Below are 57,671 nucleotides of genomic sequence, written 5' to 3' on the forward strand. Positions count from 1 at the left end.
ATATAGAGGCAGAGGGTTTAAAGGTTTAAGGTGGAGGGTTTGGGAGCGGAAAGACTTAAGGTGAAAGACCTAAATGAAACTCAAGACCATCTCGTCATTGCGAGGTGCTGAGCAATCTTAAAGCGAAAAAGAACAGCTTTGAATTACTGATTTCAGAAACTTTGAGGGGAACTCCCCTCCTTATTTTCAAGGAGGGGTTGGGGGTGGTTTTTTAGTTTCTTGCATAAACTAAGTTTCTCTAAACCCGATTGAAGTGGAAAGCCTTTTTGCTGCAGGCGTTTGATAGGCTGAGACTGACCATCACAAAAAGCTTGCAACGAAAAGCGGGACTACAGTAACCGAAGAACTACTGAAACTGCTTTTCATACTTCAAATACGCTCAATATGACAATAAAATGTTTCGTGAAGACACGGACCATGGCGATTGAAATAATACAACATTCAAGTCTAAATACTTGATACTAAATACTTGATACAAATAAAATGTTACATCGTCCGAGAAGATTAAGGAAAAACCCGTTGGTTAGAGAGATGGTAGCCGAAACCCGACTATCGAAAGATATGTTTGTGTACCCTTATTTTGTGGTGCCAGGAACGAATGTTACGCATGCCATTGACGCTATGCCTGGTGTAAACCATTATTCGGTTGATACTTTGGTTAAAGATGTTGAGGCTGGAATGAAGAAAGGTTTGAATAAAATCATGCTTTTTGGTGTGGGCGATGAAAAATCTGCTGATGCAAAGTCTGCCTACCACGACCATTCGTTAGTACCTACAGCAGTTCGCGAATTGAAGAAGCAATTTGACGAAGATTTATATGTAGTTACAGATGTTTGCGTTTGTTCTTATACTACTCACGGACATTGCGGCATTATGGAAAACGATTACGTTCAGAATGATAAAACCGTTGATGTAATTGCGAAAATGGCCTTAACCCATGCGCAAGCGGGAGCAGATATGTTTGCGCCATCGGATATGATGGATGGCAGAATTGAAGCGATGCGTAATTTGCTGGACGAAAATGGTTTCGTAAATGCAGCGATTATGAGTCACGCTACGAAATTTGCCTCTGCTTATTACGGACCATTTAGAGAAGCAGCAGATTGTGCGCCAAGTAAAGGCGATAGAAAGGCCTATCAAATGGATTTCAGAAATCCTTTGGAAGCTTTGCGTGAAGCACAATTAGATGAACAAGAAGGAGCTGATGTTTTGATGGTAAAACCAGGTTTAGCTTATCTGGATATTATTCAGCGGTTGAAACAAGATACCAATTTGCCTATTGCAGTTTATAATGTTTCGGGCGAATACTCGATGGTTAAAGCGGCTGCAGAACGTGGCTGGATTGACGAACAAAAAGTTGTAATGGAAACCATGCATGCTTTTGCAAGAGCAGGGGCAAGTATTATTACCACTTACCACATTAAAGATATTTTAAATAACGATTGGATGTAAGAAAGGTTTGAGGTAAAAGGTATAAGGTAAAAGGTTTTCAGACCATCGCCCTAAACCCTAGGCCTCTAAGCCCTAAACCTTAATAAAAATGTTAGATTCATTAAAGAAAATGTTTTCAGGCAACGAGGCCGATATTCCTTTAAATACTGGAAGTAAACCTGATATTTCGAGGGTAAAATCTGCGGAATTGTACGAGAAATCAAAAACGTATTTTCCGGGTGGCGTAAATTCGCCAGTTAGGGCGTTTAAATCGGTTTATGGTACGCCACTTTTTATCGAAAAAGGAGATGGTTGTTATATTTGGGATGCAGATGGAAACCAGTTTATTGATTTCTGTGGAAGTTGGGGACCGCTGATTTTAGGTCATAACAACCCTAAAATTAGGGAGAAAGTTACCGAGGTGATGCAAAATGGCATGAGTTTCGGTGCGCCAACAGCTTTAGAAAATGAACTGGCAGAATTGATTATTAAAAACAATCGTTTTGTAGAGAAAATTCGTTTCACAAGCTCTGGTACAGAGGCAGTTATGTCGGCGATTCGTTTAGCAAGAGGATTTACCGGTAAAGATAAAATTATCAAGTTTGAGGGTTGTTACCACGGTCATAGCGATTCTCTTTTGGTTAAAGCGGGTTCGGGTTTGGTTACTTTTGGTGAAACTTCTTCGGCTGGTGTTCCAAAATCTTTTGCTGAGGAAACCATTGTAATTCCATTGAATGATACGGCTGCAATTGAACAGGCTTTTGCGCAGTTTAAAGACCAGGTTGCTGCGGTAATTATAGAGGGTATCCCCGCCAATAACGGATTGATTTTACAAGATGAAGAATATATCAAATTCTTAAGTAAAATTACTCAGGATAATGGTGCATTGTTAATCTTTGATGAGGTTATAACGGGTTTTCGTGTAGGTTTTGAAGGTGCTGCAGCTTACTATGGCATCACGCCTGATATTGTAACTTACGGAAAGATTATTGGTGGTGGTTTGCCAGTTGGTATGTACGGTGCGAGAGCCGAAATTATGGCGCATATTTCGCCTGATGGTGGTGTTTATCAAGCAGGTACATTATCTGGAAATCCGGTAGCCATGGCAGCTGGTATTGCAACGTTAACGGAATTGAATAAGTCGAGTTTTTACAAAGACTTAAACAATAAGACACAAGATTTCGTAGCAAGTATTCAACGTTTCGCAACAGCCAGAAATTATAAATTTAAGGTGTTTACAGTTGGTTCTATATTTTGGTTTGCCTTTACGGATAAGGATAAGATTCAATCGGCTGATGATATTGATGCGAGCAGCATGGAAAAATTTAAAGTGATGCACCGTGAATTGTTAAACCGTGGTATTTATTTGGGTCCATCGGGTTATGAAGTTGGTTTTGTATCTTCCGCACATACGAAAATAGAACTGGAGAAAGCAAAAAGAGCAATTTTTGAAGCGCTGGATTTGGTGTTTAAGAAGTAGGTAGGAAACAAAGATAAAGGAACAAAGAATAAGGATTGCGTTCTTGGCAAAGGATTATAAAACTGTGAGGGGAGCTCCCCTCCTTATTTTCAAGGAGGGGTGGGGGTGGTTTTTAAGTTTATAGCGTACTCCCCTTAGATTCCCTAAACCCGATTGAAGTAGAAATATTTTTTGTTGCAGGTCTTCGACAGGCTCAGACTGATAATAACAAAAAGGTTGCAACGAAAAGCGGGACTGAAATAACCAAAATGAACAGAAAATTGCTTTTCAAAATAATATAATTTAGTGTTTAAGGAATAAATGTTTAAATCATCGAATCACGAAAATCCTGGTAAAGACAAATGAAAAAATCAATTATCATATTTTACGCGTTGTTGCTTTACGCTTTAATTCAGCTTATTTCATGGGGTACTTTGGTGGTGCGTTTGCAACCCAGCCGCATGACGATGATTATGGGCGAGGGTTCTGTGTTTTTATTTTTGCTTTGCATTGGCGGTTACTTTCTGCATCAAGCGTTAAAACGAGACGATAAATTTAGGGAGCAACAGCAGAATTTCTTGATGTCGATAACACATGAATTAAAATCGCCTTTGGCTGCAATAAAACTTTCTATCCAAACCATTGTTAAAAGAGATTTAGATAAAGCCCGTCAAACATCGTTGTTAACGAATTCTTTAAAGGATATTGAACGTTTGGATGACTTGGTGGAAAATATGTTGCTAGCAACCAAGATTGAAAATCGGTCATACACATTTCCTAAAGAGGAATTTAATTTTTCGGAATTGGTTTATAGAATTACCGATAGATTGCAGGTTCATTCTTGCGGTAACGAGCAGTTGATTAATGCTCAAATTCAGCCAAATTTGCAGTTAATGGGTGACAAGTTTGCCTTATCGTCAGTTGTGACGAATTTGATTGAAAATGCGGTAAAGTATTCGAGCCCTTGTGATGAGATAAATGTGGCATTGGATATGGTTGATGGGCATATTCGCCTAAGTGTAATTGATAAGGGGCCAGGTATTTCGGATGCCGAAAAAATGTTGATATTTGATAAGTTTTACCGCGTTGGTAATGAGAATGTCAGGAAAGCGAAAGGAACAGGTTTAGGCTTGTTTATTGTGAAAGAGGTTTTACAATACCATGATGCAGATATTACAGTAAAAGACAATTTGCCTCAAGGAAGTATTTTTGAAGTAACATTTAGTTAATCTCAATTATGTCACAAAAATTAAGAATTCTATTGGTAGAAGACGAGGACCACTTGTTAGATGCTATCAAATTAAACCTAGAACTGGAAGGTTATAAAGTTCACGCCGTTAAAGATGGCAAAACCGCTCTTAAAGTTTTTAAAGAAGAACGCTTTAATCTAATTGTTTTAGATGTAATGTTGCCTGAAATGGATGGTTTCCAGGTTTGTGAAACAATCCGTTTAGAGAATGCAGAAGTTCCGATTATGTTTTTAACAGCTAAAAACACATCAGAAGATCGTGTTTTAGGTTTGAAAAAAGGGGCTGATGATTATTTAGTTAAACCTTTCAACTTAGAGGAGTTAATTCTTCGTGTTGGAATTTTAGTTAAACGCAGTTTAAAATCCGACGATTTAAAAGAATTAAATTCATACAAAATCGGCGATAAAACTATTTATTTTAATTCTTTTGAATTGAAACATGATGATGGTACAATTACGCCATTAACGAAGAAAGAAACGATGTTGTTAAAGCTTTTAATTGAGCGTAAGAATGATGCAGTTTCTCGTGAACAAATTTTGGAAACGGTTTGGAATTACGATGTTTATCCATCAACCAGAACGATTGATAACTTCATTTTAACGTTCCGTAAGTATTTCGAACCAGACCAGAAAAATCCTATGTACTTTCACTCTATTCGTGGTGTTGGTTATAAATTTACTGATATCCATTAATGTATAACAGTATCGGCAGGTATGCCTTAATGGCTGTTTTTATCGTTGCTACGCTAGTTTGTATCTTCTTTAATCAGTATGAACTTGCAGCAGTTTCAGGCTTCTTATTTGGTTTTGTAGTTTGGAGTCACATCAGGCACGGTTCTGTTTTAATGGCTTCAAAGTATTTTAAAAATAACGAGTTTGCAAAAGCAAAGCTGATGCTTGCCGAAGTTCCTAATCCTGAGCGTTTATCAAAAAACAGGAGAGGGTACTACGAATTTATGCAAGGTAATATTGCATTAAAAGAAGAGGATTACGATAGAGCTGAATATCATTTTCAATTGGCAAGTCGCTTTCCTGTTGGTGGTAAAACCCAAAAAGGTTACGTTTTAATACATTTGGCAAATCTCGCTTTGCGAAAAAAGGATAAAGAGAAAGCCGAAGCTTATACAAAAATTGCAAAGGAACTTGCAGATACAGAACGTTCAAAAGATATTATTGTTAAAATAGAAAGAGAAATTAGCAAATTATAATATTCGTATTGTCATTTTGAATAACGAAGCACCAGTTTAGGAATAAAAAGGTACTTCGTTTTTTTTTTATTTATACCTTTGCGGAACTAAAAATTTTTTATCCACACGTCATCCTGAATTCATTTCAGGATGACGTGTGGATAAAAAGATGCTGAATTAAATTCAGCATGACGACTAAACGGGTACTAACAACAAATCATGAAGAATAATTTATTTTTAGACGCAGCATTTTCAAAACAAACAGAACGTCCACCAGTTTGGATGATGCGTCAGGCAGGTCGTTTTATGCCACAATATTGGGAAATTAAAAACAAATACTCTTTTTTAGAGATGTGTAAAACTCCTGACATTGCTGCTGATGTAACGATGTTGCCTGTTGATTTGTTAGATATTGATGCTGCAATTCTATTCTGCGATATTTTGGTAACTGGTGAGGCTATGGGTGGTGATTTGAGCTTTACTCAAGGTGTTGGGCCAAAGTTTGCAAACCCTGTTCGTAATGCTCAGGATATTGAAAACTTAAATGTTGATTGCTTAGATGAATTGCAGTATGTTGCTGATGCGATTAAAGTGATTCAACAACGTTTGGATAATCGTATTCCTTTAATTGGTTTTGCTGGGGCACCTTTCACGGTAATGAGCTATTTAATTGAAGGAGGTTCATCAAAAGATTTTAAATTAACCAAGCTTTTTATTCATAATCAACCAGAATTGGCGCATAAACTTTTGGCTAAAATTGCAAAAGTTACCGCCGATTATTTAAACTTACAAATTGCTGCTGGTGTAAATGCAGTTCAAATTTTTGATAGTTGGGCATTAGCTTTATCTTGGAATGATTATCAGGAATTCTCTCACCGTTATATTCAGGAAATCATTGCAAACTTAAATAGAAAAGACATTCCGGTAATTTCTTTCTGCAAAGGAAGTTCGGTTTTTGCACCTATAATGGCAGAAGCAAAACCTGATGTAATTTCAGTTGATTGGAATGCAGATTTACTGAACATTAAAAATGCTTTGCCAAAGGGAATTGCAGTACAGGGAAATTTAGACCCACATATTTTATATGCTGATAAAGCGGTAATCAAAGCGCAGATTCATAAATTATTTGAGCGTATGCATGGAACTGAAGGTTTTATCTTCAATTTAGGTCATGGTATAATGCCAGATATTCCTTTTGATAATGTGAAATATGCAATTGATGTGGTTAAGGAGTTTAGGTATTAAGCTCATTTGCCAACGGCTTAAAATTAATTATATTTGAATATGGAAACATTAATTATTGATATTCCTGAAAGCAAAAGTACTTTAGTTAAGAGCTTGCTTAAAGAGCTTGGTGTTACTATCCATAAAAAGAGCACTAAGAAAGTTAGTGCTCCAAATAAACTTACTCGCAAAACGATTGAAGATGCCCATAAAGGGATTGGTATTGGGGAGCCAATAAAAGATATAAAATCATTTCTTGGTTCTATATAATGTTTACTTTAAGACCTACCAACCAATTCAAAAAGGATGCAAAGAAAGTAATCAAAAGAGCATCTAAAAATTTAGAATTAATTGAAAATTTCTTAGTAAAACTACAATTTAGCGGTGCAGCAGGCATCGAAAAAAAATATTTCCCTCACAAACTCACTGGAAACTACAAGGATAATTGGGAGGCTCATATTAAACCTGATTTACTGATTATTTGGTTTGATATAACAAATGAGAATGAGATAATTCTTTTAAGATTAGGTACTCATTCTGATTTATTTTAGTTATAACATTATTTCGTTGACATCTAATGATAGAAACTCTTCAACCCTATTACTATTACTTTCTTGCTGTACACATTGTATTTGTAATTAGCTGGATGGCAGGATTATTCTATATTTTAAGCCTTTTTATTTATCACACTGAGGCTAACGAAAAGCCCGAGCCTGAAAAAACGATTCTAGTCAATCAGTTTGTAAAGATGGAAGCTACCTTATGGAAAATTATCTGCGCCCCTGCCATGATAATTTCTGTTTTGGCAGGTATTTCTATGCTTACTTTACACCCAAGTTTGCTGCAAGCTGATTGGATGCATGTAAAACTTGGCTTCGTTATTGGATTGATTATTTATCATTTTATTTGCCAAAACATTGTTAAGCAACTTAAAAATAATCAATTTAAAATGTCGAGTTTTCAATTGCGCTTATGGCGTGAGCTGGCTACCATTTTTATGATTGCCATTGTTTTTGTAGTGATTTTAAAAAATGCGTTAAACTGGATTTATGGTTTAATTGGCATTATGGGCGTTGCGATGGCGATAATGATTGCGGTGAAGCTGTATAAAAATTATCGCAATAAGCAGAAAGACTAAAGCAGAAAGCTCAAAGAATAGCATTTAAGCTAAATTACTTTTTTTGCGGGGTTGATGAGACCTTTTTGTTCTCCTTGAGTAAACTTGTATATATTTCTTGATACTTGGTACTTGCTGCTTATAGTTTATGAAAAAACTATCCTAAATTTGAGCGATAAAAACCAAGCTCATGTTTATAACCCCAGGTTTAAAAAAAACCTTATTCTTTATATCTTTTCTTTTTACTACATATTTTGCTTCGGCACAGTTTAATCAGGCAGCTTTAGAAAACAGGGTTCGCCCAGATAGTAGCTTAACCAACGAGGTTCACTTTAACTTTTACAATTTTAATTATGTTCGTAATTATGAGTATACCAATGACTTTCACGATGGTTATACGTTATACGGAACGCAGTTGCAACCACAAGTCGTTTATTATGCCCATCCGAATTTGGCGATTACCGCTGGAGCGTTTATCCGTAAAGATTTTGGAAGAAACGGAATTACGGATGCCAAGCCCTTATTTAACTTAAAGTATCATAAAAGAAATTTAACCCTGATTTTTGGAAGTTTAGAAGGTGGAATTCAACACAGATATATAGAGCCGCTTTATGATTTTGAAAGAACCATAACGAATCCAATTGAATATGGAACGCAATTATTGGTAAATCGCAAGAGATTTAATTTGGATGCCTGGATTGCCTGGCAAAAAATGATTGAAAAAGGCGAAGCGGCAAAGGAAGAAATTGTTGGTGGTTTATCTACCGAAACCACAATTGCTGAAAATAATGGCTGGAAATTTAGTTTTCCCGCACAGTTTTTAGCTTTTCACCAAGGCGGACAAATTGATGTTTTAAAGGAAATTCCGATTAGTACAGTTTTTAACGGTGCAGCCGGATTGAAATTGCATAAAGAAATTAATAGCAATATTAAAGAGGTTTACACGGATAATTATATTGCAGTTTACAAAGATTTATCGCCTGATAAAAGAAGAGCTTATCAAGGTGGTTTTGGAATGTGGCTAAACGCTGGTGTTGAAAGTAAATGGGGCAGTTTGGTTGCTTCCTATTGGAAGGGCAATAACTTCATTTCGATTAAAGGAATGCCTTTGTATGAATCGGTTTCGAGTAATTTATATACTAACGGATTAAAGCAAAGCGGCAGGAATATTGTTTCGTTACGATATGCTTATCAAAAGGAACTGATTCCTAATTTGTATTTGGATGTCCGTTTTGAGCCACATATTGATTTGGATAATACAGATAAGCAGTTGCAGTTTAATCATTCATTTTTCTTGACTTACAAACAGGATTTCAAATTGTTTAAGGTTAAGAAAGCTGATAGGTAAAGGGTGAAAATTAATTGCATTAGTGAGCCGTCAGCTGAAGCAGACGGACATGAAATGGATGATGCAGATAACCTAATTAGTTAATTCAAAAAGCCAAATTGTTGCAATTACCCAGAAATATAAATTAATATCGTTCCCGTTTTTTAAATATCGCCATTCTTTGCCATTGGCTTCAGCCAACGGATTAAGCAAATTGCGTTTGGCTTCAGCCAAATTAAGTCCTTTGTAACCCCTCAGTTTGAAAAACTGGACCAATTTTACAAACCCGATAAAAGTGGAAATACTTTTTGTTTGCTGGTCTTCGACAGGTTTACACTGACCAGTCGCAAAAAGATTGGAACGGTTAGCGGGACTAACTTTTAAAAAATGCATCTGCCATTGCTTTCCAAATCAAAAAATAATATCTTTCTTGAAGAAAATATTTAATTTATCTATCTGATAATCAATGTAAAACAAATTATTTTAACTTTTTTTAACACCTTATGCAACCAAAGTTTGTAATCTGCCATCTACTATATACAAACACACAATGAAATTGACGCGAAGCTATACGATAAACGATTTGATGGAGGGCTGCAAAGCTGGCGACCGGAAGATGCAGGAGCTGCTTTACAAGCAAACGGCATCGAAAATGTTGGCCGTTTGTATGCGTTACGCTAAAGATAGAATGGAGGCCGAAGATGTATTGCAGATGGGATACATCAAGGTTTTTCAGAAGATTAAGGAATACAGAGGCGATGGCTCTTTTGAGGGTTGGATTAGAAGAGTAATGGTAAATACGGCCATTGAAAGTTACCGCAAAAATTTGCGCAGCTTAAATGTGGTGGAGATAGATGAGGCTTATGAACAACCATCTACCGGATTTGATTTTGGTACTTTGGGTATGCAGGATTTAATGAAAGCGATACAAAAACTGGCCGACGGTTATAGAATGGTTTTCAATATGTATGTAATTGAGGGTTATTCGCATAAGGAAATTGGAGAAACTTTAGGTATCTCGGAAGGCGCTAGTAAATCTCAACTTTCGAGAGCACGAGCGATTTTAAAAGAAGAAATTATAAAAATGGAGGGATTTGGTTATGCAACCTATACAGGATAAGGATTTTGACAAGTTATTTAAAAACGCTTTTGAAGATGCTGAAATTGCACCATCTAGAGATTTGTGGAGCAGCATTGAAAGCGAAATTGAACCTAAGAAAAAAAGGATAATTCCGATTTATTGGTTATCGGCCGCGGCGGTTTTATTAATTGCAACAGTTGGCATTTTGGTTTACCAACAGCAAGATGTTAAACCAAAACAATACGCCAACAATGTTAAATTTAAAGCTGAAACTCCGGTTTTGGTTGAAGATACAAAGATTGATACATCGGTTTCAATAGTAAAACCAGTTGAGAAATTAAAACAAGCTTTACCAATAAGTGCTAAGCCAGTTACAACTTTAGCTAAAACTAAGGCAAAAGAGGAAACTAAGATTGTAGAAAAACAAAGAGTGGTTAATGCATTTGAAGTTCAAAAACAAGAACAGATGATTGCTAAAGTTGAGGAGCCTCAAAAGGATATTAAAACGAAAATTGAAGAAGCCATTTTACAGCCCAAACAAGAAACTGTAATTGCGGCAAACCCTATTATTATTAAAACTGATGATGTTGAGAATGATAATAATCAGGCTGAAAATAAAGGCATTAGGAATGTCGGGGATGTGGTAAACTTGATTGTAAACAAGGTGGATAAGAGGAAAGATAAGTTTATCCAATTCCGTACAGATGATGATGATTCTTCACTTTCATCTATAAATATTGGTCCTTTTAAAATTGGTAAAAAGAAAAAATAAGGCAGGATTTACAGGATTCTGGATTTAAATACTAAGCATTAAAAATTCAATCATTCAAAACTCACTCATTCAATAATAAACACACAAAATATGAAACGTTTAATTTTTACAGCACTTATGGTAAGCGGACTTGCCGGTGTTATAGCTCCAGGTGCTTTTGCACAACAAGATTCGGTTAAGAAAGATAAAAGAGATATTAACTTGGGTATGGTAAAATTTACCAGAGGCGGAAAGGATAGCTCAGCAGTAGCTGCCAAACCGGGTCGTTTTGTAGGCGGAATTACTTTTACAAGGGTTGATTTAGGTTTCTCTAGATTGATTGATAACGGAGATTTTAACCTTTCGCCCAACAACGAATTTTTAGATTACAAGGGCGGTAAAACAAGCACTTTCTCTTTTGATATCTTGCAATTTGGCTATCGCTTTAATTCAAATTTTAAGGTATATGTAGCAGGTGGTTTCGACTGGACTTTAATAAGATTGAGAAAAGATATTACAATAGCAAAAAACTCAAACGAATTTGTTTATACAGAACAACCTGTTAATTTTTCTAAAAATCGTTTCTCAAGCAGTTATGTACACATTCCTTTAAACTTTGAGTTTCGTACAAAGGAAAACGGCAAAGGCAAAAGATTTTACTTTGTAGTTGGACCAGAAGTAAGCTTCCTATTAAATGGAAAAATTAAACAGGTAAGTGATGAAAGAGGAAAAGAAAAACAATACGATAGCTACCATTTTCAAGCCGTTCGTTACGGAGGTACAGTTAGGTTTGGTTATGGCGGTTTAGGTTTATTCACCAAATATTATTTCAACGATATGTTTACTACAGCACAACAAGCTGGCTTGAAAAACATGAGCTTCGGTGTAACCTTTGGCTTAAATTAAAATATAACACACACAAAATGTTAAATCCTGTTTCGGTTAGGCGAAACAGGATTTTTTTGTTCAAAAGATTTTACTTTAAGCTTTAGTCTTTCTGCTTTAAGCTTTATATTTACCCCGTGAGCGATACCATAATCAGTGTAAAAAATCTAACGAAACAATATCAGGCCGAGCAAGCTGGTGGAATAAAAAACATTAGTTTTGATATTAACAGAGGTGATGTTGTAGCCATTATCGGTGAAAGCGGTAGTGGAAAATCAACCTTGTTAAAATCTATTTATGGTTTATTAAAAACCGATGAAGGCGAAATCTTCTTTGAAGATAAGCGTGTTTTAGGTCCTGATGAACAGTTAATTCCCGGGCACAAACAAATGAAAATGGTTACCCAGGATTTTTCATTGAATATCTATGCCAAGGTTTACGATAACATTGCCTCGCAGCTTTCTAATACTGATTTAAAAACCAAAGCTGAAAAGACTTTGGCAATAATGGAACACCTGCGTATCCTTCCTTTACAAAATAAAAAGATTATTGAGTTAAGCGGTGGCGAGCAACAGAGAGTAGCAATCGCTAAAGCGATGGTTGCCGATACAAAGGTTTTACTGTTGGATGAACCATTTAGTCAGGTTGATGCCTTGTTGAAAAACCAATTGAGAGCCGATATAAAGCGTGTTGCTGCAGAAACTGGCGTCACGGTTATACTGGTTTCTCACGACCCTGCAGATGGCTTATTTCTGGCCGACCAGTTATTGATTTTAAGGAATGGTGAACTCTTGCAAACAGGTAAGCCGTCAGAAATTTATCAACACCCTAAACATATTTATACTGCACAAATTTTGGGCAATGCGATAGTTTTAACTCGTGGCGATGCTGAAAAATTAGGTTTGAAAACCTTTGCGGCCAATGTGGTTTTTTATCCCGAATGGGCAGAAATAAATAACAATTGGAGCAGCAGGCGTTTCGAAGTAAAAGATGTTTATTATAAAGGTTTTTATGATGAATTATTGCTGGAAAGAAATGGCGTAACCGTTCGGGCTTTGCAGTTGAATAGGGGCGAGCATAAAAAAAACGACCACGTTCAATTGAACATTAGTCGTTTTTTAGAGTTTTAGTATAATTTTTTAATCGGCAGATGATGCAATTAATACAATTCTTGCACCAATGCTAGCTGTTGGTCTAACAGGTAATGTATTTCTATTATTATTAAATTGAAGGTAAACCCTTATCCTACCAGGAAATGAACTATAGCTGTAAGAATCAGTTCCATAAGTAAAGGGCAAAGCGTCATAGCCATCATCATTAAACCTTGCAAATGATAAAATTATGCCATCATCTTCATATTGCTCGATTCTGTTATCCATGATGTCTATGTAATAATAAAGTCCATTTGCATCACTTCCAGAAAGCCATTGGTTTGGTTGAATCGTTTTATAAAGCGTGATATTTGGAGTATTCTGAACAATAGTGTCCTTTTTGCAAGATGCCAAACCTAGTGTGACGATGCAAATCATTAAAATAGTGAGCTTTTTCATGTTGATTTGTGTTTAATTTGTGTGTGCTTTGCATAATACAAAACAACTGCCAAAAATTCTGAATCACACAATGTGGATTAATAATTGTTTATCTAATACGACACAACATCGAAATTTGATTTAATAGTTTTTAACAATGAGAATAATATTTAGAGTTTTACCTTGGTTAATTTTACTGGTTGCAGGCTACTTTTTTATATCGAAAAAGTTTAGCATCAACACCTCAGTTGAAAGCAAACATCAGCTTTTGGTAGAGAAAATTGAGGCTATTGGTAAATTGGAACTTGTTCGCTATCAAATTAGTGATGTATTGGAGCATAAAAATAAAACTGATTTTCTACCCGAAGCCAGTGTTTTATTAATTGTAAAAGCAGAAGCTGTTGGTTGTATCGACCTTACAAAAATTACCAGAGATGATATCGAAATTGTTGCAGATACGGCTGTAGTAAATTTACCACAACCCGAAATTTGTTATGTAAAAATCGACCACAAAAACTCTCGTGTGTACGATACAAAAATGGCTTTTTTCCGCGAGGCAGGATTAGTTGATGAAGCGTACAAAGCCGCTGAAAAACACGTTGCTGCTGAAGTTAAGAAATCAGATATTTTAGCACAGACAAAGAAAAATGCCTCAAATGTATTGAAGCCACTTATTCAGGGTTTAGGTTACGAAAACGTAAGATTGACTTTTGAATAATGTATTTTACCACCTAAGACACTTAAGAAAACTTTAAACCTCACGTTTTGAAATTCTCTTAAGTGGTGTAAAATTATTTCAAAAAATCCTGACGATGTGGATTAAACACATCGATTAGCAAACCATCTTCTAAGCAAACCACGCCATGAAAAACCATGGTTGGCGCAAAGAAAACATCGCCCTCGGTAAGGATTTTCTTATCATCGCCCATGGTTACTTCAAAACTACCTTTTGCAACGTAGCTGAGTTGTAAATGTGGATGGTTGTGAACGCTACCAATGGCGCCTTTATCAAACGCAACTTTAACCAACATTAATTTATCATCGTAAGCCATTATTTTGCGTTTTACACCCGCACCCAAATCTTCCCAATCGATATCGTTATCTGTAATTAGTGTTTTGTTAGTTAAATCTTTGAAATTCATTGTTTAATATGGGGTATGTCATGTTGAGCTTGTCGAAACGCATCTGCCGTCCTTCGACAAGCTCAGGATGACAAGTGCATAAAAATGCTTAATATTCTTTGCGAAAAACTTCGTGTCCTTTGCGGTTAACAAAGCTTAAACCAAATACTCAAATAAAGTCTGGTCCTGATTCAGCTCGATAATCTCGAATTTAAAATCTTTCATGCGTTGCAATAAACTTGCATAATCCTCCTTATTCGTCAGCTCGATGCCAACCAAAGCAGGTCCATTTTCTTTATTCGTTTTTTTAATGAACTCGAAACGCGTAATATCATCATGAGGGCCTAAAACCTCATTCACAAATAACTTTAAAGCACCCGGTCGCTGCGGAAAACGAACGATAAAGTAATGTTTCAAACCCTCAAAAAGCAAAGATTTTTCTTTGATTTCCTGCATGCGCTCGATGTCATTATTGCCACCACTTACCACACACACAATATTTTTGCCTACAATTTGGTCTTTAACTTGTTCTAAAGCTGCAACAGACAAAGCTCCCGCAGGTTCTACTACAATCGCATCCTCATTATAAAGTTTTAAAATCGTGGTACAAATTTGCCCTTCCGGAATTAAATAAGTCGAGCTTAGCAACTCCTTACAATATTGATAGGTAATCCATCCCATTCTTTTAACGGCAGCACCATCTACAAAACGTTCAATATTTTCAACCGTAATTGGCCCACCGTTTTTTAAAGCTTCGCTTAACGATGGCGCACCCATTGGCTCTACACCAAAAATTTTCACATCGGGTTTTACCGTTTGCAAATAAGCACTCACACCCGAAGCCAAACCGCCACCACCAACAGGTACCACAATGGCATCTAAATCTGGTAAATCTTCAAAAATTTCCATTGCAACGGTTGCCTGTCCTTCAATCACTTTCTCATCATCAAAAGGCGGAATAAATGTCGATGATTTTTCTTCAGAATAAATTAAAGCTTCTTTCAGGCAATCATCAAAAGTATCACCAACCAAAACAATTTCTATGTTCTCGCCACCGAACATATTTACTTGCTTAATCTTTTGTTTAGGTGTGATCTCAGGCATAAAAATTACACCTTTAATGTTCAGTTTTTTACAAGAATAAGCTACACCTTGCGCATGGTTACCTGCACTGGCGCAAACAATTCCATTTTTTAAAGCATCAGTGTGCAGTGCGCTTATTTTGTTGTAAGCACCACGCAATTTGTACGAACGAACAATTTGTAAATCCTCTCTTTTGAGGTAAATATTGGCATTGTACTTTAGCGATAATCCTGCGTTAAACTCCAATGGCGTACGTTTTACTACGCCTGCAAGGTTTTTAAAAGCGCTTTCAAAATCGAAAGTGTTTTTTATTGTGTCGTTCATTTTTTTAGTATCAAGTAGTGAGAATCAAGTATCAAGAATTGAATCACTTTTAATCTTTTGAAAAGCAGGTTCCTGTACTTTTCGGTTAATTTAGTCCTGCTATTCGTTGCAATATTTTTTAAACATCTGTCATGCTTCAAATGTCGTCATTGCGAGCAGGAACAATGCGGCAATCTTTCTGGTACGGATAACAAAAAATATTTCCACTGCTATCAGGTTTAATGCACCTACTTCGTTGCAAGGCATGAAGTAATCCTTTCTAAAAAAGGTTGCTTCCCCGAAATAGTGCAACAAGCTGTGCCTCGCAATTATAAAGGTCTTAATCTTTGGTTTTTAGTCTTTAATCTTTAACCTCACTAAGCCAAATGCAAAGCAACCAATTGATTTAAATCATTATCGTTAATGCCTTGTTTGCTATCGGCTAAAATTAAAAATTGCTTGTAAACGATGTCCAATTCTTCCTTTTCCAATTTATGGCTCAAACGGTCTAAATGGTGTTTCAAAGCTGCTCTGCCGCTTCTTGCTGTCAATACAATTGTTGCATCCGGGAAACCAACATCTTCAGGTTTAATAATTTCGTAGTTTTCACGGTTTTTTAAGAAACCATCCTGATGAATACCCGAGCTGTGCGAAAATGCATTTCCACCAACAATTGCCTTGTTCGGTTGAACAGGCATATTCATTTGGTTTCTCACCATGTGGCTCATTTCATAAAAACGAGTGGTATCAATTTGCGTGTTTAAGCCCAACGATTTATGTGTTTTCATAATCATCACCACCTCTTCCATTGATGTATTACCTGCACGCTCGCCAATACCATTTATGGTACATTCTACCTGACGGGCACCGTTCTGTAAGCCAGCAATAGAGTTTGCCGTAGCCAAACCTAAATCGTTGTGGCAGTGTACCGAGATAATGGCATTATCAATATTTTTAACATTTTCTTTCAAAAATAAAATCTTCGAACCGTATTGGCCTGGTAAGCAATAACCGTTTGTATCTGGAATATTTACAACCGTTGCACCAGCCGCAATTACCGCTTCAACCATTTTGGCTAAAAACTCGATATCGGCTCTGCCTGCATCTTCTGCGTAAAACTCAACATCTTCTACATACTTTTTGGCATATTTTACCGCATCAACGGCACGTGCTAAAATATCTTCGCGTGTGCTGTTAAATTTATGTTTAATGTGAAAATCTGATGCACCAATACCAGTATGAATACGTGGTCTTTTGGCATAACGTAAAGCATCGGCAGCTACATCAATATCATTTTTGTTAGCACGCGTTAAGGCGCAAATAATAGGATGATTTACTGCTTTCGATAACTCAATAACGCTGTTAAAATCACCTGGACTTGAAACTGGAAAGCCAGCTTCAATCACGTCAACACCTAAAAGCTCAAGTGATTTAGCGATTTCTACTTTTTGGTTTGTATCTAATTGGCAGCCTGGAACCTGCTCACCATCGCGTAAGGTGGTGTCGAAAATATAAACTTTGTTCGGGTCGTGAATCATAATCTTGTGTTTAGGAGTTGACTAATTTTTGTGATAAGAATTTTAAAACCAACTTGCCCATTTCGGCTGTGCCTAAAACTTTAAATCGGTTGGTGGTTTGGTCGGCAATATCATGCGTTCTAAAGCCTTCTTTTAAAACGGCATCAACAGTATCAACCAATAATTTTGCTTCGTCTTTTAAGCCGAATCCAATTTCGAGCATTAAAGCTGCAGAAAGGATAGAGGCGAGCGGGTTTGCTAAATCTTTACCTGTAATATCATGCGCCGAACCGTGGATAGGCTCGAAGAAACCTGTACTTTCGCCAACTGAAGCCGAAGCAAGCATACCCATAGAACCTGCAATTTGTGAAGCCTCATCGGTAAGGATATCGCCAAACAAATTAGCCGTTAAAACCACATCAAATTTCTTTGGATTTTTGATTAACTGCATCGCAGCATTATCGATAAACATGTGCTCCGTTTCTACATCAGGATATTGTTTAGCAATTTCCTGAACGGTTTCACGCCATAAGCGAGAACTTTCTAAAACGTTGGCTTTATCTACCGAACACAACCTTTTACTACGTTGCTGTGCCGCTTGGTAAGCTTTATGCGCAATACGTTCAACTTCGTAGCGGTGGTAAATCATCAAATCAGAAGCGGTATTTCTATCTTCAGAACGCGATTTTTCGCCAAAGTAAACATCACCAGTTAACTCACGGAAAAACAAAATATCAGTTCCCCTTAAAATTTCGGGTTTAATGCTTGATGCCTGAAGAAGTTCATCAAATAGTAATATCGGACGTAGATTGGCAAACAAACCCAGTTCCTTGCGTATTTTTAATAAACCTTGCTCTGGTCTAACTTTCAAACTTGGGTCATTATCGTATTTGGCATGACCAATTGCACCAAACAGGATAGCATCGCTTTTTCTGGCTTTTTCTAATGTTTCATCAGGTAGTGGTTCGCCGGTAACTTCAATTGCCGCATGACCCATCAGAGCTTCATCAAACTCAAATTCATGTCCAAAAATCTCAGCAATTTTTTCTAATGCCGCTTTTCCCCATGTGGTTACTTCGGGTCCGATACCATCTCCAGGTATTACTAAAATGTTCTTCTTCATTGTCGACTTCTATTGTTCCTTAGCTAATCATTTGCCACGGAAACTCGGAATTGGGGAAAAATTGATTCCGTGTATTCGGTGTTTCCTTGGCAATTTTGCTTTAGCCTGGTATTTCTATATTTAAACTTTCAACGACTTTTACCTCGCCTTTTTCTAATAATATTCTTTTTTCAATGCAGGTTGGCAGCTGCGATTCAAAATGGCCAACATAAATTAAGGTCATTCCGTTGCTGCACAGCTCGTCAATTAGTTGATTAAAATGCTGTGTTTGCTGTTGGTCTAAACCCTGGCATGGTTCATCCAGAATTAACAATTCAGGATTTTTAATTATCGTTCTCGCTAACAAAACCAAACGTTGCTTGCCCAATGGGAGTGAGGTTAATAAGTCATTTTTCGATGCCGTTAAACCAAAATATTCAACCAATTCGTCAACTTGCTGGCTTTTGGTGTAAGGTAATTGTTGAAATAACCCAACCGTATCATAAAAACCTGAGGCAATACTTTGCCAAACCGTTGCAGTTGCATCAAAATACCAATGAAACTCTGGCGAGATTAAACCAATATGTTGTTTTATATCCCAAATGCTTTCTCCGCTTCCACGTCTGTTGCCAAATAAATAAAGCTCGTTGGCGTAAGATTGCGGATGGTCGCCATTGATCAAACTCAACAAAGTTGATTTACCCGAACCGTTATGACCTTGCAACAGCCATTTTTCGCCTGCTTTAACTTCCCAATTAATGTTTTTAAGCACTTGTTTTTCGCCATAGCTGATGTTTACATCAACCATTTTAACGATATTTTCGGATGAATAAACTGGCGATTCCTTTAAAAAATCTGGAATTTCTCTAAGTTGTTTTTCGTCAGAAACTGAGCTGATTTTTTTGGAATCAGAAACTGAAATTTGTCCGTTTCTTATCTCCGCAAAACGATTAATAGATTCTGGAAATTCATCTTCATTAGAAATTAAAATCAATTGAACGCCACTTGCTGAAGCATCATCCAACAAAATATTTAAATTTTTTCTTGATGCAGCATCTAGTCCTGTGTAGGGTTGGTCGATAATTAGCAGCTGCGGTTTTAACCACAATGCTTTAACCAATTGTAATTTTTTGTGTTCTCCGCTTGATAACTCTATCAGTTGAGAGCTCGCGAATGATGAAAAATTTAAGGCTTCTAAAATCTGTTCAACTTTATCTAAATGCAGTTTTTTTTCTTTGCCATAGCTTACCAATTCTGCATGTACAGTTAAGGTATCTTTCGCCTGCTGACTGGTGTAGCGCTGCTGATAATAAAAATTAGCAACACCCTCCAGGTTTTTAAATTGATACCAGCTTTCTACGAATAAAACTTCGGCAGGTAAGTTGTTTTCTTTGAAATTGATTTTTACATTGCCAATTGCACTTTGTAAACCCGCTATTATTTTGGCTAAGGAGGTTTTTCCACTTCCGCTTTCGCCAAATAAAACATATTGCTCACCAGTATTTATAGTCCAGTTCAAATCCTTTAGCACCGATTTTTGTTGGTGCTTTAGGTTTAAATTTTGAATACTGACGAAACTTTCTTTCATGGTTTCCTACGGTTTGATTAAACAGATTTTTTTATTGTTGAGATTGCTTCGTACCTCGCAATGACGAGTGTGTTAGCTTTTCTCAAATTCCTCAATCAATCCTTTTTGTGCTAAAATGAAATCGATATCATCGTAACCATTAATCAAACAAGATTTTTTGTAAGGATTAATTTCAAAAGATTCAGTCCCACCTAAATCCTCCCCAGTAGGGAGGATTTGCCCTTCAAGCGTAACCGTTTGGTTTTCTAAATCGACGGTTAAATTTGTTTTCGGGCTTGCTTCTATAGCAGTAAAAATTTGCTTTAAAAATTCTTCGCTCACCTGTATAGGAAGTAAACCATTATTTAATGCATTTCCTTTAAAAATATCGGCAAAGAAACTGCTGATAACTGCGTCAAAGCCTGCATCCTGAATGGCCCATGCGGCATGCTCACGACTGCTTCCGCAACCAAAATTTTTACCAGCAACTAAAATTTGTCCGCTGTAGGTTGGGTTGTTCATTACAAATTCTGGCTTTGGTGTATTGTCGCCATTGTAACGCCAATCGCGGAACAAATTCTCTCCAAAACCTTCACGGGTAGTCGCTTTCAAAAACCTCGCAGGGATAATCTGGTCGGTATCGATGTTTTCTATATTTAACGGCACAACTGCCGATGTTAATTTTGTGAACTTTTTCATTGTATTAGTATCATGTAGTGAGTATCAAGTATCAAGACTGTTGTCTTTATTCTTTGCTCCTTGTTCTTTTATCTTTTAAATGCTTTCACTCTTAGCCTTCTGTAATCTGCAACCCATTCTCCGTTGATGAAATAATTAGGTTTCAGTAGTTCAACAGCTAAATTTGTAATCGATTCAGCTTGTTCATTATTTAGGTTTTTAAAGGCATGTTGTGCAAATTGGTTTATCCAAACATACATACCTTCTTCGCCGATTAATTTTGTTGGTCGGTCGAATAACCAGGCTTGCTCCACTTCAAAACCTTTCGATTCCAGGAGTGATGTATATTCACTAATGGATGGGAAGAACCAATAATCTAGAATTACCTTATCAGCAAGACCTAATTTTTCTGCAGCAGTTTGTATCGCATCAGTAATGCCTTTCACATTGCCTTTGCCACCAAATTCTGCAACTAACCTTCCACCAGTTTTTAAGCTTTTAAACAATCCCTCAGTTAAAGCTTCCTGGTTTTCAATCCAATGGAAAGTAGCATTGCTGAAAATTGCATCGAAGTTTTGGTTGTAAGGAAGTTGAGTTCCATCAACAACTTCAAAGTTTAAGTTTGGATAAGCTGCTTTTGCATTCGCCACCATATCTGCTGATGCATCGGTTCCTAAAACTTCGGCACCACTTTCGGCAATTTGCGCAGCCAGCTGTCCAGTTCCGCACCCCACATCTAAAATGTATTCATTGGCTTTTGGCGCTAACCATTGCAAAACATCTGCTCCATAATTAGATACGAAGTGATGTTGCTTGTCGTATAATGTTGCATCCCAAACTATTTCTGGCATTTTTACTTGTTTTTTGACCAAGATTTACATGATTTGAGGATTTTAAGATTAATTTGCAATGCGATAATCAATCATCCAATCATTTTATCTCAATCCTTTATTTATAAATTTGTCGTCATTGCGAGGAACGAAGCAATCTAATTAGCAGAGATTGCTTCGTTCCTCGCAATGACGAGTGGGTTAAGAATTCGTTATCTTTATTCTTTGCTCCTTCATCTTTGCTCCTCTATATTGCTCCTTTATACCTGCTCTTCTGTCAACATCTCCCTCACATCCGTAATCACACCGGTTACAGCAGCAGCGGCAGCCGTTAACGGACTCGCCAATAATGTTCTTGCATTTTGTCCTTGTCTTCCTTCAAAATTTCTGTTCGATGTAGAAACGCAATATTTTCCAGCTGGAATTTTATCCTCATTCATACCCAAACAAGCGCTGCAACCTGGTTCACGAAGTTGAAAACCTGCAGCTTCAAAAATTTTATCCAAACCTTCGTTTTTAGCTTGTAACTCTACTTGTTTAGAGCCTGGCACAATCCAAACGGTAACATTATCCGCTTTGCGTTTATCTTTCACAAAATCCGCAACTTCGCGTAAATCTTCAATACGAGAATTGGTACAACTTCCGATGAAAACATAATCAACTGGCTTGCCTATTAAAGAAGCATCATCATCAAAACCCATGTAATCCAATGCTTTTTGATAAGAAAGCTTTTCCTTTTCAGGTTGTGCATTGGTAGCAGGAATATTTTCCTGGATACCCATTCCCATTCCTGGGTTGGTGCCATAAGTAATCATTGGGGCAATATCTTCTGCTTTGAAAGTTAAAACACTATCAAATTTTGCATCAGCATCGCTGTATAAAGTTTTCCAGTAGGCCAAAGCTTTATCCCATTCTTCACCCTTTGGCGCAAATTCTCTACCCTTAATATAATCAAAAGTGATTTGGTCTGGAGCGATTAGGCCGCCTCTCGCACCCATTTCGATACTCATGTTGCAAATCGTCATTCGAGCTTCCATGCTCAAACTCTCTATTGCCGAACCCGCATATTCAATGAAATATCCGGTTCCACCTGCAGCAGAAATCTGAGCGATGATGTAAAGGATAATGTCTTTTGCACCAACACCTTTTCCAAGCTCACCATTCACCTCAATTTTCATGGTTTTAGGTTTCGATTGCAATAAACATTGCGTTGCGAAAACCTGCTCTACCTGCGATGTTCCGATACCGAAAGCAATTGCACCAAAAGCGCCATGTGTAGAAGTGTGGCTATCACCACAAACCATTGTTTTTCCTGGTAGGGTAATACCCAACTCAGGGCCGATTACGTGTACAATGCCTTGAAACGGGTGACCTAAACCATAAAGTTCGATGCCAAATTCAGCACAATTTTTAGTAAGCATATCCACCTGGTAGCGAGAAAGCTCTTCTTTAATGGGCTGTAATTGGTTTAAAGTTGGCACATTATGGTCGGCTGTTGCCACCGTTTGCTTCGGACGAAAAACTGGCAAACCTCTTTTGCGCAAACCATCAAAAGCTTGCGGTGAGGTTACCTCGTGTATTAAGTGTGTATCAATGTATAAAATATCAGGAAATCCTTCTTCACTTTTTACAACGTGTGCATCCCAAATTTTTTCTACTAATGTTTTTGACATTTTATTATGTATTTAATGTTGTCAGTCTGAACTTGTCGAAGATTTTTTACGAATAAAAAGAATTCCTTCGACAAGCTCAGGATGACATTCTTTTTATTCTATGCAGTTTTAATTGCCTTCATTGCTGTCATCGCTTTGCGTAAAGTAGCACCAATTTGTTCTACCTCGTGCGAGCGGATAGCCTCGTTAATATCAATTAACTTTCTGTTATCAACAGCGCCATCTTTGCCATCATTAAAGTTTTTACCCACTAAATCAGTATCTACTTTTTTCATAAAATCAGCTAGTAATGGCTTACAAGCCTGGTCGAATAAATAACAACCGTACTCAGCGGTATCAGAAATTACACGGTTCATTTCGAATAATTTTTTACGGGCGATGGTGTTCGCAATTAGCGGCGTTTCGTGTAAGGATTCGTAGTATGCGGATTCTGGTTTAATACCCGCCTGAACCATTGTTTCGAAAGCCAGTTCAACACCCGCACGTACGAAAGCAACCATTAACGTATAATTATCAAAGTACTCTTGCTCGCCAATTTTAACATCACCAGCAGGCGTTTTTTCAAAAGCAGTTTCACCAGTTTCAGCTCTCCATTTTAATAGGTTTTTATCGCCATTAGCCCAATCTTCCATCATGGTACGGCTAAATTCGCCACTCATAATATCGTCCTGGTGTTTTTGAAATAACGGACGCATAATGTCTTTCAATTCTTCCGAAATTTCGAAGGCTTTAATTTTAGCTACATTGCTCAAACGGTCCATCATTGCCGTAATACCACCTTGCTTTAAAGCTTCGGTAATAACCTCAACACCGTATTGAACCAATTTAGAAGCATAGCCTGCATCGATTCCTTTTTCTACCATTTTATCAAAAGATAGGATAGAACCTGTTTGCAATAAACCACAAAGAATGGTTTGCTCGCCCATTAAATCAGATTTAACCTCAGCCACGAAAGATGATTTTAAAACGCCAGCTCTGTGACCACCAGTACCCACGCAATACGCTTTAGCCTGTGCTAAACCTTTACCTTGAGGGTCGTTTTCTGGGTGCACAGCAATTAAAGTTGGTACGCCGAAACCACGCACATATTCTGCTCTAACTTCGCTACCCGGACATTTTGGGGCCACCATAATTACCGTTAAATCTTTACGGATTTGCATACCTTCTTCCACAATGTTGAAACCATGAGAGTACAATAAAGTAGCGCCATCTTTCATTAAAGGCATAATTGCATTCACAACAGCAGTATGTTGTTTATCTGGTGTAAGGTTAATTACCACATCAGCAGTAGGAATTAATTCTTCGTAAGTACCAACTGTAAAGTTGTTTTCGGTTGCATTTTTCCAGCTGTCTCTTTTGCCTTCAATCGCCTCTTTGCGCAACGTGTAGCTTACATCTAAACCACTATCTCTTAAATTTAAACCTTGATTTAAGCCTTGTGCGCCGCAACCTACAATTACCAGTTTTTTGCCTTTTAATGCGCTAATGCCATCTAAAAATTCGTTGCTGTCCATGAAATCGCAAACACCAAGCTGGTTTAATTTTTCTCTAAGAGGTAATGTGTTAAAATAATTTGACATCGTTTTTATTGGTTAATTTCTATTTATTTATCGGTTCTTTTATTAGGATTCTCTGGATTTTAGGATTTTTAAGATACTCGTCTCCATTTTATTCGTCTTATTAATTTTGCAATTGTTCGTGTATTCCACCGCCATGGTTCGTGTCTCCACGAAACATTTTTACTGTTCTTTTTTTTGGAAAAGCAAGTTTCTGTGCTTTTCGGTTATTTCAGTCCCGCTTTTCGTTGCAATCTTTTTTAACTCCTGTCATTCTGAGGAACGAAGAATCTGTTTCATCTGTTGCAGATGCTTCGTGCCTCAGCATGACAGATTATTCAAGGTTGCTGCTACAAAAGTATTATCACTTCAATCGGGTAGAAAACTTCTGTTCAGTGTTCAAAACCCTCATTCATTTTCCATCCCACATCTTCCATCACTTAAACAAGCTTTCTCAAAGCCAAGGCATAACCCAAATGCAGGTTATCATGGCCGATGGTTGTTGTTAAAACTTCTTCAATACTATTTATTTCTGCACCATAAGTAGCAGTTGAGTAGGGCGTAATCGAAATAAACTTTCCATTCGCATAATCTTCCTCTATCTTCTTAATGCTATCTAAGGCAATGTTTTTCAATTCAGCAACCTCTTCGGTAGAAACTAAATAAGTCGGTTTAGTGTCTTTCTTATAACTCTCCACAAATTTAACTGAGCTGGCATTTTCTAAAATTCCAGTTCTGACGTAGCAAAGTGTTTGCGTGCTCACCACAATATGACCAAAATTCCAGATAATGTTGTTGTTAAAGCCCTCAGGAATTTTATTCAATTGCTCGTTGCTTAAACCATCGATTAATTGAATAAAGGCCTTTCTCGAGTTAATTATAAATTCAAATACTTGTTTCATTATTATATGTTCTAGGTGGTATGTTGTAGGTTATACGTTTTTACAGCAACGTAAAACGTACTACTTAAAACTTACAACTTATGCCTACATCGTAAATATCTTCTCACCCTTATCTAAAAATTCATTTTCAACCAGTTCTTCTCCAGGTTCGAAGGCTTCAAATTCTTTTAATTTTTCGTGGAAACCGGCACTGTCTTTAATAATCGCAACTCTAGCCGAACGCACAAATTCAATCAATTCATAAGGCTCTAAAGCTTTTACTAAAGCATCGGTTTCTTCTCTGTGACCCGTTACAGCGAAAACGGTATAATCTTTACGAATTACAACTGCACTTGCACCATATTGTCTTAACAATCTTTCTACAGTTACTTTCTCTGCAATCTCATCAGTTGATACCTTGTAAAGTGCCAATTCCTGCCAGATAATTTCCTCGTTCGTATTAAAATATACTTTCAAAACTTCCACTTGCTTTTCAATCTGACGTGCAAGTTTGCGCACCACATCGTAGCTTTCAGTAATCACAATATTAAAGCGGTGAATCCCGTCAATTTCTGATGGAGAAGTATTTAAGCTCTCGATGTTGATTTTTCTCTTCGAGAAGATAATCGCAATCCTATTTAATAAACCGATACGATTTTCAGCATAAACCGTAATGGTGTATTCTTGCTTACCTTCAAAATCAGCTTTTGTTATTTTATGTTCTAATGTATTTTCAGTACTCATGTTTTTTGGATTAAGGATAAAGGAACAAGGATAAAAGACATAATGCTTGTACTTTTAATCTTTATTCCTTGCTCATTGTTCTTTTATCTTAATTACTTTAATCTAATTTCGCTAACGCTCATTCCTTGCGGAACCATTGGGAAAACGTTATTTTCTCTTCCAACCATCACTTCCAATAAGTAAGAACCTTCATGGTTAATCATAGTTTCTAAAGCAGTTTTTAAGTTTGCCCGTTCATCAACTTTGTTCGCTTCAATGTAATATGCCTTTGCTAAAGCCACAAAATCAGGACTGGTAATGTTAACTGAAGAATAACGCTTATCGTTAAATAATTCCTGCCATTGGCGAACCATACCTAAAAAGCGGTTATTCAAAATCAGGATTTTAACCGCGGCACCAAATTGCATAATGGTTCCTAATTCTTGTGGCGTCATTTGGAAACCACCATCACCAATAATGGCGATAACCGTTTTATCAGGAGCGCCATATTTAGCGCCGATTGCCGCTGGCAAACCAAAGCCCATGGTGCCTAAACCACCAGAAGTAATATTGCTGCGGGTATTATTAAATTTCGCATATCGGCAAGCCACCATTTGGTGCTGACCAACATCAGTAACGATAACTGCATCACCACCACAAATTTCGTTGATGTTACGCAACACTTCACCCATTGTTATTTCTTCGCCACTTGGATAGAGTTCTGGAGTAATTACCTGGTCTATTTCCTGCTGGTTGTATTCGTTGAATTTAGAAACCCAATCATCGTGTTTTTTAGCTTCAATCAAGTTGGTTAATAGCGGTAAGGTTTCTTTGCAATCGCCCCAAACCCCAACTTCAGCTTTAACGTTTTTATCAATTTCTGCTGGGTCGATATCGAAATGAATTACCTTAGCCTGTTTTGCGTATTTATCTAAACGACCAGTAACGCGGTCATCGAAACGCATTCCGATGGCAATTAAAACATCGCATTCGTTCGTTAAAACATTCGGGCCATAATTACCATGCATGCCCAACATACCAACATTTAAAGGGTGCGCTGTTGGAATTGCACCTTCGCCCATAATAGTCCAAGCTGCTGGAATGCCACTCTTCTCAATAAAAGCTTTAAACTCTTCTTCAGCCGTTCCCAAAACAACACCTTGTCCGAATAATACAAATGGTTTTTTTGCAGCGTTAATTAATTTAGCAGCCTGCTCAATATATTCAACCCTAACTTCTGGTTTCGGGCGATAGGAACGTATGTGGTTACACTTTACATATTCAGGAAATTCCTCAATTTGTATTTGTGCATTTTTGGTAATGTCAATTAAAACAGGGCCTGGTCTGCCGCTTTTAGCTATATAAAAAGCTTTAGCCAAAACTTCGGGGATTTCTTTCGCATCCGTAACCTGATAATTCCATTTAGTAACAGGAGTGGTAATGTTAATCACGTCCGTTTCCTGGAAAGCATCAGTTCCTAATAGATGGGCAAAAACCTGACCAGTAATACAAACTAAGGGTGTACTATCGATTTGTGCATCAGCTAAACCAGTTACCAAATTCGTTGCACCTGGTCCGCTGGTTGCGAAACAAACACCAACTTTACCACTGGTACGGGCAAAACCTTGTGCAGCATGAATACCACCTTGCTCATGGCGAACCAAAATGTGTTGCAACTTATCGGTGTAATCGTACAATGCATCGTAAATTGGCATTATTGCACCACCAGGATAACCGAAAATCGTAGTTACGCCTTCTTCAATTAGTCCGTTTAAAAGAACCTGAGAACCTGTTCCCTTAAACAGTTTTTTTGAGGTTTCTGCTTTTGCCTCCGTTTGTATTTCTTGTGCAGTTTCCATAATTATATTTTTACGGTTGTATTATTCTTTAATCTTAAAGCCTATTCGCTCCCTATCTTTCCATTTCAATTGAGCAATCTTTTCATCGAGCATATTATCCATTGCATCATAGAGTTCGTTTAGTTGAACATCATGTTCCCCAAGTCGCTCTTTTATTTCGAGCAGTTGTTCATTTAAGTTATTTTGTTTGAATAAGATTTTTCTTACATCAACAAAAGCCCTCATAATGGCAATGTTCATATTTATTGCTTTGTCACACTTTTCAATACCCCACGTAACATGGCTACACCTTGTTCTGTAAAGGCGTAAGGCAATATTCTAGTGCCACCCCAACTTGATATCACAAATTGTGATATCAAGTTGGGGTCTTTTGTCGTCAATTTGTGATGACATATTTTGGTTGCTAACTTCAGTTTGTAAATTTTCAAACTCTTGCTTCGTAAGCTGAAACATGAAATCCTCAGGGAAGCGCTTTATATTCCGTTTTACTGCCTGATTTAATACTCTTGTTTGAACTTCATACAATGAAGCTAGGTCGAAATCCAACATCACTCTCTCACCCCTAACTTCATAAATTCTACTTTCAATGCTTTTAATAATTTGCATATCGTTTTATGTTTAAATTTACTTAATAGTCAAGGGACGACTTTTATTCAGGCTTGTATCCACAAACCTTTGCTAATGCTAATATTCATCAGTTACACAGCCACTTGCTGCATCTGATACCGTTTTAGCATATTTATATAAAACACCTTTTTTAACTTTCAAATCAGGTTGAATGTATTTTTTTCTTCGCTCTGCGATAATTTCTTCGCTCACTTTTAAGTTGATGGTGTTATTTACCGCATCAATTTCAATCAGGTCGTCATCTTCAACCAAACCAATTAAGCCGCCTTTGTAGGCCTCTGGTGTGATGTGCCCAACCACGAAACCGTGTGTACCACCAGAAAAACGGCCATCAGTAATTAAAGCGATTGATTTGCCTAAGCCCGCACCAATAATTAATGAGGTAGGTTTTAACATTTCGGGCATTCCTGGCGCACCGACTGGACCTTCATTTTTAATTACAACAACATCACCAGGTTTAATTCTACCAGAAGAAATTCCTGCAACTAAGTCCTTTTCGCCATCAAAAACCCTTGCCGGACCTTCAAATTTCTCACCTTCTTTACCTGAGATTTTTGCAACTGAACCTTTTTCAGCTAAGTTTCCGTAAAGAATTTGCAGGTGTCCAGTGGCTTTAATCGGTTCGCTAAGTTTTTGAATAATTTTCTGGTCGTAATCCATAATCGATTTCATATCAGCTAAATTTTCAGCCATTGTTTTGCCCGTTACCGTTAAGCAATCGCCATGCAATAAACCTTCGTTTAGCAAGAATTTTAATACAGCAGGGATACCGCCGTATTGATGTAAATCCTGCATCAAATATTTACCACTTGGTTTAAAATCTGCTAGAACAGGGGTGACATCACTCATGCGTTGGAAATCATCCTGTGTGATTTCTACGCCGATAGCTTTACCCATGGCGATAAAATGCAACACCGCGTTGGTACTTCCACCTAAAATGATAATCGCACGAATGGCATTTTCGAAGGCCTTTCTCGTCATGATATCAGATGGTTTAATATCCTTTTCCAGTAGTACTTTTATATATTTTCCAGCATCTAAACATTCTTGTTTTTTCTCCGCACTAACTGCTGGATTTGAAGAAGAATAAGGTAAACTCATACCCAAAGCCTCAATTGCCGAAGCCATGGTATTTGCGGTGTACATACCGCCACAAGCACCAGCGCCTGGGCAAGTATGTTTGATGATACCCTGATAATCATCTTCAGATAAATTACCACATATTTTTTGACCTAGTGCTTCAAAGGCCGAAACAATATTTAATTCTTCGCCCTTGTAATGGCCTGGCGCAATTGTACCACCATAAACCATAATCGATGGACGGTTTAAACGAGCCATTGCCATAATTGCACCTGGCATATTTTTATCGCAACCTGGAATAGAAATAATACCATCGTAATACTGACCGCCGCAAATGGTTTCGATACTATCGGCAATAACATCGCGGCTAACCAAAGAAAAACGCATGCCATCAGTACCGTTACTCATGCCATCGCTTACACCAATCGTATTAAAAACCAAGCCCACTAAATCATTTTTCCAAACGCCTGCTTTAACGTCTTTTGCAAGGTCGTTAAGGTGCATGTTGCAGGTGTTGCCATCGTAACCCATACTCGCAATACCGACTTGCGCTTTTGCCATATCCGCATCAGTTAACCCGATTCCATAAAGCATCGCTTGCGCCGCAGGTTGCGTTGGGTCTTGTGTAAATGTTTTACTGTATTTATTGATTTCGCTCATTGTTATTAGTTGGTTGTAATGTTGTATTGTTTTAAGGTTGTAATGTTTTGCAATCTGGCTTGTTACTTGATTCTAGCCACTTGATGCTAAATAATCACCTCATAATTGACTTTTTCAAGTACCAGATTTTTATAGGCCCGTTGGATGGTATAACCGAGTGATTCTCTCCATAAGCTGCGGAAAACGATATCATCAATTGAAGCAATTCCAGCAATTTCTGTCGCTGTGCCACATAGAAAAGCACTGTCTGCCTGTCTTAAATCTTCAATGGTTAATTTTTTCTCTATGCATTCAATATCTAGAACTGTACAAAGTTCTTTAACCGTTGCTCTGGTAATTCCAGGTAAGATATTTCCTAAGGATGGCGTGTAAAGTTTTCCATCTTTTTCGATAAATATATTAGCACCTGAAGCCTCAGCAACGAAGCCATGCATATCTAAAAGTAAAGCCTCATCGTAGCCTTTAATATTGGCTGCAGTTGTGGCTAAAATCGAGTTTACGTAGTTACCGCTCAATTTTGCTTCCATCGGCGTTGATTTTGGATTTGGTCTTTCGTAATCCGAAATCGTTAATTTTAATAGTTTATTGCCTGAATATGCATCCCAATCCCAAGCGCAAATTAAAATGGAAACACCGCTTGGTTGATTCAATTTCATATTCGGATGGCAAAAAACTAAGGGGCGGATATATGCATCCTTTAATTTATTTAAAGTAAGAAGCTTATAAGTTTCCTTAATTAGTTCTTGTTTATCCCATGGAAATGGAATATTTGCCAATTGGCAAGAACGTTCTAAACGGTCGAAATGAGCCGCTGCTTTAAAAATTCGATTGCCATTATGCGTTTTGTAGGCTCTAATACCCTCGAATGCCGCATAGCCATAATGTAGCGATTGGCCATAAAGGTCGGTGCTGCTATCTACCGCTTTTTCAAACTTTCCATCAAGGTAAATAATCGTGTTCGAATTATAATATTTCATCACGTTTCGTTATTTAAAAAAAAGCGTCCTGTTTTTGTCAGGACGCTTTGAGTATATCTAGTTAATATTTTTTAAAAGCAGTCCGTTTTCTTCCCAAGTAAAATATTTAGGAGTAGCAGATTAATAATGATGACAGGTAACAACACAACATGGCCAGCTGAAATTGCAGTACCGTTGTTTAAAAATGTATTGTCTTGATTAATCATTATTTGCTTATTCTTTATAAATACCAATTTAGTTTTTGGTTCAGAAATATGCAAGGGAAATCAAAAAAAAATGAAATAAGAATATTATTCTATTTTATTTAATATAAACAGAATATTGTTCTTTTTATAGATGTGTTTAGTGATAATATGCTGATGGCGGTAGACTAAATATCAAAACGGTATACGGTATGTTTGTTATGCTAGCATTGTAAATTTATATTTTTTCTTCTTAAAATTAAGATTTTGCTTAAAATTTTAAAATCTTGATAGACGATTTGATTATCATAAAATTAACTTAAACATAAAGAAAAGCCAATGCAATTTCGATTGGCTTTTTAATTATTCAAATTGAGTATATAACTATTCTTCTTCTTTGGATAGTACTCTTGAGGCCACCTTACCAACAGTAAGGCCTTGTACAATAATTGAAAACACGACTACAAAATAAGTAGCTGCGATTAAAGTTGGCTTATAAGGGCCTTCATCCATCGATAAAGCTAAGGCAATGGAAACACCACCGCGTAAACCGCCCCAAACCAATACCTTGATTGTACCGTTACTGAATTTATTTTTAAATGGAATAAGTAAAACCGGAATATATATCGATAGAAATCTGGAGAATAAAACGATAGCAATACTTACTGTTCCAATTATCCAATAAGAGGTAATGTTTTGAATAATTAACAGTTCAAAACCAATAAAAAGAAATAAAACTGCATTCAGGATTTCATCTATTAGTTCCCAGAATTTGTTTAGATAATCTTTTGTAGTTGCAGACATAGCCGTTCTTTTGCCATAATTGCCAATCACAATACCTGCAGCCACCATCGTTAGAGGACCAGATATATGCATTGAATGTGCAATTAAATAACCGCCCATCACAACAGAAAGGGTAATTAAAACCGAGACTTTATAATCGTCAATTTTTCGCATTGCGTTTGATGCACCTAAACCTAGTAGCGCACCCAAGATAAAACCTCCAAATGCTTCTTTAATTAACAGCCATGAGATATTTAGGAATGAAATTTCTACCTCACTGCTCTGTGTAAGTTGAAGTATTACGGCGAAAACCACAACAGCCACACCATCATTAAAAAGCGATTCTCCGGCAACTTTGGTTTCTAAAGACTTTTTTACTTTCGCTTCTTTTAAAACGCCCATTACCGCAATGGGGTCAGTAGGGGATATTAACGCTCCAAAAAGCAGGCAATAGATAAACGGAACGTGAATGCCTAAAATAGGAGCAAGGTAAAATAAGATTCCACCAACTGCGAAAGTAGATATGACCACACTTACTGTCGAGAAAATAATTACCGGCCCTCTTTGCTCTTTTAAATCAACTAAATTAATGTGAATCGCCCCGGCAAATAACAGAAAGTTAAGCATAGCGCCCATAAGCACTTCTGTAAAATCCACATCCTGCAACAAGGTAGAGAAATGATTGAAGGCTTTTGGGAAAAGATTTCCGGTAACAACCAAGATAATTGAAGCAAGCATCGCGATAATCATGATGCCTATTGTTGAAGGTAATTTAAGGTAACGTAAATTTAAATAGGCGAAAAAAGATGCGATAACGATGAGAACTGAAAACGAATAGTATAATTCCATTAAAAAAATTGAGTGTGTAAAAATATTGTGCTAAATAGTTATCCTGGTAATATAATTATTTCAAATTTTTAACGCGAACCCATTGGCAAGTCTATTGGGAATTTTTACTAAAAAGGAGTTTAAAATGAATGTTGAGCTTTGAGAATAAAAAAAGCCTTTCCGAAATTAATCGAAAAGGCTTTATAAATTGCAATTCCTAAAATGAGGAAAGCTTGACGAATGTCGATTAAGAGATACCTTCTGCTAAAACAACAATTTTATTATTTAAGGCTTCAACAACTCCACCTTTGATAAAAAAACGTTGCTCATCATTTTGGTTACCTTTTATAATTACTTCTCCATCCTCTAAAGTTGAGATAATAGCAGCGTGGTCTTTCAAAATCTGAAAAGAACCTGAAGTCCCTGGAACGGTAACCGCTGTTACTTCGCCTTCGTAAACTTTTTTATCTGGAGTTAATATTTCTAAATTCATTTTTAAAGTTTTACGTTTTACGTTGTAAGTTTTAAGTCAGCCGACTTGCACTTAAAACGTATAACTTATTACGTACAACGTACTAATTCGCTTCTGCCAATAATTTTTTACCTTTTTCAATAGCATCTTCAATGCTACCAACTAAGTTAAATGCAGCTTCAGGATACTCGTCAACTTCACCATCCATAATCATGTTAAAACCTTTGATGGTATCTTTAATGTCAACTAATACACCTTTTAAGCCTGTAAATTGCTCAGCAACGTGGAATGGTTGAGATAAGAAACGTTGAACACGACGAGCTCTTGATACAACTAATTTATCTTCCTCAGATAATTCGTCCATACCTAAAATCGCGATGATATCTTGTAGTTCTTTGTAACGTTGTAAAGTTTCTTTAACACGTTGTGCAGTGTTATAGTGCTCATCACCTAAAACAGCAGGAGAAAGGATACGTGAAGTAGAATCCAATGGATCTACCGCTGGGTAAATACCTAACTCAGCAATTTTACGGGAAAGTACCGTAGTTGCATCTAAGTGGGCGAAAGTTGTAGCCGGAGCCGGGTCAGTTAAATCATCTGCAGGTACGTAAACCGCTTGTACAGATGTAATTGAACCACGTTTAGTTGAAGTAATACGCTCTTGCATTAAACCCATCTCAGTTGCCAATGTTGGTTGGTAACCTACCGCAGATGGCATACGACCTAGCAAAGCCGATACCTCAGAACCTGCCTGAGTAAAACGGAAGATGTTATCAACGAAGAAAAGGATGTCTTTTCCAGCACCTTCGCCATCACCATCACGGAAATATTCTGCAACTGTTAAACCTGATAATGCTACACGAGCACGTGCACCAGGAGGCTCGTTCATTTGACCGAAAACCAATGTTGCTTTAGATTCTTTTAATTTTTCAGTATCAACTGCTTTCAAATCCCATCCACCTTTTTCCATTGAGTGTAAGAAATCATCACCATAATTGATTACGCCTGACTCGATAAACTCACGTAATAAATCGTTACCCTCACGAGTACGCTCACCAACACCTGCGAATACTGATAAACCAGCATAAGCTTTAGCGATGTTGTTTACCAACTCCATGATTAATACCGTTTTACCTACACCAGCACCACCGAACAAACCAATTTTACCACCTTTTGCATAAGGCTCTAATAAATCTATTACTTTAATACCTGTAAAAAGTACTTCAGTTTCAGTTGATAAATCTTCGAACTTAGGAGGAGTTGCATGAATCGGACGACCGTCTACTTTATCTACAGCCGTGATACCATCGATAGCATCGCCAACTACGTTAAATAAACGACCTTTAATTTGGTCACCAACTGGCATTTTAATCGCTGAACCAGTATCAACTACTTTCATTCCACGAACTAAACCATCTGTAGAGTCCATTGAAATAGCACGTACGCGGTCTTCACCTAAGTGCTGTTGAACTTCTAAAACAATTTTTTGTCCATTTTCTTTTGTTATCTCTAACGCATCGAAAATTTTAGGTAGATGGGCATCATCAGCAAAGCTAACGTCAACCACTGGGCCGATAATTTGTGCTATTTTTCCTAAGTTAGGCATATCTGTTGTGAGTAAATTTATTATAGTCAGTGAATTAAAGCTGTTTGTAAGGGCTCCAATTCGGTTGGCAAAGTTAAGTTATTATTAGCGAATTTTAAATATATATTATAAATTTTTTTAACATCATTTTAATGGATAATTTAGATGAATAAAATCATCAAATGAAAACCATTTTAACAACAGGAAGCAACGGACTTTTAGGTCAGAAAATAACTGAAAAAGTGCTGACAGAAGGCAGGGTAAAACTTATTGCCACATCAAAAGGCGCAAACCGATATCCAACTTCTATAGGCTACGATTATGCAGAAATGGATATTCAGGATGCAGCGCAGGTTAGGGCAGTAATTGAGCGATATAAGCCAGATGCTATTATTCATACAGCAGCAATGACTAACGTTGATACCAGCGAAGCAAACAAGGAACTCTGCCACCAGTTAAATGTAGATGCAACTCAAAATCTGGTATCGCTTTGCGAAGAATTGAATATTCATTTTATACATTTAAGCACCGATTTTATTTTTGATGGTGCAAATGGACCATACAAAGAAGAAGATGCGCCAAATCCACTCAGTTATTATGGGGAAACCAAACTGCTAGCCGAACTAGCCGTTAAAGAATCAAAAGCCAATTGGGCAATTTTGCGTACCATTTTAGTTTATGGCATTACGAATGATATGAGCAGGAGCAACATTGTACTTTGGGCTAAAGGCGCTTTAGAGAAAGCTGAGCCAATTAATGTAGTTAACGACCAATGGCGTATGCCAACTTTAGCCGAAGATTTGGCCGAAGCTTGCTTGTTAGCAATAGAAAAAAATGCACAAGGCGTTTATCATGTATCAGGCAAAGATTACCTGAGTATTGCAGATTTAGTGCGAAAAGTTGCCGATTTTTGGTCGCTCGATAAATCAATTATTTCTGAAATCAGTTCTGAAAGCTTAAACCAAACAGCAAGACGGCCAGTTAAAACGGGCTTTGTATTGGATAAAACCATCAGAGATTTGGATTATAAACCGCATAGCTTTGAAGAAGGTTTGAAGATTGTAGATGAGCAGTTGAAGAAGTAGCAAGTATTTAGTAGCAAGTATCAAGACTGGATTATGAAAAGTAAAAAGTAAAAAACGCTGATATCGGAAGTATACAAATTTGTAAGCTCTTTCCTTTTTAATTTGATGTTACACGTAACATCTTAAACAATTCAAAAAACTTAACGATTACAACAATTCAAACAATTTAACAATAAAACAACTAATACACTTAACCAATTTAACAATTCAAACAATTAAACAATATAGATATGTCACTACAAATTGGCGATAATGCCCCAGATTTTAAATTATACAGTTCGGATTTAACTGAAGTTTCTTTAAGCGCTTTTAAAGGTAAAAAAGTAATTATACACTTTTTCCCAATGGCTTTTACCGGAACTTGCACCGAACAATTATGTACCATGAGAGATAACTTTAGTTATTATGAAGGTGTAAACGCACAAGTTTTAGGCATCTCTGTTGATTCTCCTTTCTCCTTAGCTAAATTTAAGGAGGTTCAGAATTATCAGTTCCCGTTGTTATCAGATTTTAATAAAGAAGTATCTGAAGCTTATGGTTCTTTATATCCTGAATTTGTATTCGGATTAAAGGGCGTATCGAAAAGAGCCGCTTTTGTTATCGATGAAGAAGGAAAAATTGCTTACGCAGAAGTTTTAGAAGATGCAAAGGAATTACCTGATTTCAAAGCGATTGACGATGCTGTAAAAGCCTAACTATTTTTAGAAGTAACATTTTGCAAGGTTTTTTTAAAAATTTATTTTGAATTTAAATTTCAAATCTTACCTTTGCAGTCCGTTAACAAACGGAAATGCATTTGTAGCTCAATTGGATAGAGCATCTCACTACGGATGAGAAGGTTTGGGGTTCGAATCCCTACAAGTGCACAAAAAGAGGATTTCATTAATTTGATTTCCTCTTTTTTATTTAATTCAAATTTTAGAATTTCTTTTAACCAACTTATTCAGTAGATATCAACTAATTTTTAAGGAATAACATTGCAAAAAAGTTAGTTTCTTGAAAGAATATTTGGTTTGAATAAGTTATATCCAATAAATCTTTTTAAAAAGATTTAGAATGGTTTCAAAAAGCTCTGATTTTTAAATTTATTGCTCATTTTAAACTTCATCTAAATTAATAATTATATATTTGCAGCCTTGAAAGGCAACACTTTGTGTTATTTTTTCAATTTTAGTTGAGTCCCAAGTACAAGGCTCTTAATTTTAAAGACACCTAAACCACTTTAATGCTTAATTTAGTTCTCTTTGGCCCTCCAGGGGCGGGTAAAGGCACCCAATCTGAAAAGTTGATTGCAAAATATCAGCTGGTACATGTTTCAACAGGCGATCTTTTTAGAGCACACGTTAAAGGAGAAACAGAATTAGGAAAAAAAGTTAGTCAATTATTAGCTGATGGTGAGTTAGTGCCAGACGCGATTACAATTGCAATGCTTGAAGAAGAAGTAGATAAAAACCCCGATGCAAAAGGTTTTGTATTTGATGGTTTTCCTCGTACGGTTCCGCAAGCAATTGAGCTTGATTTATTTTTAGAGCGCAAAGGCAGTAAAATTGCTGGAGTTATCGCTTTAGATGTTGACCAGGTTGAATTAACAAAACGCATTGCTGAGCGTCATAAAATTAGTGGTCGCCCGGATGATGATGCAGAGAAGTTGAAAAAACGTATTTCTGAATATTTCGATAAAACCATCCATGTTCTGCCTTATTACGAAGAGCAAGGAAAATTAGAAAAAGTAAACGGAATTGGCGAAATAGATACAGTTTACAATAACCTTTGCTCGGTTATCGATAAATTTTAATAAAATATTTCAAATACTAACATCCGCAAAAAAAGCATTAGTTGTTTTTTGCGGATGTTTGTTTTTTAACGATTTTTGTAAATCAAAAATCTAAGTGATTAATCTTAACGGTTTAAAGTCAAATCTAAAATCGTCAATCTAAAATTGTAAATTAATATGTCGCAGGGTTCGAATTTCGTAGATTATGTTAAAATTTGCTGCCGTTCTGGTAAAGGCGGAGCAGGTTCAGCACATTTACATCGTGATATTTTAACATCTATGGGTGGCCCTGATGGTGGAGATGGTGGTCGCGGCGGGCATATAACTGTTGTTGGTAATAGCAACATCTGGACATTACTACACCTAAAATACCGTAAACATATTATTGCTGAAGATGGCTTGGCAGGCGGAAGCTCGCATAAATTTGGTCGCCAGGGTAAGGATGAAATTTTAGAAGTTCCACTTGGAACAATAGCTAAAGATGCAGAAACTGGTGAAGTGCTTTTCGAAATCACTAAACATGGTGAAACCAAAATTTTAACAGCTGGCGGTCGTGGCGGTTTGGGTAATGCACACTTTAAAAACTCCGTTCAACAAACGCCACGTTTTGCACAGCCAGGAGAACCAGGAAAAGAAGTTTGGAACATACTTGAACTTAAAGTTTTAGCAGATGTTGGTTTGGTTGGTTTCCCAAATGCAGGCAAATCTACCTTGCTTTCTGTGGTTTCTGCAGCTAAACCAGAAATTGCCGATTATCCCTTCACTACAATTGTTCCGAATTTAGGTATTGTAAGTTACAGAGGTGGAAAATCATTTGTAATGGCTGATATTCCTGGAATTATTGAAGGTGCATCAAAAGGAAAGGGTTTAGGTTACCGTTTCTTACGACACATAGAGCGTAATTCTGTGTTATTATTTATGGTTCCTGCCGATACAAGCAGAACAATTACGGAAGAATATGAAATTTTGAAAAGCGAACTTCAATCTTACAATCCTGAATTGATGCAAAAGCCTCACGTTTTGGCCATTACAAAATCTGATATGTTGGATGAAGAACTAATGGCAGAAATGAAACAGGATTTGCCAAATGTTCCGTCTATATTTATTTCATCTGTAGCACAAAAAAATCTGCTGGAATTAAAAGATATGCTTGTAAAAGCAATAGAAGCCTAAGTTTTGAGTCTTGAGTTGGGAGTCTTTAGTTTCGAGCGAAAAGCGTAGTGCATGGTGTTCTCTCGTTCGAGCAATTAACAATTTATACATTCACACTTTCCAACCTTTAAACCTTTTAACCAATCCAAAAAACCTAACCCCTAAAACGGTCTACCAAACAGCCAACCCATTCTTTAAGAATATACTGCCAATAACTTAATGCGCTTGCATCTGGCATATAATAATCAGAGATATCGTAACTTTCTTTGCCTATATAATCCGTTGGATAATAGTCTAATTCCCGTTTAAAAGCCCGGTTAAAAATCATTTTAGCACGGGGAATATGCCAAGCGCTAGTAATCACCAAAACTGAGGCATCAGCTCGATAGTGATTTGCTAATTCTACACTATATTTTGCATTCTCGATGGTGTTTTTACTTCTGTTCTCAACTAAGATTAAGGAATCTGGAATACCAATGTCTTTCAAGTATTTTAATGTAATATCTGCCTCTATCGGTTCTTTACCAATAATTTTTCCCGAGCCACCGCTAATCAGTATTTTTTTGATTGCACCTATTTTTAATAAATGTATCGCTTGAATTAACCTGTCGCCACGTTCGCTAACCGCTAATTCCCCATCCTTATTTGATTTTGAAAAACCACCTAATAGAATTCCAATATCATATTTTCTTTGAGGAGGATATTTAGCCTCATACAAATTATAGATTTTGCATATCAGAAAACTGTTCGAGAAAACAAAAAATAAAGAAACTGCAAGTACCAGAAAACGCTTCCGGCGAGTGGGTTTTTTAGAGAAAAGGGCAAACAAAAGCGCAACAGATATCCAGATAATGGGTTGCAAAATAAATATTAAAATCTTCGAAAGAATAAAAACCATAAGAGCAAAATAATCCTGTAAAACTAAGATTATTTTGCTGATTTCTGGTTATCCTTGTCCTTCCTGAACCTGGCCATTTTCGTGAGCATGCTCCAGAATATCCTTGATGTCTGATTTCGCTTTTTTCTCTACCTTATGCTTAAAATGTGGTACCTCATGCTCCACAATATCTTCCACAATCGCTTCATCGCCGAATACTTTTTCTTTTAAAATATTGTATTTATCTTGAAAGCCATAACGAAGATTTCTTGCTCCGCCGGCAATTTTACTTCTTGTGCCAGTACCACTATCTGGAGCAAACAAAATACTAATAACTGCTCCAGCAGCTAAACCTGCAACTAAAGCAATTGCAATCTGCGCATTATTATGAGATTTATGCGTTAAATATTTTCCTATTAATTTTCTGTATTTCATAACATTAGCTTTTATTTCTGAACAACCGCCAGATTATAATGTTTGATATTTTTTAAATTCAATTATTGATTAAAAATGTTCGGGAAGATTTTTTTGAAGCGCAAATTGGAGTACAGGTATTAAAATCAGTCCCGCTTTTCGTTGCAATCTTTTTTAAACTCCTGTCATTCTGAGCTACAAAGAATCTGTTTCATCGGTTGCAGATGCTTTCCCGAAGAGTCGGGACAAGCTGTACCTCAGCATGAAAAATATTCAAGTTTGAGGTAACAAAAAGTACTTTCACTTCAATGTGGGCTAATTGGCAAAAGCAGTTTTTCATTTTGGCGGTTTGCATGGCACTTAACCCTTGTTTCTAAACCTGATTTTAATGGAAAGCCCGCAAGCGAGGTACGAGTGCGGACTTGTAATGGTAAGCAGGACTGAATTTGCCATATCAATAGAACCCTTCATTTTCAAGAAAAACAATTTGATTTCAACTAAGTTTATAATTCTTTAATCGAAATTAATATGGTAAAAGCAACGATAAATAAAGAACATTACGCATGTTCGGTAAATAATGGCTCGCATGATATTGTGGTTGATGAGCCTGTAGAGCTTGGCGGAACGCATAAAGGCTTTGCACCAAAAGGTTTACTAATGGCTTCACTGGCATCTTGCGTTGCCATAACTTTAAGAATGTATGTGGATAGAAAAGGCTGGGAAGTAGATAAAATTGAAGTAGAAGTAAATATGGGCATCGAAAATGCACAAAATATTTTCTTAGAGGAAATTACCTGCACAGGCAATTTAACCGCTGAGCAAAAACAACGCCTGGAAGATATTGCGGCTAAATGTCCGGTTAGTAAAATTTTAACTGCCGGTAACGAAGTTCGGTCGAAAGTGTTGTAAGCGAAAGGTGCAAAACTCGTTTACGTTTTCCTAAAATGCTTTAATATCTTTGTAGGGCTTCAGCTTTCTCTGGAGTAAAAAATTATTTATGGCTACTGAAATTAAATGCCCCAACTGTGCTCATGTTTTTCCGATGGAAGAAGCCATGGCCGAAGATTATAAGAAAGAGCTGCGTGAAAAAATGGTAACATTTACGAAGCAGAAAGATGAAGAATTTCAGCGGAAATTGGCCACGCTTGAAAGTGAAAAACAACAACAACAAAAAGCCTTCGACTTGAAATTAGTGGAGGAAAAAAATAAATTAAAAGGCGATTTAGAAGAAAATTTGCGTAAAAGCATTGCATCTGACTTTGAAACTAAATTGCAAATGTTGGAAGGGAACGCCAAAAGCAATGAGGAAAAGCTAAAACTTGCCCGCGAAAAGGAATTGGAATTTTTACGTCGTGAGCAAAGTTTGAAAGTTAAAGAAGAGGAAATGGAATTGGCTTTTCAGCGTAAACTACAGGAGCAACGTAATGAATTGGCGGAGCAAATTCGTAAACAAGAAGCGGAGAAGAACAGCATTAAGGATACGGAGCATCAGTTGCGTTTAAGGGAACTAGAGAAACAACTCGATGACCAGAAAAAACTTGCTGAAGAAATGAAGCGTAAGGCCGAGCAGGGCAGTATGCAATTGCAAGGCGAAGTACAGGAGTTGATTTTAGAAGAATTGCTGCGCAGTAATTTTCCTTTCGATTTAATTGAGGAAGTGGGTAAAGGCGTTCGTGGTGCAGATTGCGTACAGGTTGTACGTAATAACTTTGGACAAGAGTGCGGCAAAATCATCTATGAAAGCAAGCGTACCAAAGATTTTGGTGGCGATTGGATTGAAAAACTTAAGAAGGACATGCGTAGCATGGGCGTTGATGTTGCGGTTATTGTAAGTCAGTGCTACCCAAAAGGCATGGATTGTTTTGGGCAAAAGGATGGCGTTTGGATTTGCTCTTTCGAGGAAGTAAACGCAGTAGCTTACGTATTGCGTGATGGAATTTTGCGTTTATCCAGCGCAATGAAATCACAGGAAAACCGTGGCGATAAAATGCACATGCTTTACGATTATTTAACCGGAGCAGAATTTTCGGAGCAATGGAAAGCCATTCGTGAAGGTTTTATGAGCATGAAATTATCTATTCAACGAGAACGCGATGCAATGGAACGCTTATGGAAAGCCCGTGAAAAACAATTAGAAAAGGTGTTGTTAAACGCAACGCACATCCGTGGCTCAATTGAAGGTATTGCCGGTAGCGACAGTATTCAACTAAGTTTAACGGACGAAGACGACGAAACGTTGTTGTTGGATTAAATAATTTAACAACACATAGAGGAACTCGTCATTGCGAGGTACGAAGCAATCTCATTTCAATATGTTTATCAAGGAGATTGCTTCGTACCTCGCAATGACGAAAAATAATAGAAATTAATATCAAATAAAACTAAATAAAGTGAATAAAAACCTAAACAACAAATCTCTTAAGCCTTTTCAATTTCTGGCGTTGATGTGCATTTTGCTATTTTCCGGGAACGTTTCCGGACAAGAGTTGAAATCGCCAGATGCTAACCTTATTGCTAATTTTTCTTTGGCTGATGGTGGTGTACCAACTTATAACTTAAAGTATAAAGGCAGAGAAGTTATCAAAACAAGTAAGCTTGGTTTGGAACTAAAAGATGGTAAATCATTGCAAAATGGTTTCACTATTTCTGATACCAAAACAAGCAGCTTTAACGAAACCTGGAAACCAGTTTGGGGTGAGGTAAAAGAAATTGTAAATCATTATAATGAGTTGGCAGTTACGCTAACGCAAAAGGAAACCAACCGTTTCATTATTGTTCGTTTGCGTTTATTTAATGATGGTTTGGGTTTCAGATATGAATTTCCAGAGCAAAAGAATCTTGATTATTTTGTAATTAAGGAAGAAAAAACACAATTCGCATTAGCCGGCGACCATAAAGCCTTTTGGTTACCTGGAGATTATGATACGCAGGAATATAGTACGGTAACTTCAAATTTATCAGAAGTTCGTGGTAAAATGAAGGCAGCTGTTACTCCAAATGCGTCGCAAACTACTTTCTCGCCAACTGGGTTACAAACGCCATTGATGATGAAAAGTAAAGATGGTTTATACATCAATATTCATGAAGCAGCGCTAATTAACTACTCCTTAATGTCGTTAAATCTGGATGATAAAAATATGGTTTTAGAATCGTGGTTAACACCAGATGCAGTAGGCGATAAGGGTTATATGCAAGCGCCATGTTTATCGCCTTGGAGAACCATTATCGTGAGCGATAAAGCGGGTGATATTTTAACATCGAAATTAACTTACAATCTTAATGAACCAACAAAATTCAAAGATGTATCGTGGATTAAACCAACGAAATATGTTGGCGTTTGGTGGGAAATGATTACCGGAAAAAGTACTTGGGCATACAACGATTTAACCAGTGTACAGTTAGGCGTAACCGATTATTCGAAAACTAAACCTAACGGAAAACATGCTGCAAATACTGCCCATGTTAAAGAATATATAGATTTCGCAGCTAAGCATGGTTTGGATGCCGTTTTGGTAGAGGGTTGGAATGAAGGTTGGGAAGATTGGTTCGGTAAAACCAAAGATTATGTTTTTGATTTTGTAACACCTTATCCCGATTTTGATGTACAGGAATTGCATCGCTATGCGGCAAGCAAAAACATTAAAATGATTATGCACCATGAAACTTCCTCTTCAGTTCGTAATTATGAACGCCATTTAGATACGGCTTATAAATTTATGAAGGCCAATGGTTACGATGCGGTAAAAAGTGGTTATGTTGGCAATATGATTCCTCGTGGCGAGCACCATTACGGTCAGTGGTTAAATAACCATTATTTATATGCCATTGAAAAAGCAGCTGAATATAAAATTATGGTGAATGCGCATGAGGCGGTTCGGCCGACAGGTTTGGCCCGTACTTACCCAAATTTAATAGGAAACGAATCTGCGCGCGGAACGGAGTATGAAGCTTTTGGCGGTAACAATGCCGACCATACAACGATTTTACCCTTTACACGTTTAATCGGCGGACCGATGGATTATACACCTGGTATTTTCGAAACTAAAGTGAGTGCATACAATCCTGAAAACACCTCTTTTGTGCATACTACAATTGCTCGTCAATTGGCGCTGTATGTTACCATGTATAGTCCGTTGCAAATGGCGGCAGATTTACCAGAAACTTACAACAAACATTTAGATGCTTTTCAATTTATAAAAGATGTTGCACTTGATTGGGATGATACTAAAGTTTTAGAAGCTGAACCCGGCGATTACATCACTTTCGCCCGCAAGGCCAAAGACACGAATAATTGGTTTATTGGTCGTACTAATGATGAAATTGCCAGGACATCGAAAATCGATTTCAGCTTTTTAGATGCTGGTAAAAAATACACCGCAACCATTTATGCTGATGCAAAAGATGCACATTACGAAACAAATCCAAAGGCTTATACCATTCGCAAAATGGAAGTTACCAATAAAACGAAGCTAACTTTAAATTGCGCACCGGGCGGTGGTTATGCAATTAGTGTAATGGCGAAGTAGGAATTTTGTTTCCAGCGCTCGTCATTCCGAGGTATGAAGCAATCTTAAGCGTTTGTAATGCATTAAGAAAAAGAGATTGCTTCGTGCCTCGCAATGACGGAATTGGCTCGACGACTTTTTGTTTGAAAAACCCAACTTCTCTTTCTTTGCATTTTCTCTTTGCGTACTTTGCGGTTAATCAATCGAACAAAACATGGCAAGAACAAAAAATCACATTGAACTACAATTTTTAAGCGAACCATCTGATGTTAACTATGGTGGTAAGGTTCATGGGGGTATGATGATGAAATGGATTGACCAAGCTGCTTTTGCCTGCGCTTTACAATGGAGCGATTCTTATTGTGTTACAGTCTATGTTGGTGGAATTCGTTTTTTCCGTCCGGTGCATATTGGGCATTTGGTAAAAATGGAAGCCCGGATAATCTATACCGGAAAAACTAGTATGCACATTGCTGTAGATGCTTATTCAAAACCTGTTGGAAAAGCCGATTTTGTGAAAAATACCCATTGCATCATTGTTTTTGTGGCTGTTGATGATAATGGTCAACCAAAAGCTATTCCATCTTTTACACCCAAAACAGATAAAGAAGTGGCCATGCATGGTTATGCAATAAAATTGATGGAACTTAGAAAAAGTATCGATAAGGAAATGGAACCTTACATTGTTTAGTGCGTTTGTAACGATTTGATTTACTTTATAATATTAAATTGAATTAGGGTGTTTTTACGGTGCGATTTGAAACGTAATGATTTATTTTTGTTGTAAATCAAACTGAAATGAACAATCAAACACTTATTCTTTCATTACAAGGTCTTGTAATGGAAACGGAAAAGCTAAAAACTTATAACCCAAAAAGTATTGAAAACATTTTTAATAGATTAAAACAGTTGCCCGAGTTACACACTTCAAGAACAAAAAATCTTTTAAAAGATTTGGTAACAGAAAAGAACTGGATAAATATAAAATATAATCTTCTTGATGAAATGGTAAAAAAAATTGGAGATTTCTTAACCGTTTAATCAAAACTTTTATTGGGCATTTACACCATAATATAATACTTTAGGCAACCACTGGCTATTCGAAATTCTTGATTTTTCTGATTTGATTTTAGAAAGATTACTGTTCTTCCATTAATTTAATTTTACCACCATCCCATTAAACGCATCTGCCAGCTCTGTAAATTCATCGTTGCAAGCTGCTGAATATGTACAGCCGATATCACAGAAATTCCTGCTGCTAATAAATCAAAGACCTCTTGCCAGCCTTTTGCGTTTTTACGCCCCTCGGTGTTTGTATGTGCCAATTCATCAACAATCACAATTTCTGGGTGACGGTTTAAAATGCCTTGCAAATCCACTTTATCTATTTTACTTTGATAAGTAGAAATTTTGGGCCTAAAAAAACCCTTCCGAAATGGAAGGGTTTTTATCGTTTGAAAGGATTTGTCTTAGCCAGACAAGCATAATCATAATTATAAACTTCTTACTTTTAAAATTTGCCTTGCTGCTTTAACAAAGCAAAATATCTATCCAAATTTACGCCTAAAGATTTTTCAAAAGATGCTTTAAAATCTGCTGGCGATGGGTGTTTGTTTTTCCACTCGCTAAAATAAGCTTGAAAGGCTTTATCAAATTTTTCCTGACCGATTTCAGCTTCTAAAATATAAAGCCACAAAGCAGTTTTGGCATAAGAAATTAAGCCATATTCTTCAGATGTTTTAAAATCAGCAGCTGGTGTTTCAATGGCAGATTGCATTGGCACGTTTGATAGAGCACCGTAAATGCTCGCCAAAAACTTATCTGCAGGTAATTCTTTAAGATTTGCCGGAATTGCATCACCAAAAATAGAATTCGATCTATATTTTTCCGCCTCATATCTAAACTGGTAAAAAGTATTAAAACCTTCATCTTGCCAGGTATGCATACGCTCGTTGCTTCCAAGCATACTCATAAACCAGTTATGCCCAACTTCATGCGTAATAACGCCATCTAAAGTTTCCTTTTTAGCATCCGGACTGGTAATCAATGTAATTGTTGGATATTCCATTCCGCCACTTGCATTATTTTTTGGTCCTTCAATAGCCTGAACGGTTGGGTATTCATATTCACCAATCCATTTGCTATATTTTTTGGTGGCATCCTTGATATAATCTATGCTGTTTACCCATAGCGTATTTTTTTTATTATGATAATAACTGAATGCATCAACAACTTTTCCTGAAGCCAATTTTACCGTATCATATTGTATAACTAAATCTTTATCGGCAAACCATGCAAAATCCGGTACGTTATTAATAGAATAGCTTAGTTTTTTGGTGTCTGCTTTGCTTATTGAACTGTATAGCGTAGGTTTTCCGTTTCTAGAAGCAACATTTTTTGCACCTATTGATTTGTATGCATTAAGTTCATCAACATTTTGCAAAACACCCGTTGCACCCACAATGTAAGAAGATGGTAAAGTGATGTTTACTTTGTAATCTGCATATTCGCTGTAAAACTCGCCCATATCTAAATAAGGAAATTCGTGCCACCCATCCTTATCAAATACCGCTGGCTTTGGATACCATTGTGTTATCATAAACTGCGTTTCTGCATAACCAGAACGAGAAAAATAATTTGGTAGTTTTACATTAAAATCTGTTGATATTGAAACAGAATCGCCAGGCTTTAATATTTCTGGTAGCAAAACCTTTATCACATCAATATATTGTGGATTTGAATGGGCTTCGGTTTTAGCAGTTTTACCATTAACTTTAAAGTTTAAACCATCAATACTCCCATAAACTATGTTTTTAAGCTTTTCCTTGCGGGATGTATCATTTCTAATTTGCTGAAATAATGCAGTAGACTCATTTTTATAAGCATTTGGCCAAATATGAAACCAAATAAAATCGAGATTTGAAGGAGAGTTATTTTTGTAAACAATGGTTTCCATTCCTTTAAGCGATTTATCCTTATCATTTAAGGTAACATCAATATTATAAGTTAAATGTTGCTGGAAATAATTTTGCTGTGCAAAAATTGAAAATGTAAAAAGGGATAATAAAATGGTTAGAAAGCTTTTTTGCATACTTGGTTTTATGTAAATATTTATCGACTATTAAAGCGAATCGATTTTATAAAGAACGTAATTTTTTAGATTAAATTTCTGAAATTCCGTATTCCTCTATTTTTCTGTAAAGTGTGGTCAGCCCAATTCCTAGCAATCTCGAAGTTTCTGTTTTGTTCCCCTTAGTATGCTTCAGCACTTTTTGTATATGCTGTTTCTCTACATCTTGTAGGTTAAAATTATTTTCAAGAGGTGCAAATTCAAAAAATTCTTGTGGCAAAGCCGATGTACTCAGCTCATTATTGTTCGATAGAATGACCAATCGTTCTATCACATTTTTAAGTTCGCGAATATTTCCCCGCCAATTGTATTTTTTGAATATTTCTAAAATCTTATCGCTTAGTTTAATTTTAGGCTGATTCATTTTAGTAGAAAATTCTTTTAAATAATAATCAGCTAATGCAGTAATATCAGTTTTTCGTTCTCTTAAAGCCGGTAGATAAATTGTAAAAACCGAAAGCCTGTAATACAAATCAGAACGAAATTTTCCGATAGCGGCCTCGGCCTTCAAATCTTTATTAGTAGCCGCTAAAATGCGAATATTAACTTTTTGTGTAGTTGTATCTCCCAGCTTAATAAAACTCTGATTTTCTAAAACCCTAAGCAATTTCGCTTGTAAATCGAGATGCATTTCTCCAATTTCATCTAAAAATAATGTTCCGCCGTTTGCTTCATCCAAAAGGCCTTTTTTATCTTTATTTGCACCGGTAAAAGCTCCGGCTTTGTAACCAAATAATTCACTCTCTAATAAATCTGCACTAAAGCCGCTGCAATTTAAGGCAACAAATGGTTTCGATGCCCTTAAACTCTCGTAGTGTATAGATTGTGCAAAAACCTCCTTACCTGTGCCAGTTTCACCTAAAATTAAAACGGTTGTATCGGTTTTACTTACTTTTTTCGATATATCTATTGCCTCCCTTAAAACTTTTGATTGCCCAATTATGGTATTGAAACTGTATTTCTTTGTTGTTTTATCTTCCAGTTGAAATACACGCTTTTGAAGGTTAACTTTTTCAATTGCTTTATAAAGTAAGGGTATAATTTTTTCATTATCATCGCCTTTAACTAAATAATCAAAAGCTCCATTCTTCATAGCCAAAACACCATCAGGAATGGTTCCGTAAGCAGTTAAGTTAACAACTTCAACATAAGGTTTAATCGTTTTTATGTCTTTAACCAAATCAACTCCACTAACATCTGGTAATTTTACATCACTGATAACAACATCTACATCGTTCGTTTTTAAAAGTTTTAAACCATCTTTCCCAGTATTTGCCTGCAAGGTTGTAAAACCCTCTAACTCTATAATTCTAGATAGTAAGCTGCAAATTTTTTTCTCATCATCGATAATGAGTACAATCCCATTCATAGGTGTAATTTATGATGCAATATTAAGGATTAAAATGATTCTTTGTTTGTACCTTTTTTGTTTTCTACGCTTCAAAATAAAAGCATTTTAGCATCTTTGAAATAACACAAAGCAAATTGTATGTTTAAGATAATTATTGCCACACTTGGATTGGGCTTTTTCACCTTTCTATGTTCGGCGCAACAAATACGACCGTCTAAATCCTCAGAAATATATAGAGATTTAAAAACCCTAAAGCATATGCCTAAGGTGCTTTACCTTGCAGCTCATCCAGATGATGAGAATACTGGTTTACTCTCTTGGTTAATTAACGAACAGAATGTAGAAACAGGTTATTTATCTTTAACCAGAGGTGATGGTGGTCAAAATTTACTTGGAACAGAGCAAGGAGCAGCTTTAGGATTAATCAGAACACACGAACTTCTGGAAGCCAGAAACTTAGATGGTGCAGAGCAATTTTTTACCCGTGCAATTGATTTTGGTTTTTCTAAAAATACAGAAGATACCTTTAAACAGTGGGATGCTGATAGCATTACTGCTGATGTAGTTTGGGTAATCCGCAAATTCCGTCCTGATGTTATAATTTGCCGTTTTCCACCAACTGCTGCGGCAGGTCACGGACAGCACGCAGCTTCTGCAGTAGTCGCAGAAAAAGCATTTAAACTTGCGGCTGATAAAAATGCGTTTCCAAATCAATTAAAATATGTAAGTGTTTGGCAACCCAAAAGATTATTATGGAATACTTTCCGCTTTGGAAATGTAAACACGACTTCCGAAAATCAATTAAAAGTAAATGTTGGTCAGTATGATGCCCAGCTGGGCATGGGTTACGGAGAACTTGCTGGTTTGAGCAGAAGTTTACATAAAAGTCAGGGTGCAGGAACGCAATCCGTGGCGGGAGTTCGAACAGAATATTTTACGCACGTTTCAGGTGATCAGGCTAAGCTTACATTGTTTGATAGAATTCCACTTAATTGGATAGAGAAAGGTATAAATGATGTTGATGATTTAATTGATGTGCTCCTGCTATCCTTTGATTACAATCATCCCGATAAGAGTTTGCATGGTCTGTTAATGCTGCGTAAAAGAATTTCTGAGCTTCAGGATGTTAACCTGAAAGAAGACAAGCTTGCTGCCATAGATAAAATTATTTTAAGTTGTGCAGGCTTTATGGGTGAGGTGGTTACCAATCAGCCTGAGGCCATTGCAGGAAATAGCTATAATTTTCGTTTAAATGTGATTTCAAGGTCGGCAGAACCTGTTATTTTAGAACAGGTAAACTGGATTAACCAAACAGATAATTTAAATAGAAGAATTGCCGGAGATTCTTTAATTACAATTGAACGTAAAATTCAAATACCCGCCGATGCAAAATTAACTGAGCCATATTGGTTAGAAAAACCAGCAAAAAATGCAGCAACTTTTAGTGTTGCAAATGACACCTTAATTGGCTTGGCTGAGAATAAAGCTGCACTTAATGTTAAATTGTTGCTTAAAATTGGTGCAGATAAGTTTACGGTTAAACTTCCTTTATCTTTCAAAAAGCTTGATCCGGTTAAGGGCGATATTGTAGAACAACTTCGAATTATCCCTGCTCTAGACTTAAGTTTTACAGAACCTGTTTATTTTGCAAAAGATAAAGAAGCACTTGCTGTTTCCCTGAAACTTAAAGCAAACAAGAATATTAATTATGGCAAGGTTAGCTTTAAAATTGGTAACTCCGTAATTAAAACCTTTACCGGAATAAATTTAGCTGAGAACACCGCAACCATTAAAGATTTTTTAATTCCTGCTGATGATTTAGCGAAGATTAAAACAAGTCAGAATAAACTTGAGGTTGTTTTTTCTTCTGAAACCAATGATTTTATGAAAGGGCAGGTGCTTATTCAATACCCACATTTGCCATCATTGCAATATTTTATTCCAGCTACCACATGGCTTTTGAAAGATGATGTAAAAGTATTGGCAAAAAAAGTAGGTTACATCCAAGGGGCCGGAGATTTAATACCAGAATTTTTGAGACAAGCTGGTTTACAAGTTGATGTTTTAACTGAAGCAGATGTATTAAACCCAATAAAACTTGCTACTTATGATGCCATTGTAACGGGCGTTAGGGTTATCAATACAGAAAAAAGAATAAAAAACTGGCAAACTGCTTTGAAAACTTATGTTGAAAACGGCGGCACGATTGTGATGCAATACAATACTACTCAAGATATGGCACTACAAGATTTTGGTATTTATCCTTTCAGCATTAGCGGAAAAAGGGTTACTGAAGAAAATGCTGCGGTTAAATTTCTAAATCCCAAACACAAGCTCTTAAATTATCCAAACAAAATTACAGCTGATGATTTTAACGGGTGGGTGCAAGAACGTGGTGCTTATTTTCCTGATAGATGGGACGATAAATATGAACCACTTTTTGAAATGAATGATACGGGTGAGGAACCTTTAAAGGGTTCAACCTTATATGCTAAATATGGCAAAGGCAATTTTATTTATACGCCTTTAGCATTTTTCAGACAATTACCAGCAGGAAATGTTGGAGCGGCAAGGTTGTTTTTTAATTTTATTTCGGCAGGAAAATAAATGAAAAATCAATTAAAAAATTGGAACACCTGGTACATTTTACTCGCATTAGCCTTAGTGTTTCAAATCGTATTTTATTACTTGTTTACTAAATTCTGGGCATGAGTAATATAGATTGGATTGTTCTAATATTTACCTTACTTGCTGTAGTCGTCTATGGAGTTTATATCGGTCGTGGGCAAAAAAGTAATGAGTCTTATTTAAAGGCTGATAGCAAAATGCCATGGTATATTGTATTACTCGGCATTATGGCAACGCAAGCCAGTGCAATAACATTTTTATCCGCCCCCGGACAAGCGTATACCGATGGAATGCGTTTTGTGCAATACTACTTTGGTTTGCCATTGGCGATGATTGTAATTTGCATCACTTTTATTCCAATCTTTCAACGTTTAAGCGTTTATACCGCATACGAGTATTTGGAAAATCGGTTCGATAAAAAAACCAGAGTACTTACGTCATTGCTTTTCCTTTTTTCTCGTGGTTTATCTACCGGGATAAGCATTTATGCCCCAAGTATAATTTTATCAAGCGTTTTAAACTGGAATATTTATTTAACTAATATTTTAACAGGTGGAATACTTTTAATTTACACTTATGTTGGTGGTGCAAAAGCAATTGCACATACACAAAAGCTTCAGTTTCTGATTATTTTAGGTACGATGACTTTCGCAGGTTACTTGTTGGTGCAAAATATGCCCAATGGAATTGGTTTTGGTGATGCCTTATACCTTGCAGGAAAATCTGGAAAGTTAAACGTAATTACAACTGAATTTGATTGGAAAGATAAATACAACATTTGGAGTGGTTTAATCGGAGGATTTTTTTTAGCGCTATCTTATTTCGGTACCGACCAAAGCCAAGTTGGGCGATACATTACAGCCAAAGACAATACAAATGCAAAAATGGGTTTACTTTTAAACGGTTTGGTTAAAATACCAATGCAGTTTGCCATTCTGTTAATAGGAGCATTACTTTTTGCATTCTTCTCATTAAAACCTGCCCCAATTTATTTTAACGAACGTTCTTACCAGTTTTTAAAAGAAAATAAACCTCAGCAAGCTTCAGCATTTGAAAACGAACATAAAATATTAGAAGCTAAATTTAATACACAATCCAAAGCCATATTAAGCCAGAGAGAAAATCATTCGTCACAATTAAATTCAACAATTGCCAGTTTCAAAATTACGCAAGGCGAAGTAAAAAATTTACATAGTAGGGTAGAGGAAGCAATTAACAACTCAAATTACAATGCAGAGAAAACGGATACCAATTATATTTTCCTGTACTTTGTTAAAAATACACTCCCGGTTGGTATGATAGGCTTACTATTTGCTGTGATTTTTCTGGCGAGTTGGGGTTCTATTTCTGCAGCATTAAATTCGCTTGCAGCATGTTCCTTAAAAGATGTGCATCTAATTTTTAGTAAAAAGCAAATAGATGATGAAGTTGAACTTAAATACAGTAGATTACATACTTTAGGATGGGGAATTTTTTCCATTGCCGTTGCCATGTTTGCCACTCAAATGGGTTCTCTTATAGAAGCCGTTAATGTTTTAGGCTCACTCTTTTATGGCCCGATTTTAGGAATCTTTCTTGTAGCATTCTACTTTAAGAGAATTAATGGAACATTAGTTTTTATTTCTGCAATTCTATCAGAAATTGCAGTAATTGCCGTTTATGAATTCGATGTAGTTTCCTTTTTGTGGTTAAATGTAATTGGGGCTGCTGCTGTAATCGCTTTTTCGACTTTAGGATTATTATTTTATCGACCTAAAGCCTTAAATTCGTAAAATCAAAACAACAAAAACAAATAAGAAATACTATGAAAACAATGATTAAATCAGTTTCCCTATTGTTTGCTGCGATCACAATTTCAGTAAGTGCAATGGCTCAAGAAGCAAAAAAACCAGCTAGTCCGGCAGCTACTGCTACTGGCAAAATAAAAGATGCGACCATCACAATTGCATATAGCAGCCCATCTGTAAAAGGTCGTAAAATTTGGGGCGGATTAGAAAAGTATGATGTAGTTTGGCGTGCAGGTGCTAACGAAGCTACAACTTTTGAAACCGATAAAAATATTACCGTTCAAGGAAAAGCTTTACCAGCTGGTAAATACAGCTTTTTCTTAATTCCTAAAGAAAGTGGAACATGGACTGCAATTTTTAACAAAGAACCTAAACAATGGGGTGCTTATAAATATGAAGAAGCAAAAGATGCTTTGCGTGTTGATGTAAAAGTGAAACCTTTAAAAGCAACTCAAGAAACATTGGTTTATAAGGTAAATAAAGCTGGCTTCACAATGGATTGGGATAAAGTTTCAGTTCCAGTAGCTATAAAATAGTACATTATTAATAAAATGTTAAAGCCATTCTGATTTTTCAGAATGGCTTTTTTTATTGGTATTTGATGCTGTGTAAAGAAGATAAAATATAACGCTATTTTAACCTTAAATTACATAATTTAGCCAGCATAAATCCCAAATAATTTATTGATATTAAAGATGAGAAGAATTTTAACCGCCATTTGCTTTTTAATTTACTTAAACGTTTTAGCTCAAAGCAAATCAACTAATTTTTCAATTGCTAACACAAGGCCTGTAGATTTAGTGAACGTTTTTTTAGGCTCATCGGGAGATCATGGCCAAATGTCGCCGGCAGCATCATATCCTTTTAGTATGTTAAGTATCTGCCCGCAAACTTATCCTAAAACCCACACCGGATACGAGTATTTGGCTAAGAAATTCGAAGGGTTTACACATAACCGTTTTGAAGGCGTTGGTTGCCAGGGTTCTGGTGGCAATATCCTAATAAAACCATTTTTAGGAACAGAGCCATCAAAATCAATCTTAATAAAATCAACTGAAAAGGCATCACCGGGATATTATGAAGTTGGATTTGAGAATCAGATTAAAACACAATTAACAGTTCTGGGCAATGCCGGAAAACATGCTTATCAATTTCCAAAAGGAGAAAAGGGATTTTATTTAGATTTAGGTTATGCGTTTAATGGCGCTTTTGTTTCAGAAGAACATGAGATAAATGCCAATATTGTAAGCGGAACTTTAGTGTCTAAAACTACTTGTAATGTTGGGAAATATCGTCTTTACTATTATTTGGTGCTTGAAGGAAATGCAACTTGGAAAGAACTAAATAATCACAAACTGATTGCCATGTTAAATAGCGCATCTACATCGGCAGGCATTAACATAGCATTTTCTTCTGTGAGTGTAGATGCGGCTAAAAAATCAATTAAGACAGGCGCTTTTGAGCAAATGAGAGTTCAAAGCAGTAAGGACTGGAATAGTAACCTGAGCAAAATAGCCGTTGATGGAGATTTGGAAAGTGCCAAGCTATTTTATTCTATGCTTTACCGAACCATGCAATCGCCATATGTTATTTCTGAAAAGAACGGGCAATATCGTAATACAAAAGGTGAGTTAAAAAAGGATTCACAAACACGATATAATGGTTGGGCTATTTGGGATAATTACCGTACGCAATTACCACTACTTTCAATTATATCTCCAGATCGTTATCAGGGAATTGTGACTTCCATTGCTGATTTATATAACTCAGGTAAGAAAGATTACGCAACGCAAACTGAACCATCAAATACAGTTCGAACTGAGCATGGTATAGTTGTTTTGTTAGATGCTTACCGCAAAGGTTATGAGGTTGATTTTAAAAATATAACCGATTCTTTAATGAAAGAGGTTAATGGTTTGGATTATAAATCGCCAGATAAGGCTTTAGAATCAAGCTACGACAACTGGGCGCTTTCAGAGATTTTTAAAATTCAAAATAACAAAGAAAAATCAGCGTACTACTTAAATAAAACTTTGGAATATAAAAACTATTGGAATAAAGATTTTAAAGATTTATCGAAGAATGATGTTGACAGAATGCAAGCCAGAGGTTTGTATCAAGGCACAATATGGCAGTATCGTTGGTTTGTGCCTTACGATTTTAAAGGTTTGATTGAACTTGATGGAGGAGAGCAAAATTACCTCAAGAACTTAGATACTTTCTTCGAAAAAGATTTGTACAACCATGCAAACGAACCCGATTTACAAGCACCATTAATGTATAATGTTACTAAATCTGGTTATAAATCTCAAGATTGGATGCACCAGCTTGCTGCTGATACTGTTATTCAGAATTATTTTAATGATAACAGCAGAGGCATTGGTTCTTTTATCGGTAAGATTTACCAAAATAAGCCACAAGCTTACGTACGTACAATGGATGATGATGCAGGTGCAATGTCTGCATGGTATGTTTTTACAGCAAGCGGATTTTCTCCTCCTTGCGTAGGTTGGCCGGTTTATTACTTAAATGTTCCACTTTTTAAATCAGTCACCTATCAGGTTAAAGCTGGTAAAACTTTTAAGGTTGAGGTAGAAAATTTCAATTTGAAAAATAAATACATACAGACTGTTTTCCTCAATGGAAAAAAATTTAACAAGAATTATATTACCCAAGATGAAATTAACGAAGGAGGAATATTGAAAATTGTCGCTTCAGCAACTCCGGTAGTGGTTTCAGAAACTGAAAACTGGATATCAAGTCTTGAAAAATAATTCGCTGTTTGTTGGTTTTTAGTGAGATTGATATTTTTTATACTTAGTGTAAAACAATATTGATTCGAGCCGTGTTCTTGAAGAAAATTTATAGCACATGGCTCCTTTGAAAACAGACGAAAACCAGAATGATACGCTTTCACGTAAAAGCGTTGTAGAACAAAATCATAACAATCAAAATACAATGCACCCAGAAGCTTATAAAGTGAAGGGACCGTCTCCAGAAAAGATGAAAACGGTTTCAGAATCTTTGCGTACTTACGCTCACGGTATATACGGACTACTTTAATCGTTTAAAAGTTTTAACTATGAAAAGCAATCTGATAAAAAAATCAGGTTGCTTTTTTTATTAAATTTATATAAGAATTTAAGTTTTGAAACAAAGTGCAGGAATATTAGCATTCAGGATAATTGAGCAGCAGTTTGAGTTTTTCCTTGTTCATCCGGGCGGACCTTTCTTCGCTAAAAAAGATATCGGTACATGGACTATACCGAAAGGAGAGTTACTTGATGATGAGGAAGTACTTGCAGCGGCGATTCGAGAATTTGAGGAAGAAACTTCTATTGCTCTTGAAGGCGATTTTATCCCTTTAAAAGAAATAATCCAAAAGGGAGGGAAAAAGGTTTACTGTTGGGCAATTAATTTCGACTTTGATGCTTCTAAAATTGTAAGCAATACTTTTGAAATGGAATGGCCTCCGCGAAGCGATAAAAAAATAGAAATTCCCGAAATTGATAAAGGCGAATGGTTTAAGTATAAAGAGGCGAAAATTAAAATTAATGAAAGGCAAATCCCTTTTCTTGAGGAAGTAATGCAGCGATTTAAAGATGAAAAATTATAGATTCTTAATCTGTTCTACACTAACT

Annotated in this window: 59 protein-coding genes and 1 tRNA gene (2 of these 60 cut by a window edge); 32 read left to right on the forward strand and 28 right to left on the reverse strand. The window is 36.5% G+C overall.

The genetic code is table 11. The features are described from left to right. From hemC to QWY86_RS04285, 11 genes are all read left to right on the forward strand, one after another. On the forward strand, positions 1–6 hold the 3' end of the coding sequence (hemC, locus tag QWY86_RS04235) for a hydroxymethylbilane synthase (RefSeq protein ID WP_290239114.1). Its footprint begins 1,575 nt before the window's first position; only the last 6 of its 1,581 coding nucleotides appear in the window; its start codon lies beyond the left edge, outside the window; the stop codon is at positions 4–6. Positions 7–483: 477 nt separating this feature from the next. Further along, positions 484–1,452, forward strand: a complete 969-nt coding sequence (gene hemB / locus QWY86_RS04240) for a porphobilinogen synthase (RefSeq protein ID WP_290239116.1) — start codon at positions 484–486, stop codon at positions 1,450–1,452. Between the two features lie 88 nt (positions 1,453–1,540). After that, positions 1,541–2,911: a glutamate-1-semialdehyde 2,1-aminomutase gene (hemL, locus tag QWY86_RS04245; RefSeq protein WP_290239118.1), complete on the forward strand. Its 1,371-nt coding sequence runs from the start codon at positions 1,541–1,543 to the stop codon at positions 2,909–2,911. Positions 2,912–3,252: 341 nt separating this feature from the next. After that, positions 3,253–4,119: a sensor histidine kinase gene (locus QWY86_RS04250; RefSeq protein ID WP_290239120.1), complete on the forward strand. Its 867-nt coding sequence runs from the start codon at positions 3,253–3,255 to the stop codon at positions 4,117–4,119. Positions 4,120–4,127: 8 nt separating this feature from the next. Further along, positions 4,128–4,832 carry a response regulator transcription factor gene (locus QWY86_RS04255; RefSeq protein WP_290239122.1) on the forward strand — a complete coding sequence of 235 codons (705 nt, stop codon included), beginning with the start codon at positions 4,128–4,130 and terminating at the stop codon, positions 4,830–4,832. Next, the gene (locus QWY86_RS04260; protein WP_290239124.1) at positions 4,832–5,347 is read left to right on the forward strand and encodes a tetratricopeptide repeat protein; all 516 of its coding nucleotides are present in this window, start codon (positions 4,832–4,834) and stop codon (positions 5,345–5,347) included. The genes QWY86_RS04255 and QWY86_RS04260 overlap by 1 nt, the downstream gene beginning before the upstream one ends. A 198-nt stretch (positions 5,348–5,545) precedes the next feature. Continuing rightward, positions 5,546–6,571: a uroporphyrinogen decarboxylase gene (hemE, locus tag QWY86_RS04265; protein WP_290239126.1), complete on the forward strand. Its 1,026-nt coding sequence runs from the start codon at positions 5,546–5,548 to the stop codon at positions 6,569–6,571. A 39-nt stretch (positions 6,572–6,610) separates the two neighbouring features. After that, a complete protein-coding gene (locus QWY86_RS04270; RefSeq protein WP_290239128.1) occupies positions 6,611–6,820 on the forward strand; it encodes a hypothetical protein in 210 nt (69 codons plus the stop codon). Continuing rightward, positions 6,820–7,101: a type II toxin-antitoxin system RelE/ParE family toxin gene (locus QWY86_RS04275; protein ID WP_290239131.1), complete on the forward strand. Its 282-nt coding sequence runs from the start codon at positions 6,820–6,822 to the stop codon at positions 7,099–7,101. Before QWY86_RS04270 ends, QWY86_RS04275 begins: the two co-directional genes overlap by 1 nt. Positions 7,102–7,127: 26 nt before the next feature. Next, the gene (locus QWY86_RS04280; protein WP_290239133.1) at positions 7,128–7,688 is read left to right on the forward strand and encodes a CopD family protein; all 561 of its coding nucleotides are present in this window, start codon (positions 7,128–7,130) and stop codon (positions 7,686–7,688) included. 169 nt (positions 7,689–7,857) lie between these two features. Then, complete coding sequence (locus QWY86_RS04285) at positions 7,858–9,015, forward strand: lipid A deacylase (protein WP_290239135.1); 1,158 nt, start codon at positions 7,858–7,860, stop codon at positions 9,013–9,015. Between the two features lie 72 nt (positions 9,016–9,087). Here QWY86_RS04285 and QWY86_RS04290 read toward each other — a convergent pair whose 3' ends face one another. Then, entirely contained in the window at positions 9,088–9,387 is a 300-nt protein-coding gene (locus tag QWY86_RS04290) for a hypothetical protein (RefSeq protein WP_290239138.1), read from the reverse strand. Between the two features lie 157 nt (positions 9,388–9,544). Here QWY86_RS04290 and QWY86_RS04295 point away from each other — a divergent pair, with 157 nt between their 5' ends. The 4 genes from QWY86_RS04295 (at position 9,545) to QWY86_RS04310 (ending at position 12,841) form a co-directional block, all read left to right on the forward strand. Continuing rightward, positions 9,545–10,114: an RNA polymerase sigma factor gene (locus tag QWY86_RS04295; protein WP_290239140.1), complete on the forward strand. Its 570-nt coding sequence runs from the start codon at positions 9,545–9,547 to the stop codon at positions 10,112–10,114. Next, entirely contained in the window at positions 10,095–10,847 is a 753-nt protein-coding gene (locus QWY86_RS04300; protein ID WP_290239141.1) for a hypothetical protein, read from the forward strand. Before QWY86_RS04295 ends, QWY86_RS04300 begins: the two co-directional genes overlap by 20 nt. Before the next feature lie 90 nt (positions 10,848–10,937). Further along, complete coding sequence (locus tag QWY86_RS04305) at positions 10,938–11,732, forward strand: outer membrane beta-barrel protein (protein WP_290239143.1); 795 nt, start codon at positions 10,938–10,940, stop codon at positions 11,730–11,732. 116 nt (positions 11,733–11,848) lie between these two features. Then, a complete protein-coding gene (locus QWY86_RS04310) occupies positions 11,849–12,841 on the forward strand; it encodes an ABC transporter ATP-binding protein (protein WP_290239145.1) in 993 nt (330 codons plus the stop codon). 9 nt (positions 12,842–12,850) lie between these two features. On the opposite strand, the gene QWY86_RS04315 is transcribed toward QWY86_RS04310, so the two are convergent. Further along, positions 12,851–13,261 carry a hypothetical protein gene (locus QWY86_RS04315; protein ID WP_290239146.1) on the reverse strand — a complete coding sequence of 137 codons (411 nt, stop codon included), beginning with the start codon at positions 13,259–13,261 and terminating at the stop codon, positions 12,851–12,853. 136 nt (positions 13,262–13,397) lie between these two features. Here QWY86_RS04315 and QWY86_RS04320 point away from each other — a divergent pair, with 136 nt between their 5' ends. Continuing rightward, positions 13,398–13,958: a DUF4230 domain-containing protein gene (locus tag QWY86_RS04320; protein WP_290239148.1), complete on the forward strand. Its 561-nt coding sequence runs from the start codon at positions 13,398–13,400 to the stop codon at positions 13,956–13,958. Between the two features lie 73 nt (positions 13,959–14,031). Here QWY86_RS04320 and QWY86_RS04325 read toward each other — a convergent pair whose 3' ends face one another. The 20 genes from QWY86_RS04325 to atpD all read right to left on the reverse strand — a co-directional run bounded on the left by QWY86_RS04325 (position 14,032) and on the right by atpD (position 35,348). Continuing rightward, positions 14,032–14,382 (reverse strand): cupin domain-containing protein, encoded by a 351-nt coding sequence (locus QWY86_RS04325; protein WP_290239150.1) that lies wholly within the window; start codon positions 14,380–14,382, stop codon positions 14,032–14,034. A gap of 135 nt (positions 14,383–14,517) precedes the next feature. Further along, on the reverse strand, positions 14,518–15,768 hold the full coding sequence (gene ilvA, locus QWY86_RS04330) for a threonine ammonia-lyase IlvA (protein ID WP_290239152.1): 1,251 nt from the start codon (positions 15,766–15,768) through the stop codon (positions 14,518–14,520). 356 nt (positions 15,769–16,124) lie between these two features. Next, a complete protein-coding gene (locus QWY86_RS04335; RefSeq protein WP_290239153.1) occupies positions 16,125–17,285 on the reverse strand; it encodes a 2-isopropylmalate synthase in 1,161 nt (386 codons plus the stop codon). Positions 17,286–17,295: 10 nt separating this feature from the next. After that, positions 17,296–18,387, reverse strand: coding sequence for a 3-isopropylmalate dehydrogenase (leuB, locus tag QWY86_RS04340; RefSeq protein ID WP_290239155.1), 1,092 nt, complete (start codon positions 18,385–18,387; stop codon positions 17,296–17,298). Between the two features lie 100 nt (positions 18,388–18,487). After that, the gene (locus QWY86_RS04345) at positions 18,488–19,954 is read right to left on the reverse strand and encodes an ATP-binding cassette domain-containing protein (protein ID WP_290239157.1); all 1,467 of its coding nucleotides are present in this window, start codon (positions 19,952–19,954) and stop codon (positions 18,488–18,490) included. A 72-nt stretch (positions 19,955–20,026) separates the two neighbouring features. Continuing rightward, positions 20,027–20,632, reverse strand: a complete 606-nt coding sequence (leuD, locus tag QWY86_RS04350; RefSeq protein ID WP_290239159.1) for a 3-isopropylmalate dehydratase small subunit — start codon at positions 20,630–20,632, stop codon at positions 20,027–20,029. 68 nt (positions 20,633–20,700) lie between these two features. Beyond that, the gene (locus QWY86_RS04355) at positions 20,701–21,462 is read right to left on the reverse strand and encodes a class I SAM-dependent methyltransferase (protein ID WP_290239162.1); all 762 of its coding nucleotides are present in this window, start codon (positions 21,460–21,462) and stop codon (positions 20,701–20,703) included. 239 nt (positions 21,463–21,701) lie between these two features. Continuing rightward, on the reverse strand, positions 21,702–23,114 hold the full coding sequence (gene leuC / locus QWY86_RS04360) for a 3-isopropylmalate dehydratase large subunit (RefSeq protein WP_290239164.1): 1,413 nt from the start codon (positions 23,112–23,114) through the stop codon (positions 21,702–21,704). 98 nt (positions 23,115–23,212) lie between these two features. After that, positions 23,213–24,694: a ketol-acid reductoisomerase gene (gene ilvC / locus QWY86_RS04365; RefSeq protein ID WP_290239165.1), complete on the reverse strand. Its 1,482-nt coding sequence runs from the start codon at positions 24,692–24,694 to the stop codon at positions 23,213–23,215. Between the two features lie 416 nt (positions 24,695–25,110). Continuing rightward, positions 25,111–25,572, reverse strand: a complete 462-nt coding sequence (locus QWY86_RS04370) for a DinB family protein (RefSeq protein ID WP_290239167.1) — start codon at positions 25,570–25,572, stop codon at positions 25,111–25,113. An 84-nt stretch (positions 25,573–25,656) separates the two neighbouring features. Continuing rightward, positions 25,657–26,295, reverse strand: a complete 639-nt coding sequence (ilvN, locus tag QWY86_RS04375; RefSeq protein WP_290239169.1) for an acetolactate synthase small subunit — start codon at positions 26,293–26,295, stop codon at positions 25,657–25,659. A gap of 92 nt (positions 26,296–26,387) precedes the next feature. Beyond that, a complete protein-coding gene (gene ilvB / locus QWY86_RS04380; RefSeq protein WP_290239171.1) occupies positions 26,388–28,133 on the reverse strand; it encodes a biosynthetic-type acetolactate synthase large subunit in 1,746 nt (581 codons plus the stop codon). A gap of 21 nt (positions 28,134–28,154) precedes the next feature. After that, positions 28,155–28,373, reverse strand: a complete 219-nt coding sequence (locus tag QWY86_RS04385; protein ID WP_290239173.1) for a hypothetical protein — start codon at positions 28,371–28,373, stop codon at positions 28,155–28,157. Positions 28,374–28,375: 2 nt separating this feature from the next. Continuing rightward, positions 28,376–28,477 (reverse strand): ORF6N domain-containing protein, encoded by a 102-nt coding sequence (locus QWY86_RS20060; protein ID WP_353958892.1) that lies wholly within the window; start codon positions 28,475–28,477, stop codon positions 28,376–28,378. Beyond that, complete coding sequence (locus QWY86_RS04390; protein ID WP_290239175.1) at positions 28,452–28,739, reverse strand: ORF6N domain-containing protein; 288 nt, start codon at positions 28,737–28,739, stop codon at positions 28,452–28,454. Before QWY86_RS04390 ends, QWY86_RS20060 begins: the two co-directional genes overlap by 26 nt. Positions 28,740–28,817: 78 nt before the next feature. Further along, positions 28,818–30,500, reverse strand: coding sequence for a dihydroxy-acid dehydratase (ilvD, locus tag QWY86_RS04395; RefSeq protein WP_290239177.1), 1,683 nt, complete (start codon positions 30,498–30,500; stop codon positions 28,818–28,820). Between the two features lie 86 nt (positions 30,501–30,586). Further along, complete coding sequence (gene ilvE / locus QWY86_RS04400; protein WP_290239179.1) at positions 30,587–31,477, reverse strand: branched-chain-amino-acid transaminase; 891 nt, start codon at positions 31,475–31,477, stop codon at positions 30,587–30,589. A 566-nt stretch (positions 31,478–32,043) separates the two neighbouring features. Next, positions 32,044–33,291: a cation:proton antiporter gene (locus QWY86_RS04405; protein ID WP_290239181.1), complete on the reverse strand. Its 1,248-nt coding sequence runs from the start codon at positions 33,289–33,291 to the stop codon at positions 32,044–32,046. A gap of 226 nt (positions 33,292–33,517) precedes the next feature. Next, on the reverse strand, positions 33,518–33,763 hold the full coding sequence (gene atpC, locus QWY86_RS04410; RefSeq protein WP_290239183.1) for an ATP synthase F1 subunit epsilon: 246 nt from the start codon (positions 33,761–33,763) through the stop codon (positions 33,518–33,520). An 82-nt stretch (positions 33,764–33,845) separates the two neighbouring features. Further along, a complete protein-coding gene (gene atpD, locus QWY86_RS04415) occupies positions 33,846–35,348 on the reverse strand; it encodes a F0F1 ATP synthase subunit beta (protein ID WP_290239184.1) in 1,503 nt (500 codons plus the stop codon). A gap of 161 nt (positions 35,349–35,509) precedes the next feature. Here atpD and QWY86_RS04420 point away from each other — a divergent pair, with 161 nt between their 5' ends. From QWY86_RS04420 to obgE, 5 genes are all read left to right on the forward strand, one after another. Then, positions 35,510–36,412, forward strand: coding sequence for an SDR family oxidoreductase (locus QWY86_RS04420; RefSeq protein ID WP_290239187.1), 903 nt, complete (start codon positions 35,510–35,512; stop codon positions 36,410–36,412). A gap of 230 nt (positions 36,413–36,642) precedes the next feature. Next, positions 36,643–37,107 carry a redoxin domain-containing protein gene (locus QWY86_RS04425; protein WP_290239190.1) on the forward strand — a complete coding sequence of 155 codons (465 nt, stop codon included), beginning with the start codon at positions 36,643–36,645 and terminating at the stop codon, positions 37,105–37,107. Positions 37,108–37,204: 97 nt separating this feature from the next. Next, positions 37,205–37,278, forward strand: a tRNA-Arg gene (locus tag QWY86_RS04430). Between the two features lie 359 nt (positions 37,279–37,637). Next, positions 37,638–38,207: an adenylate kinase gene (locus tag QWY86_RS04435; protein WP_290239192.1), complete on the forward strand. Its 570-nt coding sequence runs from the start codon at positions 37,638–37,640 to the stop codon at positions 38,205–38,207. A gap of 156 nt (positions 38,208–38,363) precedes the next feature. Continuing rightward, complete coding sequence (gene obgE / locus QWY86_RS04440) at positions 38,364–39,359, forward strand: GTPase ObgE (protein ID WP_290239194.1); 996 nt, start codon at positions 38,364–38,366, stop codon at positions 39,357–39,359. Positions 39,360–39,492: 133 nt separating this feature from the next. On the opposite strand, the gene QWY86_RS04445 is transcribed toward obgE, so the two are convergent. After that, complete coding sequence (locus QWY86_RS04445; RefSeq protein WP_290239196.1) at positions 39,493–40,056, reverse strand: YdcF family protein; 564 nt, start codon at positions 40,054–40,056, stop codon at positions 39,493–39,495. Between the two features lie 228 nt (positions 40,057–40,284). Next, positions 40,285–40,650, reverse strand: coding sequence for a YtxH domain-containing protein (locus tag QWY86_RS04450; protein ID WP_290239199.1), 366 nt, complete (start codon positions 40,648–40,650; stop codon positions 40,285–40,287). Positions 40,651–41,157: 507 nt separating this feature from the next. Between QWY86_RS04450 and QWY86_RS04455 the strand changes: the two genes are divergently transcribed. From QWY86_RS04455 to QWY86_RS04475, 5 genes are all read left to right on the forward strand, one after another. Further along, positions 41,158–41,538, forward strand: a complete 381-nt coding sequence (locus QWY86_RS04455) for an OsmC family protein (protein WP_290239201.1) — start codon at positions 41,158–41,160, stop codon at positions 41,536–41,538. An 88-nt stretch (positions 41,539–41,626) separates the two neighbouring features. Further along, a complete protein-coding gene (locus QWY86_RS04460) occupies positions 41,627–42,880 on the forward strand; it encodes a DUF2130 domain-containing protein (RefSeq protein ID WP_290239202.1) in 1,254 nt (417 codons plus the stop codon). 139 nt (positions 42,881–43,019) lie between these two features. Then, on the forward strand, positions 43,020–45,155 hold the full coding sequence (locus QWY86_RS04465) for a glycoside hydrolase family 97 protein (protein ID WP_290239204.1): 2,136 nt from the start codon (positions 43,020–43,022) through the stop codon (positions 45,153–45,155). Positions 45,156–45,348: 193 nt separating this feature from the next. After that, the gene (locus QWY86_RS04470) at positions 45,349–45,825 is read left to right on the forward strand and encodes an acyl-CoA thioesterase (protein WP_290239206.1); all 477 of its coding nucleotides are present in this window, start codon (positions 45,349–45,351) and stop codon (positions 45,823–45,825) included. Between the two features lie 107 nt (positions 45,826–45,932). After that, positions 45,933–46,175, forward strand: coding sequence for a hypothetical protein (locus QWY86_RS04475; protein ID WP_290239208.1), 243 nt, complete (start codon positions 45,933–45,935; stop codon positions 46,173–46,175). 122 nt (positions 46,176–46,297) lie between these two features. On the opposite strand, the gene QWY86_RS04480 is transcribed toward QWY86_RS04475, so the two are convergent. From QWY86_RS04480 to QWY86_RS04490, 3 genes are all read right to left on the reverse strand, one after another. Next, on the reverse strand, positions 46,298–46,513 hold the full coding sequence (locus tag QWY86_RS04480) for a hypothetical protein (RefSeq protein WP_290239210.1): 216 nt from the start codon (positions 46,511–46,513) through the stop codon (positions 46,298–46,300). A 131-nt stretch (positions 46,514–46,644) separates the two neighbouring features. Continuing rightward, positions 46,645–48,225 (reverse strand): M1 family metallopeptidase, encoded by a 1,581-nt coding sequence (locus QWY86_RS04485; protein ID WP_290239212.1) that lies wholly within the window; start codon positions 48,223–48,225, stop codon positions 46,645–46,647. 70 nt (positions 48,226–48,295) lie between these two features. Next, complete coding sequence (locus QWY86_RS04490) at positions 48,296–49,633, reverse strand: sigma-54-dependent transcriptional regulator (protein ID WP_290239214.1); 1,338 nt, start codon at positions 49,631–49,633, stop codon at positions 48,296–48,298. 120 nt (positions 49,634–49,753) lie between these two features. On the opposite strand from QWY86_RS04490, the gene QWY86_RS04495 reads away from it, so the two are divergent. From QWY86_RS04495 to QWY86_RS04520, 6 genes are all read left to right on the forward strand, one after another. Next, positions 49,754–52,222, forward strand: a complete 2,469-nt coding sequence (locus tag QWY86_RS04495; RefSeq protein ID WP_290239217.1) for a PIG-L family deacetylase — start codon at positions 49,754–49,756, stop codon at positions 52,220–52,222. A gap of 101 nt (positions 52,223–52,323) precedes the next feature. Then, positions 52,324–54,015 (forward strand): sodium:solute symporter family protein, encoded by a 1,692-nt coding sequence (locus QWY86_RS04500; RefSeq protein WP_290239220.1) that lies wholly within the window; start codon positions 52,324–52,326, stop codon positions 54,013–54,015. 32 nt (positions 54,016–54,047) lie between these two features. Next, positions 54,048–54,566, forward strand: coding sequence for a DUF2911 domain-containing protein (locus QWY86_RS04505; protein ID WP_290239222.1), 519 nt, complete (start codon positions 54,048–54,050; stop codon positions 54,564–54,566). A gap of 159 nt (positions 54,567–54,725) precedes the next feature. Next, entirely contained in the window at positions 54,726–56,804 is a 2,079-nt protein-coding gene (locus QWY86_RS04510) for a glycoside hydrolase domain-containing protein (protein WP_290239224.1), read from the forward strand. A 97-nt stretch (positions 56,805–56,901) separates the two neighbouring features. Further along, positions 56,902–57,093, forward strand: coding sequence for a hypothetical protein (locus QWY86_RS04515; RefSeq protein WP_290239226.1), 192 nt, complete (start codon positions 56,902–56,904; stop codon positions 57,091–57,093). An 85-nt stretch (positions 57,094–57,178) separates the two neighbouring features. Continuing rightward, positions 57,179–57,646, forward strand: a complete 468-nt coding sequence (locus tag QWY86_RS04520; RefSeq protein WP_290239228.1) for an NUDIX hydrolase — start codon at positions 57,179–57,181, stop codon at positions 57,644–57,646. Between the two features lie 14 nt (positions 57,647–57,660). On the opposite strand, the gene QWY86_RS04525 is transcribed toward QWY86_RS04520, so the two are convergent. Then, on the reverse strand, positions 57,661–57,671 hold the end of the coding sequence (locus tag QWY86_RS04525; RefSeq protein ID WP_290239230.1) for a DNA alkylation repair protein. 1,090 nt of this gene lie beyond the right edge of the window; the window shows 11 of its 1,101 coding nt (coding positions 1,091–1,101); its start codon lies beyond the right edge, outside the window — the gene reads right to left on this strand; it ends in the stop codon at positions 57,661–57,663.

Origin of the sequence: Pedobacter aquatilis (assembly GCF_030409415.1) — a bacterium.
In the GTDB taxonomy this organism is placed as follows: Bacteria; Bacteroidota; Bacteroidia; order Sphingobacteriales; family Sphingobacteriaceae; genus Pedobacter; species Pedobacter aquatilis.

Bases quoted from the DNA above. Each gene is read 5' to 3' on its own strand.
- QWY86_RS04355 (WP_290239162.1), bottom strand. From the start codon at position 21,462: ATGCCAGAAATAGTTTGGGATGCAACATTATACGACAAGCAACATCAC.
- QWY86_RS04495 (WP_290239217.1), top strand. From the start codon at position 49,754: ATGTTTAAGATAATTATTGCCACACTTGGATTGGGCTTTTTCACCTTT.
- QWY86_RS04285 (WP_290239135.1), top strand. From the start codon at position 7,858: ATGTTTATAACCCCAGGTTTAAAAAAAACCTTATTCTTTATATCTTTT.
- leuD (WP_290239159.1), bottom strand. From the start codon at position 20,632: ATGAAAAAGTTCACAAAATTAACATCGGCAGTTGTGCCGTTAAATATA.
- QWY86_RS04485 (WP_290239212.1), bottom strand. From the start codon at position 48,225: ATGCAAAAAAGCTTTCTAACCATTTTATTATCCCTTTTTACATTTTCA.
- QWY86_RS04290 (WP_290239138.1), bottom strand. From the start codon at position 9,387: ATGCATTTTTTAAAAGTTAGTCCCGCTAACCGTTCCAATCTTTTTGCG.
- QWY86_RS04275 (WP_290239131.1), top strand. From the start codon at position 6,820: ATGTTTACTTTAAGACCTACCAACCAATTCAAAAAGGATGCAAAGAAA.
- QWY86_RS04515 (WP_290239226.1), top strand. From the start codon at position 56,902: ATGGCTCCTTTGAAAACAGACGAAAACCAGAATGATACGCTTTCACGT.
- ilvB (WP_290239171.1), bottom strand. From the start codon at position 28,133: ATGGAAACTGCACAAGAAATACAAACGGAGGCAAAAGCAGAAACCTCA.
- ilvA (WP_290239152.1), bottom strand. From the start codon at position 15,768: ATGAACGACACAATAAAAAACACTTTCGATTTTGAAAGCGCTTTTAAA.
- atpD (WP_290239184.1), bottom strand. From the start codon at position 35,348: ATGCCTAACTTAGGAAAAATAGCACAAATTATCGGCCCAGTGGTTGAC.
- QWY86_RS04420 (WP_290239187.1), top strand. From the start codon at position 35,510: ATGAAAACCATTTTAACAACAGGAAGCAACGGACTTTTAGGTCAGAAA.
- QWY86_RS04300 (WP_290239141.1), top strand. From the start codon at position 10,095: ATGCAACCTATACAGGATAAGGATTTTGACAAGTTATTTAAAAACGCT.
- QWY86_RS04505 (WP_290239222.1), top strand. From the start codon at position 54,048: ATGAAAACAATGATTAAATCAGTTTCCCTATTGTTTGCTGCGATCACA.
- QWY86_RS04385 (WP_290239173.1), bottom strand. From the start codon at position 28,373: ATGAACATTGCCATTATGAGGGCTTTTGTTGATGTAAGAAAAATCTTA.
- QWY86_RS04425 (WP_290239190.1), top strand. From the start codon at position 36,643: ATGTCACTACAAATTGGCGATAATGCCCCAGATTTTAAATTATACAGT.
- leuC (WP_290239164.1), bottom strand. From the start codon at position 23,114: ATGTCAAAAACATTAGTAGAAAAAATTTGGGATGCACACGTTGTAAAA.
- QWY86_RS04315 (WP_290239146.1), bottom strand. From the start codon at position 13,261: ATGAAAAAGCTCACTATTTTAATGATTTGCATCGTCACACTAGGTTTG.
- ilvD (WP_290239177.1), bottom strand. From the start codon at position 30,500: ATGAGCGAAATCAATAAATACAGTAAAACATTTACACAAGACCCAACG.
- ilvN (WP_290239169.1), bottom strand. From the start codon at position 26,295: ATGAGTACTGAAAATACATTAGAACATAAAATAACAAAAGCTGATTTT.
- QWY86_RS04345 (WP_290239157.1), bottom strand. From the start codon at position 19,954: ATGAAAGAAAGTTTCGTCAGTATTCAAAATTTAAACCTAAAGCACCAA.
- QWY86_RS04475 (WP_290239208.1), top strand. From the start codon at position 45,933: ATGAACAATCAAACACTTATTCTTTCATTACAAGGTCTTGTAATGGAA.
- QWY86_RS04390 (WP_290239175.1), bottom strand. From the start codon at position 28,739: ATGCAAATTATTAAAAGCATTGAAAGTAGAATTTATGAAGTTAGGGGT.
- hemE (WP_290239126.1), top strand. From the start codon at position 5,546: ATGAAGAATAATTTATTTTTAGACGCAGCATTTTCAAAACAAACAGAA.
- QWY86_RS04280 (WP_290239133.1), top strand. From the start codon at position 7,128: ATGATAGAAACTCTTCAACCCTATTACTATTACTTTCTTGCTGTACAC.
- ilvE (WP_290239179.1), bottom strand. From the start codon at position 31,477: ATGAAATATTATAATTCGAACACGATTATTTACCTTGATGGAAAGTTT.
- QWY86_RS04500 (WP_290239220.1), top strand. From the start codon at position 52,324: ATGAGTAATATAGATTGGATTGTTCTAATATTTACCTTACTTGCTGTA.
- QWY86_RS04460 (WP_290239202.1), top strand. From the start codon at position 41,627: ATGGCTACTGAAATTAAATGCCCCAACTGTGCTCATGTTTTTCCGATG.
- QWY86_RS04255 (WP_290239122.1), top strand. From the start codon at position 4,128: ATGTCACAAAAATTAAGAATTCTATTGGTAGAAGACGAGGACCACTTG.
- hemL (WP_290239118.1), top strand. From the start codon at position 1,541: ATGTTAGATTCATTAAAGAAAATGTTTTCAGGCAACGAGGCCGATATT.
- QWY86_RS04250 (WP_290239120.1), top strand. From the start codon at position 3,253: ATGAAAAAATCAATTATCATATTTTACGCGTTGTTGCTTTACGCTTTA.
- QWY86_RS04370 (WP_290239167.1), bottom strand. From the start codon at position 25,572: ATGAAACAAGTATTTGAATTTATAATTAACTCGAGAAAGGCCTTTATT.
- ilvC (WP_290239165.1), bottom strand. From the start codon at position 24,694: ATGTCAAATTATTTTAACACATTACCTCTTAGAGAAAAATTAAACCAG.
- QWY86_RS04335 (WP_290239153.1), bottom strand. From the start codon at position 17,285: ATGATTCACGACCCGAACAAAGTTTATATTTTCGACACCACCTTACGC.
- obgE (WP_290239194.1), top strand. From the start codon at position 38,364: ATGTCGCAGGGTTCGAATTTCGTAGATTATGTTAAAATTTGCTGCCGT.
- QWY86_RS04405 (WP_290239181.1), bottom strand. From the start codon at position 33,291: ATGGAATTATACTATTCGTTTTCAGTTCTCATCGTTATCGCATCTTTT.
- QWY86_RS04325 (WP_290239150.1), bottom strand. From the start codon at position 14,382: ATGAATTTCAAAGATTTAACTAACAAAACACTAATTACAGATAACGAT.
- QWY86_RS04455 (WP_290239201.1), top strand. From the start codon at position 41,158: ATGGTAAAAGCAACGATAAATAAAGAACATTACGCATGTTCGGTAAAT.
- QWY86_RS04305 (WP_290239143.1), top strand. From the start codon at position 10,938: ATGAAACGTTTAATTTTTACAGCACTTATGGTAAGCGGACTTGCCGGT.
- QWY86_RS04295 (WP_290239140.1), top strand. From the start codon at position 9,545: ATGAAATTGACGCGAAGCTATACGATAAACGATTTGATGGAGGGCTGC.
- atpC (WP_290239183.1), bottom strand. From the start codon at position 33,763: ATGAATTTAGAAATATTAACTCCAGATAAAAAAGTTTACGAAGGCGAA.
- QWY86_RS04470 (WP_290239206.1), top strand. From the start codon at position 45,349: ATGGCAAGAACAAAAAATCACATTGAACTACAATTTTTAAGCGAACCA.
- QWY86_RS04320 (WP_290239148.1), top strand. From the start codon at position 13,398: ATGAGAATAATATTTAGAGTTTTACCTTGGTTAATTTTACTGGTTGCA.
- QWY86_RS04510 (WP_290239224.1), top strand. From the start codon at position 54,726: ATGAGAAGAATTTTAACCGCCATTTGCTTTTTAATTTACTTAAACGTT.
- QWY86_RS04435 (WP_290239192.1), top strand. From the start codon at position 37,638: ATGCTTAATTTAGTTCTCTTTGGCCCTCCAGGGGCGGGTAAAGGCACC.
- leuB (WP_290239155.1), bottom strand. From the start codon at position 18,387: ATGAAGAAGAACATTTTAGTAATACCTGGAGATGGTATCGGACCCGAA.
- QWY86_RS04270 (WP_290239128.1), top strand. From the start codon at position 6,611: ATGGAAACATTAATTATTGATATTCCTGAAAGCAAAAGTACTTTAGTT.
- QWY86_RS04450 (WP_290239199.1), bottom strand. From the start codon at position 40,650: ATGAAATACAGAAAATTAATAGGAAAATATTTAACGCATAAATCTCAT.
- QWY86_RS04490 (WP_290239214.1), bottom strand. From the start codon at position 49,633: ATGAATGGGATTGTACTCATTATCGATGATGAGAAAAAAATTTGCAGC.
- hemB (WP_290239116.1), top strand. From the start codon at position 484: ATGTTACATCGTCCGAGAAGATTAAGGAAAAACCCGTTGGTTAGAGAG.
- QWY86_RS04260 (WP_290239124.1), top strand. From the start codon at position 4,832: ATGTATAACAGTATCGGCAGGTATGCCTTAATGGCTGTTTTTATCGTT.